The 56,091-nt window shown below is 67.8% G+C and carries 55 protein-coding genes (2 of these 55 running past the window's edge); 27 read left to right on the top strand and 28 right to left on the bottom strand.

From position 1 onward, the window contains the following. From A3M1_RS0113630 to A3M1_RS0113595, 8 genes are all read left to right on the top strand, one after another. Positions 1-36, top strand: partial view of a branched-chain amino acid ABC transporter permease gene (locus A3M1_RS0113630; protein ID WP_018389534.1) — the 3' end only. Its footprint begins 912 nt before the window's first position; the window shows 36 of its 948 coding nt (coding positions 913-948); its start codon lies beyond the left edge, outside the window; its stop codon occupies positions 34-36. Continuing rightward, positions 33-791 carry an ABC transporter ATP-binding protein gene (locus tag A3M1_RS0113625; RefSeq protein ID WP_018389533.1) on the top strand — a complete coding sequence of 253 codons (759 nt, stop codon included), beginning with the start codon at positions 33-35 and terminating at the stop codon, positions 789-791. The genes A3M1_RS0113630 and A3M1_RS0113625 overlap by 4 nt, the downstream gene beginning before the upstream one ends. Then, complete coding sequence (locus A3M1_RS0113620) at positions 784-1,500, top strand: ABC transporter ATP-binding protein (RefSeq protein ID WP_018389532.1); 717 nt, start codon at positions 784-786, stop codon at positions 1,498-1,500. Before A3M1_RS0113625 ends, A3M1_RS0113620 begins: the two co-directional genes overlap by 8 nt. A 100-nt stretch (positions 1,501-1,600) precedes the next feature. Then, positions 1,601-3,097, top strand: coding sequence for a pyridoxal-phosphate dependent enzyme (locus tag A3M1_RS0113615; protein WP_018389531.1), 1,497 nt, complete (start codon positions 1,601-1,603; stop codon positions 3,095-3,097). 9 nt (positions 3,098-3,106) lie between these two features. Continuing rightward, positions 3,107-4,063: a CoA transferase subunit A gene (locus A3M1_RS0113610; RefSeq protein WP_018389530.1), complete on the top strand. Its 957-nt coding sequence runs from the start codon at positions 3,107-3,109 to the stop codon at positions 4,061-4,063. Further along, the gene (locus A3M1_RS0113605) at positions 4,053-4,850 is read left to right on the top strand and encodes a CoA-transferase subunit beta (protein ID WP_018389529.1); all 798 of its coding nucleotides are present in this window, start codon (positions 4,053-4,055) and stop codon (positions 4,848-4,850) included. The genes A3M1_RS0113610 and A3M1_RS0113605 overlap by 11 nt, the downstream gene beginning before the upstream one ends. A 32-nt stretch (positions 4,851-4,882) precedes the next feature. Then, a complete protein-coding gene (locus tag A3M1_RS0113600) occupies positions 4,883-5,827 on the top strand; it encodes an LLM class flavin-dependent oxidoreductase (RefSeq protein ID WP_018389528.1) in 945 nt (314 codons plus the stop codon). A 126-nt stretch (positions 5,828-5,953) separates the two neighbouring features. Then, positions 5,954-6,331 carry a hypothetical protein gene (locus A3M1_RS0113595; RefSeq protein WP_245261888.1) on the top strand — a complete coding sequence of 126 codons (378 nt, stop codon included), beginning with the start codon at positions 5,954-5,956 and terminating at the stop codon, positions 6,329-6,331. 25 nt (positions 6,332-6,356) lie between these two features. Here A3M1_RS0113595 and cofH read toward each other — a convergent pair whose 3' ends face one another. Beyond that, positions 6,357-8,798 carry a 5-amino-6-(D-ribitylamino)uracil--L-tyrosine 4-hydroxyphenyl transferase CofH gene (gene cofH, locus A3M1_RS0113590; RefSeq protein ID WP_018389526.1) on the bottom strand — a complete coding sequence of 814 codons (2,442 nt, stop codon included), beginning with the start codon at positions 8,796-8,798 and terminating at the stop codon, positions 6,357-6,359. Positions 8,799-8,802: 4 nt separating this feature from the next. Continuing rightward, positions 8,803-9,567, bottom strand: a complete 765-nt coding sequence (locus tag A3M1_RS0113585; RefSeq protein WP_018389525.1) for a 5-oxoprolinase subunit PxpA — start codon at positions 9,565-9,567, stop codon at positions 8,803-8,805. A 161-nt stretch (positions 9,568-9,728) separates the two neighbouring features. Here A3M1_RS0113585 and pxpB point away from each other — a divergent pair, with 161 nt between their 5' ends. From pxpB to A3M1_RS0113570, 3 genes are all read left to right on the top strand, one after another. After that, complete coding sequence (gene pxpB, locus A3M1_RS0113580; protein ID WP_245261670.1) at positions 9,729-10,472, top strand: 5-oxoprolinase subunit PxpB; 744 nt, start codon at positions 9,729-9,731, stop codon at positions 10,470-10,472. Further along, positions 10,469-11,509 carry a biotin-dependent carboxyltransferase family protein gene (locus tag A3M1_RS0113575; RefSeq protein WP_018389523.1) on the top strand — a complete coding sequence of 347 codons (1,041 nt, stop codon included), beginning with the start codon at positions 10,469-10,471 and terminating at the stop codon, positions 11,507-11,509. The genes pxpB and A3M1_RS0113575 overlap by 4 nt, the downstream gene beginning before the upstream one ends. 107 nt (positions 11,510-11,616) lie before the next feature. Then, positions 11,617-12,369, top strand: a complete 753-nt coding sequence (locus A3M1_RS0113570) for a GntR family transcriptional regulator (protein ID WP_018389522.1) — start codon at positions 11,617-11,619, stop codon at positions 12,367-12,369. Between the two features lie 26 nt (positions 12,370-12,395). Here the strand turns inward: A3M1_RS0113570 and A3M1_RS0113565 are convergent, their stop codons facing one another. Genes A3M1_RS0113565 through A3M1_RS0113555 form a run of 3 tightly spaced genes read right to left on the bottom strand, consistent with a single transcriptional unit; the run spans position 12,396 to position 16,806 of the window. Continuing rightward, positions 12,396-13,586, bottom strand: a complete 1,191-nt coding sequence (locus A3M1_RS0113565) for a 2Fe-2S iron-sulfur cluster-binding protein (RefSeq protein ID WP_018389521.1) — start codon at positions 13,584-13,586, stop codon at positions 12,396-12,398. Then, positions 13,583-14,410: a xanthine dehydrogenase family protein subunit M gene (locus tag A3M1_RS0113560; RefSeq protein WP_018389520.1), complete on the bottom strand. Its 828-nt coding sequence runs from the start codon at positions 14,408-14,410 to the stop codon at positions 13,583-13,585. The genes A3M1_RS0113565 and A3M1_RS0113560 overlap by 4 nt, the downstream gene beginning before the upstream one ends. Next, positions 14,407-16,806 carry a xanthine dehydrogenase family protein molybdopterin-binding subunit gene (locus tag A3M1_RS0113555; RefSeq protein WP_018389519.1) on the bottom strand — a complete coding sequence of 800 codons (2,400 nt, stop codon included), beginning with the start codon at positions 16,804-16,806 and terminating at the stop codon, positions 14,407-14,409. The genes A3M1_RS0113560 and A3M1_RS0113555 overlap by 4 nt, the downstream gene beginning before the upstream one ends. A 165-nt stretch (positions 16,807-16,971) precedes the next feature. Here A3M1_RS0113555 and A3M1_RS0113550 point away from each other — a divergent pair, with 165 nt between their 5' ends. After that, positions 16,972-19,269, top strand: coding sequence for a xanthine dehydrogenase family protein molybdopterin-binding subunit (locus A3M1_RS0113550; RefSeq protein ID WP_018389518.1), 2,298 nt, complete (start codon positions 16,972-16,974; stop codon positions 19,267-19,269). A 4-nt stretch (positions 19,270-19,273) separates the two neighbouring features. Here A3M1_RS0113550 and A3M1_RS0113545 read toward each other — a convergent pair whose 3' ends face one another. From A3M1_RS0113545 to A3M1_RS0113455, 19 genes are all read right to left on the bottom strand, one after another. Beyond that, positions 19,274-19,993 (bottom strand): phosphoribosyltransferase, encoded by a 720-nt coding sequence (locus A3M1_RS0113545; RefSeq protein WP_018389517.1) that lies wholly within the window; start codon positions 19,991-19,993, stop codon positions 19,274-19,276. Next, positions 19,990-21,552, bottom strand: coding sequence for a GMC family oxidoreductase (locus tag A3M1_RS0113540; protein ID WP_018389516.1), 1,563 nt, complete (start codon positions 21,550-21,552; stop codon positions 19,990-19,992). The genes A3M1_RS0113545 and A3M1_RS0113540 overlap by 4 nt, the downstream gene beginning before the upstream one ends. Positions 21,553-21,577: 25 nt before the next feature. Next, complete coding sequence (locus A3M1_RS0113535) at positions 21,578-22,075, bottom strand: hypothetical protein (RefSeq protein ID WP_018389515.1); 498 nt, start codon at positions 22,073-22,075, stop codon at positions 21,578-21,580. A gap of 5 nt (positions 22,076-22,080) precedes the next feature. Beyond that, positions 22,081-22,917 (bottom strand): carbohydrate ABC transporter permease, encoded by an 837-nt coding sequence (locus A3M1_RS0113530; RefSeq protein WP_018389514.1) that lies wholly within the window; start codon positions 22,915-22,917, stop codon positions 22,081-22,083. Positions 22,918-22,929: 12 nt separating this feature from the next. Then, complete coding sequence (locus A3M1_RS0113525) at positions 22,930-23,853, bottom strand: carbohydrate ABC transporter permease (RefSeq protein WP_245261669.1); 924 nt, start codon at positions 23,851-23,853, stop codon at positions 22,930-22,932. 159 nt (positions 23,854-24,012) lie between these two features. Beyond that, the gene (locus A3M1_RS0113520) at positions 24,013-25,413 is read right to left on the bottom strand and encodes an extracellular solute-binding protein (RefSeq protein WP_018389512.1); all 1,401 of its coding nucleotides are present in this window, start codon (positions 25,411-25,413) and stop codon (positions 24,013-24,015) included. A gap of 31 nt (positions 25,414-25,444) precedes the next feature. After that, on the bottom strand, positions 25,445-26,581 hold the full coding sequence (locus tag A3M1_RS0113515; protein WP_018389511.1) for an ABC transporter ATP-binding protein: 1,137 nt from the start codon (positions 26,579-26,581) through the stop codon (positions 25,445-25,447). Then, on the bottom strand, positions 26,578-27,678 hold the full coding sequence (locus A3M1_RS0113510) for an ABC transporter ATP-binding protein (protein ID WP_018389510.1): 1,101 nt from the start codon (positions 27,676-27,678) through the stop codon (positions 26,578-26,580). Before A3M1_RS0113510 ends, A3M1_RS0113515 begins: the two co-directional genes overlap by 4 nt. A 147-nt stretch (positions 27,679-27,825) precedes the next feature. Continuing rightward, entirely contained in the window at positions 27,826-28,491 is a 666-nt protein-coding gene (gene cofC, locus A3M1_RS0113505) for a 2-phospho-L-lactate guanylyltransferase (RefSeq protein WP_018389509.1), read from the bottom strand. Next, positions 28,488-29,423, bottom strand: coding sequence for a 2-phospho-L-lactate transferase (cofD, locus tag A3M1_RS0113500; protein ID WP_018389508.1), 936 nt, complete (start codon positions 29,421-29,423; stop codon positions 28,488-28,490). Before cofD ends, cofC begins: the two co-directional genes overlap by 4 nt. Beyond that, entirely contained in the window at positions 29,420-30,193 is a 774-nt protein-coding gene (gene cofE / locus A3M1_RS0113495; RefSeq protein ID WP_018389507.1) for a coenzyme F420-0:L-glutamate ligase, read from the bottom strand. Before cofE ends, cofD begins: the two co-directional genes overlap by 4 nt. Before the next feature lie 3 nt (positions 30,194-30,196). Beyond that, positions 30,197-31,198: a glucose-6-phosphate dehydrogenase (coenzyme-F420) gene (fgd, locus tag A3M1_RS0113490; RefSeq protein WP_018389506.1), complete on the bottom strand. Its 1,002-nt coding sequence runs from the start codon at positions 31,196-31,198 to the stop codon at positions 30,197-30,199. 93 nt (positions 31,199-31,291) lie between these two features. Continuing rightward, positions 31,292-31,753: a type II 3-dehydroquinate dehydratase gene (locus tag A3M1_RS0113485; protein ID WP_018389505.1), complete on the bottom strand. Its 462-nt coding sequence runs from the start codon at positions 31,751-31,753 to the stop codon at positions 31,292-31,294. A gap of 17 nt (positions 31,754-31,770) precedes the next feature. Next, positions 31,771-32,397: a glutathione S-transferase gene (locus A3M1_RS0113480; RefSeq protein WP_018389504.1), complete on the bottom strand. Its 627-nt coding sequence runs from the start codon at positions 32,395-32,397 to the stop codon at positions 31,771-31,773. Continuing rightward, on the bottom strand, positions 32,394-32,819 hold the full coding sequence (locus tag A3M1_RS0113475; protein ID WP_018389503.1) for a heme-binding protein: 426 nt from the start codon (positions 32,817-32,819) through the stop codon (positions 32,394-32,396). Before A3M1_RS0113475 ends, A3M1_RS0113480 begins: the two co-directional genes overlap by 4 nt. 62 nt (positions 32,820-32,881) lie before the next feature. After that, positions 32,882-33,556: a DUF1028 domain-containing protein gene (locus A3M1_RS0113470; protein ID WP_018389502.1), complete on the bottom strand. Its 675-nt coding sequence runs from the start codon at positions 33,554-33,556 to the stop codon at positions 32,882-32,884. Positions 33,557-33,566: 10 nt separating this feature from the next. Further along, positions 33,567-33,989, bottom strand: a complete 423-nt coding sequence (locus A3M1_RS0113465; protein ID WP_018389501.1) for a RidA family protein — start codon at positions 33,987-33,989, stop codon at positions 33,567-33,569. Positions 33,990-34,033: 44 nt separating this feature from the next. Continuing rightward, positions 34,034-34,525, bottom strand: coding sequence for a flavin reductase family protein (locus A3M1_RS0113460; RefSeq protein WP_018389500.1), 492 nt, complete (start codon positions 34,523-34,525; stop codon positions 34,034-34,036). 10 nt (positions 34,526-34,535) lie between these two features. Continuing rightward, positions 34,536-35,987 carry a 4-hydroxyphenylacetate 3-hydroxylase family protein gene (locus A3M1_RS0113455; protein WP_018389499.1) on the bottom strand — a complete coding sequence of 484 codons (1,452 nt, stop codon included), beginning with the start codon at positions 35,985-35,987 and terminating at the stop codon, positions 34,536-34,538. 89 nt (positions 35,988-36,076) lie between these two features. Here A3M1_RS0113455 and A3M1_RS0113450 point away from each other — a divergent pair, with 89 nt between their 5' ends. The 8 genes from A3M1_RS0113450 (at position 36,077) to A3M1_RS0113415 (ending at position 43,959) form a co-directional block, all read left to right on the top strand. Beyond that, a complete protein-coding gene (locus A3M1_RS0113450; protein ID WP_018389498.1) occupies positions 36,077-37,021 on the top strand; it encodes a LysR family transcriptional regulator in 945 nt (314 codons plus the stop codon). Positions 37,022-37,139: 118 nt separating this feature from the next. Next, positions 37,140-37,742 (top strand): HutD family protein, encoded by a 603-nt coding sequence (locus A3M1_RS0113445; protein ID WP_018389497.1) that lies wholly within the window; start codon positions 37,140-37,142, stop codon positions 37,740-37,742. Positions 37,743-37,923: 181 nt separating this feature from the next. Beyond that, positions 37,924-38,859: a glyoxylate/hydroxypyruvate reductase A gene (locus tag A3M1_RS0113440; RefSeq protein ID WP_018389496.1), complete on the top strand. Its 936-nt coding sequence runs from the start codon at positions 37,924-37,926 to the stop codon at positions 38,857-38,859. Positions 38,860-38,973: 114 nt separating this feature from the next. Continuing rightward, on the top strand, positions 38,974-40,002 hold the full coding sequence (locus tag A3M1_RS0113435; RefSeq protein ID WP_018389495.1) for a PotD/PotF family extracellular solute-binding protein: 1,029 nt from the start codon (positions 38,974-38,976) through the stop codon (positions 40,000-40,002). A 274-nt stretch (positions 40,003-40,276) separates the two neighbouring features. Continuing rightward, positions 40,277-41,134, top strand: a complete 858-nt coding sequence (locus tag A3M1_RS0113430; protein ID WP_018389494.1) for an ABC transporter permease — start codon at positions 40,277-40,279, stop codon at positions 41,132-41,134. 11 nt (positions 41,135-41,145) lie between these two features. Next, entirely contained in the window at positions 41,146-41,952 is an 807-nt protein-coding gene (locus A3M1_RS0113425; protein ID WP_018389493.1) for an ABC transporter permease, read from the top strand. Positions 41,953-41,990: 38 nt separating this feature from the next. Then, positions 41,991-43,091 carry an ABC transporter ATP-binding protein gene (locus A3M1_RS0113420; protein WP_018389492.1) on the top strand — a complete coding sequence of 367 codons (1,101 nt, stop codon included), beginning with the start codon at positions 41,991-41,993 and terminating at the stop codon, positions 43,089-43,091. A gap of 169 nt (positions 43,092-43,260) precedes the next feature. After that, entirely contained in the window at positions 43,261-43,959 is a 699-nt protein-coding gene (locus tag A3M1_RS0113415) for a YoaK family protein (protein ID WP_018389491.1), read from the top strand. A 6-nt stretch (positions 43,960-43,965) separates the two neighbouring features. Here A3M1_RS0113415 and A3M1_RS0113410 read toward each other — a convergent pair whose 3' ends face one another. After that, positions 43,966-44,883: a helix-turn-helix domain-containing protein gene (locus A3M1_RS0113410; protein WP_018389490.1), complete on the bottom strand. Its 918-nt coding sequence runs from the start codon at positions 44,881-44,883 to the stop codon at positions 43,966-43,968. A 21-nt stretch (positions 44,884-44,904) separates the two neighbouring features. After that, positions 44,905-45,921: a phosphate ABC transporter substrate-binding protein PstS gene (gene pstS, locus A3M1_RS0113405; RefSeq protein WP_018389489.1), complete on the bottom strand. Its 1,017-nt coding sequence runs from the start codon at positions 45,919-45,921 to the stop codon at positions 44,905-44,907. Positions 45,922-46,461: 540 nt separating this feature from the next. Between pstS and A3M1_RS0113400 the strand changes: the two genes are divergently transcribed. From A3M1_RS0113400 to A3M1_RS0113370, 7 genes are all read left to right on the top strand, one after another. Beyond that, positions 46,462-47,721 (top strand): ribulose-bisphosphate carboxylase large subunit family protein, encoded by a 1,260-nt coding sequence (locus A3M1_RS0113400; protein WP_018389488.1) that lies wholly within the window; start codon positions 46,462-46,464, stop codon positions 47,719-47,721. After that, the gene (locus tag A3M1_RS0113395; RefSeq protein ID WP_018389487.1) at positions 47,718-49,106 is read left to right on the top strand and encodes a four-carbon acid sugar kinase family protein; all 1,389 of its coding nucleotides are present in this window, start codon (positions 47,718-47,720) and stop codon (positions 49,104-49,106) included. The genes A3M1_RS0113400 and A3M1_RS0113395 overlap by 4 nt, the downstream gene beginning before the upstream one ends. 19 nt (positions 49,107-49,125) lie before the next feature. Further along, a complete protein-coding gene (locus tag A3M1_RS0113390) occupies positions 49,126-49,977 on the top strand; it encodes a phosphogluconate dehydrogenase C-terminal domain-containing protein (protein ID WP_018389486.1) in 852 nt (283 codons plus the stop codon). A gap of 86 nt (positions 49,978-50,063) precedes the next feature. Then, on the top strand, positions 50,064-51,041 hold the full coding sequence (locus A3M1_RS0113385; RefSeq protein WP_018389485.1) for a TRAP transporter substrate-binding protein: 978 nt from the start codon (positions 50,064-50,066) through the stop codon (positions 51,039-51,041). Between the two features lie 216 nt (positions 51,042-51,257). Beyond that, complete coding sequence (locus tag A3M1_RS0113380) at positions 51,258-51,746, top strand: TRAP transporter small permease (RefSeq protein WP_018389484.1); 489 nt, start codon at positions 51,258-51,260, stop codon at positions 51,744-51,746. A gap of 5 nt (positions 51,747-51,751) precedes the next feature. Next, positions 51,752-53,032: a TRAP transporter large permease gene (locus A3M1_RS0113375; protein WP_018389483.1), complete on the top strand. Its 1,281-nt coding sequence runs from the start codon at positions 51,752-51,754 to the stop codon at positions 53,030-53,032. Positions 53,033-53,139: 107 nt separating this feature from the next. Beyond that, positions 53,140-53,850, top strand: a complete 711-nt coding sequence (locus A3M1_RS0113370; protein ID WP_018389482.1) for a transcriptional regulator NanR — start codon at positions 53,140-53,142, stop codon at positions 53,848-53,850. 4 nt (positions 53,851-53,854) lie between these two features. Here the strand turns inward: A3M1_RS0113370 and A3M1_RS0113365 are convergent, their stop codons facing one another. Further along, entirely contained in the window at positions 53,855-55,768 is a 1,914-nt protein-coding gene (locus A3M1_RS0113365) for a hypothetical protein (RefSeq protein WP_018389481.1), read from the bottom strand. Further along, positions 55,765-56,091: the 3' end of an ABC transporter permease gene (locus tag A3M1_RS0113360; RefSeq protein WP_018389480.1), read on the bottom strand. It continues 660 nt past the right edge of the window; only the last 327 of its 987 coding nucleotides appear in the window; the start codon falls outside the window, past its right edge; the stop codon is at positions 55,765-55,767. Before A3M1_RS0113360 ends, A3M1_RS0113365 begins: the two co-directional genes overlap by 4 nt.

Below are 56,091 nucleotides of genomic sequence, written 5' to 3'. Positions count from 1 at the left end.
CGGCTGCGGGCGGCCAAGGTGGGGGGCGGCCAATGATCGAGCCCATCTTGCGCCTCGACGGCGTCTCCAAACAGTTCGGTGGGCTCGCCGCCCTCACCGACGTGTCGTTTTCGCTGAACGAAGGCGAGGTGGTGGGTCTCATCGGGCCGAACGGGGCGGGCAAGACCACGCTGGTCAATGTCGTCACTGGAAATCTGCGCCGCTCCTCCGGGCGCATCCTGTTCAAGAGCGAGGATGTCGGGCTGCAGAAGCCCTATCAGGCCGCCCGGCGCGGGCTGGCCCGCACCTTCCAGATCGTCCAGCCCTTCCCGGCCATGACGGTGTTGGAGAATGTCACCGCCGGAGCGCTGTTCGGCGCCGGGGCCGGCTCGCTGGGCGACGCGCGCGATATGGCGATGCAAAGCCTCGAATTTGTCGGCCTCGACGCGCTGGCGGACCGGCCCGCCGCCAATCTCGCCTTGGCGGCACGCAAACGGCTGGAACTGGCCAAGAGCCTTGCCATGAACCCGCGCGTGTTGATGCTCGACGAGGTGAATGCCGGGCTCAACTCATCCGAGATCGACGGCGCGCTGGCCCTCATCCGCAAGATCGCCGAGCGCGGCGTCACCGTGCTCATCATCGAACACCTGATGAAGGTCGTCCTCTCGCTTTCGAAGCGCCTTCTGGTGCTGCATCACGGCCAGCTCATCGCCGACGGGCCGAGCTCGGAGATCGTCGCCGACGAGCGGGTGATCGAGGCCTATCTCGGCGCCAAGTTCGCCGCCCGGCTGAAGGAACTCAACCATGTCTGAGCCTTTGCTGGCGCTGGAAGGCGTGACCTCGGGCTATGGTCAGATCCGGGTGCTGTGGGGCATGGACCTTGTGGTCTATCCCGGTGAGATCGTCGCCCTGGTCGGCTCGAACGGCGCCGGCAAGACCACGCTGCTGCGCACCATCTCCGGCCAGCTGGCCCCGCAGGCGGGCACGATCCGCTTCAACGGTGCCCCCATCGAGGGCGCCCGGCCCGATGTCGTGCTCAGGGCCGGCATCGCCCATGTTCCGGAGGGCCGTCGCCTGTTCCGGGGCCTCACCGTGCGCGACAATCTGATGCTCGGCGCCTATCTGCGCACCGATCGCGAGGCGATCGCCCGCGACCTCGACTGGGTGTTCGATCTGTTCCCGATCCTGCGCGATCGCCAGCGCCAGGACGCCACTACCCTGTCGGGCGGCGAGCAGCAGATGTGCGCGGTGGGACGGGGAATCATGTCCCGCCCGCGCCTCTTGATGATCGACGAACTCTCGCTCGGGCTCTCGCCGCGCATGGTGGAGCACCTGAGCGAGGCGCTGATCGCGCTGAACCGAGCCGGCCAGACGATCCTCCTCGTGGAGCAGGACGTGATGACCGCCTTCGAGCTCTCGCACCGGGCCTATATCGTCGAGAGCGGCCGCGTCACCCGCTCCGGCGTCTCGGCGGAACTGGCGCGGGACCCGACCGTCAGCGAAGCCTATTTGTCGATTTAATCCCCGCGATATAAGAATAATTTGCATCAATGGTTCTATCATTAGTATCATCTGATTTCGTCGCGTCGCCGACCCTCGCTCGCCGCCTCGCAGGACACGCATGAACCCGTTCGATCTGCCCTCCACTGTCGCCGACGCCTCGACCTATCAGCGCACCGTCGCGCATCTGCGCGCGCGCGGCATTGTGCTGCCCCGCTTTTCGGAGCTGGCGGCGCCGGCGACAATGCCCGCTGGCGCCCGCGCCATGGCTGAGGCGGCAGACAAGCACGCACCGGACGCGCGAAACCTGTTCGGCCTGCACTGGTTCAACGAGGCGGCCAAGCTCGCCGGCCGCGCCGTGCCGGCGCATATCGAGCTTCCGAGCGCGATCACCGGCGTGCCGGCGCGCATCGTGGTGATGCTCGGCCGGCATTTTCCGATGATCCAGGCGCACAAGGTGCTGGCGGCCTATGCCTGCCTCGCGCCGCGCCTCGTCACTGGCACGTTCGACCCCACCCATCACCGCGCCGTGTGGCCTTCCACCGGCAATTACTGCCGCGGCGGCGTCGCCATCTCGCGCATTCTCGGCTGCCACGGCGTCGCGGTTCTGCCGGGCGGAATGAGCGCCGAGCGCTTCAACTGGCTGGAGAAATGGGTCACCGACCCCACCGATATCGTGCGCACACCCGGCACGGAATCGAATGTGAAGGAAATCTACGACGCCTGCGCCGTGATGGCGACGGACGAGAGCAACTTCATCCTCAACCAGTTCTCGGAATTCCCGAACTACCTTGCCCATTACGCCGTCACCGGCGCGGCCGCCGGGGCGCTGTTCGAGGGGCTGAGCGCAGGCGCGCCCGGGCTGCGGCTGGCGGCCTTCGTCGCCGGCACCGGCTCGGCCGGCACGCTCGGCGCGGGAGATCATCTCAAGGAAAAATACGGCGCCCGCATCGTCGCGATGGAGCCGGTCGAGTGCCCGACCCTGCTCTATAACGGCTTCGGCGAGCACAACATCCAGGGCATCGGCGACAAGCACGTTCCGCTCATCCACAACGTCACCAACACCGACATCGTCGCCGGCGTCTCCGATGCCGCCTCGGATGATCTCGCTTTGTTGTTCAGCACCCCGGCCGGGCGCGCCTATCTCACGGAGCGGCGCGGCGTGGATGCGGCCACGCTGGACGGGCTGGCCTCGCTCGGGCTTTCGGGGATCGGCAATGTGCTGGCCGCCATCAAGACCGCGCGTCGGCTCGACCTCGGCGCCGACGACGTCATCCTCACCGTCGCCACCGACGGCGCCGCGCTCTATGCGAGCGAGCGCGCCCAGCACCTTACGCGCAAGGGCGGCACTTTCGACCAGGTAAGCGCCGGCGAAGCCTTCGGCCAGCATCTGCTCGGCGCCGGCGCGGACCATGTGCTGGAGCTCGACCACCGCGACCGCCAGCGCGTGTTCAACCTTGGCTACTACACTTGGGTCGAGCAGCAGGGCATCAGCGTCGAGGATTTCGAACGGCGCCGGCACCAGAGCTTCTGGCGTGGGCTGCGGGCCCATCTCGACATCTTCGACGAGTTGATCGTGCGCATGAACCGCGACATCGGCAATGCGCAGGCGGCGTAGGAGAGACATGTGACGATCCCCTCCTATCTCGACCTGCGCAGCAAGACCCGCGCACGCGACCGCAGCCTCCGCGACAAGGTGATGTCGCTGGAGGAAGCCGCCCGGCTGGTAGCCGACGGCGACAGCCTCGCCATCGGCGGCTGCACCGCCTCGCGCACGCCAATGGCGATGATCTGGGCGCTGATCCGGGCCGGCAAGCGCGACCTCGAAGTCTCGCGCTCCATCGTCTCCACCGAGGGCGACCTGCTCTACGCCTCGGGCGTCTCGCGCCACATCATCACCTCCTGGTTCAGCCAGGGCATCGTGTGGGGCGTGTCCAAGGTGATGCGCGCCTATACCGAGAGCAAGCGCGCCCGCTTCGAGGAATGGAGCCACATGGCGATGGGCCTGCGCTACCGCGCCGGGGCTATGGGCGTGCCCTTCATGCCGATGCGCTCGATGCTCGGCTCCGGCGTGCTGGACCGCGCCGAGGGCGCCAAGACCATGGAATGCCCCTTCACCGGCGAGACGCTGCTGCTGGTGCCGGCGCTGAACCCGGAGGTGGCGATCATCCATGTCCAGCGCTGCGACGCCTATGGCAATGCCCAGATCGACGGGTTGACCTTCATGGACATCGACATGGCGATGGCGGCGAACAAGGTGATCCTCACCACAGAGCGGATCGTCTCCAACGAGCAGATCCGCCGCCATCCGGACCAGACCAAGATCGGCTTCTTCACGGTGGACGCCGTGGTCGAGGTGCCTTTCGGCAGTGCCCCGCATGAATGCTACGGCCTCTATGAGCCGTTCTACAGCCACATGGACCTTTACGCGCAGATGACCTCGAAGGACCCGGATGCGGGGGCACAGGCTTATCTCGAGCGCTTCTATCACGAGCCGAAGAATTGGGCCGACTATCTCAGCCGCATCGGCATGGCGGAACTGCTCGACGCCCAGCGCCGCGGGAGTGGCATCTATGACGACTGAACGTGCCCGGGTCAGCCTCTCCGTGGCGCCCGCCTATACCGGCTCCGAATTGCTCGCGGTGATGAGCGCGCGGCTGCTCAAGGAAGGGCAGACCGTTTTCGCCGGCGTCGGCATTCCGCTTCTGGCCGCGATCCTCGCCCAGAAAACGCATGCGCCGGGCCTTACCATCCTGTTCGAGGGCGGGGTGATCGGCCCCTTCGTGGAAGCGGGCAAGCTGCCGCCTTCCACCAACGAACAGCGCTGCTCGCGCCGCGCCAATATGCTTGTGTCGATCACCGAAGTGCTGCTGCTGCTGCAGCGCGGCTATGTCGATGTCGGCTTCATGGGTGGCGCGCAGATCGACCGTTTCGGCAATCTGAATTCCTCCTTCATCGGCGATGCCGAGAACCCGAAGATCCGCCTGCCGGGCACTGGCGGGGGCAACGACATCGCCTCGCTGGCCGACATGATCGTCGCCATGAAGCACGAGAAGCGCCGCTTCGTGGAGAAGGTGGATTTCATCACCTCGCCCGGCTTTCTCGACGGCGGCGACACGCGGACCCGGGCCGGCCTGCCCGCCGGCGGCATGTTCCGGGTGGTGACCGATCTCGGCATTCTCGGCTTCGACGCGGAAAGCCGCGCCATGACGGTGGTGGCGCTCCACCCCGGCGTCTCGGCCCCCGACATCAGGGCCAATACCGGCTTCGATCTGCCAGTGCCGGACGATGTGCCGGTCACGCAAGCCCCGACCATGGACGAACTCGCCATACTGCGCGAGCTCGACCCCGAACAGCTTTACACGGCCTGAACGGGCCGCCATCGGCAAGCGTGGAGACGATCATGAGTGTGCCGGCCTTCGGCGTGGCGATGCGCAACTTCACCCGCTTCCCGGAGCTTCCCGACGCGCAGGCGCTGATCGACTATGGCGTGCGGATGGAGGAACTCGGCTTCGAGTCACTCTGGGTCTGGGACCACATCCTGCTCGGCACCGACCCGCATTTCCCCATTCTCGATTCGCTCTCCCTGCTCACGGCGGTGGCCGCGCGTACCAAGACGATCAAGATTGGCACCGGCGTGCTGGTGTTGCCGCTGCGCAACCCGGTCATCCTCGCCAAGCAGCTTTCCACTATCGACCTGATCTCGAACGGGCGCCTGATGCTCGGCGCGGCGGTCGGGTGGTACAAGCGCGAATTCGACGCCGTCGGCATTCCCTATGAGCGTCGCGGCAAGATCATGGACCGCAACCTCGATATACTGAAGCGTCTGTGGACCGAGGATTCCGTCAGTGGCGAATGGGACGAGCTGAACCTGCGCAACGCGGTGATGTTCCCCAAGCCCGTGCAGAAGCCGCACCCGCCCATCCTCATCGGCGGCTATGTCGATGTGGTGCTCAAGCGCGCCGCCACGCGCGGGGATGGCTGGCTAACCTATTTCTACACACCAGAATCCTACACCGAAGCGTGGGGCAAGATTTCCGCCTATGCGCAAGAGGCAGGCCGCGACCCGGCCGAGTTGTACAGCCTCAACCAGTTGCCGATCTATGTCGGCCCGCGCGAGGTCGGCATGACCAAGATGCAGGAATGGCTGCATGCCGAATGGGACCTGTCCAAGGGTTCCCTGTCCAGCTTCGACAGCGCCATTGTCGGCACGCCGGCCGAGTGCGCCGAGCAGATCGCCGCCCATGTCGCCACCGGGGTGAAGAAGATCGTCTTCGTGCCGTGGCGCTACGAGAAGGAGCAGGTCGACCTGCTCGCCCACGAAGTGCTGCCGCTGCTGCGTAAGTGAGGGGCGAATCCGCAGGCAGCATGCAGGCGTTTACGACGAATCGAGGCGCCGCTCGACTCGCGTCCCCCTCTTGATACGGTTCGCCCTCCGGGAATTGCCAACCGTACAGGAGACGCTACCGTGAAGATGTCTGCGATCGCTGCACTGACGCTCATCGGCGTCACGGCCGCCGCCTGCGTGACGGCGACCCAGCAGAAGGAGAACATGCTCTCCGCCGCCGGTTTCCAGATCCGCCTCGCCGATACCCCGGCAAAGATCGCTTCGCTGCAGAGCCTGCCGCCGCATAAGTTCACAGTGCAAAATCAGAACGGCCAGCCTGTGTTCCTCTATGCCGACCCGACGGTGTGCGGCTGCATCTATTACGGCACGCAAGACAATTTCGCCGCCTATCAGCAGATGGTGTTCCAGCAGCAGCTCGCCAGCGAACAGCAGATGACCGCGATGATGAACCAGCAGATGGCGTTCGACTACGGTCCGTGGGGCGGCCCCTTCATCCCCTACTGATCCTGCCCACGGCCGCGCTGGCCGCCTACCCCCGCAGCGCGGTCAGGCTTCCCGCCCTCGCTCGCTTCCCGGCCGCCGGCTCAATCCGGGGGCTCAGCGGCTCGGCGGCGTAGGAGCGCTGCTTCTGCCGTGAGGGAGCATCCGCGTAGAGCGTGGTGCGCTGGCGGGCCAGCCGGCCGGCGGCGCTGATCGCGGCTTCCATCCGGTCGGGCGGAAACTCCTGCCCATGCGCGCCGCCGGCAGCGCGGCTGATCGATTCATCCATCAGCGTGCCGCCAATGTCGTTGGCGCCCACCTGCAGCGCCTCGACAAGGCCGCCCGCACCCAGCTTCACCCAGGAGGCCTGGATGTTCGGGATCAGCGGATGCAGCGCCAGCCGCCCCACCGCATGCATCAGCAGGGCCTCGCGCCGGCTCGGCCCTTGGCGGGTGCCGCCCTTCAGGTACAGCGGCGCCTCCATGTGCAGGAAAGGCAACGGCACGAATTCAGTGATGCCGCCGGTCTCGCTTTGCAGGCGGCGCAGGCGCAGCAAATGGCGCGCCCAGTGTCGGTAGCTGTCGACATGGCCGAACATGATGGTCGATGTGGTATGAAGGCCGGCGCGATGGGCGTCGCGCACCGTTTCCAGCCATTCCTGCGTGGTCAGCTTGTCCGGGCAGATCAGCGCGCGCACCTCGTCATCCAGGATTTCCGCTGCCGTGCCGGGCAGGCTGCCGAGCCCGGCCTCCTTCAGGCGAACCAGAAATTCCGGCACCGGAAGGCTGAGCGTCGCCGCACCGTGGCGCACCTCCAGCGCCGAGAAGGCGTGCACATGCATGTCCGGCACGGCTTCCTTCACCGCGCTCAGGATGGCGAGATAGGTCTCGCCGGAGAAATCCGGGTGGATGCCACCCTGCATGCACACTTCGGTGGCGCCGCGCGCCCAGGCCTCCCGCGTGCGGCGCTGGATCTCGGCCAGGTCGAGCTCATAGGCCCTGCCGCGCAGATGCTGGTTCTGCCGGCCCTTGGAGAAGGCGCAGAAGCCGCACGTATAGGCGCAGACATTGGTGTAGTTGATGTTGCGGGTGACAACATAGGAGACCGTGTCGCCCACCGCCTCCCGGCGCAGCGCATCGGCGGCCTCGAAGACCCGCCGAGCGCGGTCGCCGCGCGCGTCGAACAGGCGGGCGATATGCGCCTCGTCCAGTTCGCGCCCGGCGAAGGCGCGGTCGAGGAGGGCATCGAGCGCACTGTCCGGCCCGGGTAATGCCGGCGCGGCCGGCCAGTCGATCACCACCGCGCTCTCGCCCGCGATCCCGACCCGCCAGCCGCTTTCCTGGGCAAGGCCGGCCGCGTCGGCACGGTGCAGCACATGAGGGGCGACGCGGGCGTCGAGCCAAGTCGCTCGCGCGGCGATATAGGCGGGATAAGTCGCGAGACGGGGCGCGAGCACCTTGCCCGCGCGCGCCGTCACGGCGCCGAGCATCGCCAGCGCCGGCCACGGCGCCTCCGGGTTCACATGATCGGGCGTCACCGGCGACACCCCGCCCCAATCATTGATGCCGGCGTCGATCAGCGCCTTCAGCCCGTCGGGCTGGAGATTAGGCGGGGCCTGGATCGAGACATCGGGCCCAAGGATGAGCCGCGCCACCGCCACCGTCCACAAATGATCCTCCAGCGAGGGCTCGGGCGCATTTGCCATGCGGGTGCCGGCCTTGGCGCGGAAGTTCTGGATGATGACTTCCTGCACATGGCCGTGCCGCTCATGCGAGCCTCGTATGGCGAGCAGCGCCTCGATCCGTTCGCGGCGGGTCTCGCCGATGCCGATGAGCAGGCCGGTGGTAAAGGGCACCCGCGCCCTGCCCGCCGCCTCCAGCGTGGCGAGACGCGCGGCGGGCAGCTTGTCGGGCGAGCCGAAATGCGGGCCGCCACGGGCGGAGAGACGCTCGGCGGTGGTCTCGATCATCAGCCCCTGGGAGGCCGACACCTCGCGCAGGCCGGCGAGTTCCGCCTCGTCCATCACCCCGGCATTGAGGTGGGGTAGCAGCCCGGTCTCCTCCAGCACCAGCGCCGCCATGGCGCGCAGATAGGAGAGCGTGCTGGCATGGCCGAGCGCTGCCAGTTCCTCGCGCGCCACGCCGTAGCGCCGCTCCGGCTTGTCGCCGAGCGTAAACAGCGCCTCGTCGCAGCCCATCCGCGCGCCGGCGCGGGCGATCTCCAGCACCTCGTCGGGGCTGAGGAAGGCGCGCTGTCCCCTTCGGGGCGGGTGGGCGAAGGTGCAGTAGTGGCAGACATCCCGGCAGAGCTGGGTGAGCGGGATGAACACCTTGCGCGAAACCGTGACGGTGTCGCCGAAGCCAGCATCACGCAGCCGAGCTGCCCGCGCCATCAGCCCGGCGAGATCGGTGTCGTCCGAGAGCGCGAGGGCGCACTCTTCGTCGAGGCGCACGTCCGCCTGCACGATCTCCCCTCCTCGCGCGCCGGCCATCGGCTCAGCCCGCCATCATCTCAGGCAGAGTGACGAGCTCGACCCCAGCCGCGCGCAATGCCTCGCAGCAGGCGGATGCCACCGCAATGGCGCTCGGCTCATCGCCATGCACGCAGAGCGAATCGAATGTCGTCGGCATCTTCTTGCCGTTCACCGAAATGATCTCGCCATCCAGCACCATGCGAACGACCCGCTCCGAGGCGACCTTGGGGTCGCGGATCATCGAATCCGCATGAACCCGCGAGCGCAGATTGCCGTCATCCTCGTAGAGCCGGTCGATGAAGGCTTCCCGCGACAGCGGCACGCCGAGATCGATCGCCGCCTTCTCCATCTCTGTGCCCGACAAAGCGAGGTAATAAAGCGTGGGGTCGACCACCTTGATGGCGCGGCCAATGGCGCGCGCATAATCCTTGTCCACGGCGCACATGTTGTTGAGCGCGCCATGCGGCTTCACATGCGTGACCTTAACGCCGGCATAGGCCGCCATGCCGGCGAGCGCGCCGAGCTGATAAGCGACGAGATATTCGAGATCGTCGGCATTCATGCGAATCTGCCGCCGGCCGAAACCCCAGATATCGTTAAAGCCGGGATGCGCGCCGACCGAGACGCCGTTCGCCTTGGCCTTGAGGCACACGTCGCGCATTACAGTGGCATCGCCGGCATGCTGGCCGCAGGCGACATTGACGCTCTTGACGATCTTCAGGATCGCGTCGTCATTGCCTATGTCGTAATGGCCGTAGCCTTCGCCCATATCGGCGTTGATATTCATGCGCTTCGCCACGGCTAGCCTCCGATATCCTATGCCCTGTTGACATTAACACATTATATAATCATGCATTTCAAGTCGAAACATACTAACATTAGTATGATTGGCGGACGCCGGCAATGCGCGTGGCGGCGGCGGAGGCAGGGATGGTGGGCGGAGAGGCGATGACGGCCAAGCGGATCGACGCCCGGGCGCGCTTCCTGCCCGTGGGCGACACCGCTTTCGCCGTCGAATTCGGGGACCGTATCGATCCGGCGATCAACGCGCTGGTCCACCGTACCGCCGCCCTGCTGGCCGAGACGCGGCCGGAGGGCATGGTGGAAACCGTTCCGAGCTTCCGCTCGCTGCTGGTGCATTACGATCCGCTCCGCACCAGTGCCAAGGCGTTGCAGGAGTTGATCGGCGCGCTGGAACTGGAGGACGAGGCCAGCCGAGCCCCCGCGCGCATTTGGCGTATTCCGGTGCTCTATGGCGGAGGGGCGGGGCCGGATCTCGCCGAGGTCGCGGCGGCGACGGGCCTTGGCGAAGCGGAGGTCATCGCCCTCCATGCCGGCGCGCTCTACCGGATCTATGTGCAGGGCTTCCTGCCGGGTTTCGCCTACCTCGGCGACTTGCCGGAGGCGCTCGACCTGCCGCGCCGAACCAGCCCGCGCGTGCGGGTGCCGCCGGGATCGGTCGCCATCGCCCAGCGCATGAGCGGAATCTACCCCGTTGAATCGCCGGGGGGCTGGCACCTCATCGGCCATACGCCGCTGCGGTTCTTCGACCCGGTACAGTCGCCGCCGACCCTGTTCGCGCCGGGTGACGGTGTGCGGTTCGTCCCGGTGGGCGAGGACGCGCATGCCACGATCGCCGAGGCTGTGGCGCAGGGCCGCTATAGCGTGGCCAGGGAGGAGGGGCCGGCATGAGCGCACGCCTCCAGATTCTCCAGCCCGGCCCGCAAACGACCGTGCAGGATCTCGGACGCCACGGTTTCCAGGCCTATGGCGTGCCGGTTTGCGGCGCGCTGGACGGAACCGCGCTGCGGCTCGCCAATGCGCTGGTCGGCAATGAGGCGGCACAGGCGGGACTGGAGATCCGCCTTGCCGGCCCGGCATTCGAGGTCATTGGCGGACCGGCAAGGCTGGCGCTGGCAGGGGCGCTGGCGAGCATCGAGGTCACGCTAGGGGACGAGATGCGGCGCTACAGCGCCTGGCGCGCCATCGATGTGCCCGAGGGCGCTCGTGTCCGGGTGGGTGCGCTTGTCGGCTCCGGCTGCGCGGTACTGGCCTTCGCCGGGGGCGTCGACGTGCCGCCCGTGCTGGGCTCGCGCGCCACCGACCTGAAGGGCCGCTTTGGCGGGCATGAAGGCCGCGCACTGGCCGCTGGCGACAGGCTGCCCCTTGGCATGGGAGAGTCGCAGGGCCCCTGCCTCGAACTCCCCTCCCCGCCGCGCGCCAGCGGCGAGGTCACTTTGCGCGCCGTGCCGGGCCCCCAGACGGACGCCTTCACCGATGAAGCGCTCAACGCCTTCTTCGCCACGACTTACCGCATCTCGCACGAGGCCGACCGCATGGGAATGCGGCTGGAAGGCCCGCCGCTCGCCTTCCGGAGCGGCGCCGACATCGTCTCCGACGGCATCGCCACCGGAGCGATCCAGGTGCCGGGCTCGGGCCTTCCCATCCTGCTGCTCGTCGATCACCAGACCATTGGCGGCTATGCCAAGATTGCCACCGTCATTTCCGCCGATCTGCCCCTCGCCGGCGGGCTCACGCCGGGGACTATCATCCGTTTCCAGGCGGTCACGGTTGCCGAAGGCGAAGAGGCCCGTCGCGCCCGGCAAGCGGAAATCGCCCGGCTGATCGCCTCGCTGGCGCCGGTACGCGAGGGCCCTCGCATCGACGAGGCGGCGCTCCACCAGGCGAATCTGATCTCGGGCGTTGTCACGGCGTTGGAAAGCAGCTAACCCGCCCGGCGAATAGGATTACATGATACCGAAGATAGAACGACGTCGCCGATTCTACCCTGACGAAAGGCCGCCGCCCAAGGCGGCACGAGCGGACCGATACGCCCATGCTCAAGGATTCTCCCGCCGCGACGGTTAATCCCGATTACCGCCGCAGCCCCGTGCCGCGCTATCTGCAGATCGCCGGCGTCATCCGCCGCCGTATCGAGGACGGCGTATGGGGCCCCAACGAGAAGATCTCAACGCTGCAGGAACTCGAAGCCGAGTTTCAGGTGGCGCGCGTCACCGTGCGCCAGGCGGTGGAAGTGCTGCAGGGCGAGGGACTGGTGCGCCGGATCCAGGGCAAGGGCACCTTCGTCTCCGCCTCGGTCGAGGATAAGCGCTGGCTGAAGCTGGATCTGAAATGGCACTCGCTCGCCGGCACCATCGGCGCCAATATTCCGCGCTTCCTCCCCGTGGCGACGCCTCCCGCCCCGCCGACGATCCGGCCGGAAGACGGCACTCCGGCGGCGCGCTACCGCTATCTGGAAAGCGTGCAGTCCCGGCGCGGGCAGCCTTATTCTTTCGCCCGGGTGCATTTCGACGCCGCGCTTTATGAGCTCGCCCCTGCCCGCTTCGACCGCGAGCCCACCATCGCCGTGGTGGCCTCGCTGGAGGGGCTGAAGGTGAAGCGCGCCCGGCAATCCTTCATCGTCGGCACAGTGGAGCCCCGCGTGGCGAACCTGCTCGCTACCGGGATCGGCTTTCCCACCGTGGAGGCCCATCTGGTCATCACCGATGAGAACGACGTGGTGATCTATGTCGCCGATATCGTCTATCGCGGCGATTGCGTACAGCTCGACATCGACCTTCTGGGCTGAAATCGATAGGCGAGTTGGTCGGGCCTTCACGCCCGCCGGAACAGGCGCCGAACCCAGTCCTTCACCAGCGAGAGCAGCAACGATCCGGCATCGAGCGGAGCAGGCTGCGCCGCGGCTGCCTCGCCCCGCAGCAAGGCGGCGAGATGGGTCGCGAACGCCGCTGTCAGACGCGCGGCAAGGTCGCGGGCGAGCGCTCCCCGGCTCATCTGGGCGAGCGGGCCCTGCAGCACATAGGCGACCTCCACGCGGACGCGGGTCGCCGCCGCCCCCGGCAACTCGTCGAGGCCATAGACAAGCCGCGCCTGCACCCGCGTTGCGCTGCGCCGATCGACACCGCCACCGTCGATCGTTCCGGTCCAGTTCGCCGGATCAGCGGCGATCACCCCCGTGCCACCAAAGGCGGCCTGGATCGGCCCGAGCTTCACCAGCATTTCCGCGTTCACCGTGCGTCCGTCGCTGGGTGCCGTCAGCCGCGCCCCCGGCAGGCAGCCGATCACTTGCGCCGGGTCCTGGAACAGCGCCCAGACCTGTGCCCGCGGCGCCGGCACCTCAAACTCCTGCACCAACTCCACCGGATTGCGCAGCTTCTCCGGAACGAACACAGCACTCGCGGCCGACACGTCCTCACCTCGGCCGAGGCGCTCATCCCCCACAGCCGAAAGTCGCGCCGGTGCCACCGGCAGGGTCAGCGGCGAGACGTGGAGCGGGGGAACGACCGCCCCGCCGCGCGTCACTACGGGCGCTTCGCCGGCCGCGCAGCGCTCGGCCGCCACCGCCCGGATGGCGCGGATGATACCGATATAGCCGGTGCAGCGACACAGATTGCCCGCCAGTTCGTGGCGGATCGCGGCGTCATCCGCGCCAGGTCGCCGCAGCACGATATCGCGCGCCATGATGAGCATGCCCGGCGTGCAGAACCCGCATTGCAGCCCGTGCTCCACCATGAAGGCCTTGCGCAGCCGCTCAGTCACAGGATCGTCCACCAGCCCCTCGACCGTGGTGATGACGGCACCGTCGAGCGCGACGGGAAAGGCGATGCAGGCCCGCGCCGGCGCGCCATCGATCAGCACGGTGCAGGCTCCGCACACGCCGTGCTCGCAGCCGAGATGCGTCCCGGTGAGCAACAACTCCTCGCGCACGAAATCGGCAAGGTGCTGGCGCGGCTCAACCTCTGCCTCAATGTCGCGGCCGTTGACGGAAAGACGGATCGGCTTCATGCGGGCTGACCTTCAGGCTGGCTTTCGCTTGCCAGCGCGGCAATGGCTTGCCGGACGACCTCGCGGCGGAGGCGGAACGCGGCCGGATCGGCGGCCAGACCGGCGTCTCGCAGGATATCGTCGACACGCGCGGGAGAGCGAAGGACGTCGTGGGCCGCGGGAAACACCAGTTGCCGCGCCTCGGTGGCGCCGATGGCGAGGCGCTGCACGTCGCTCTCCCGGTCGACCAGCACAGCGCACATCGCTTCGGCAAACTCCCCGACCTTGCGGCAGGACTTGCGATAGCCGAAGCGCGCCTGCGCCGAGCGGCGCGGCACGAAAACCCCGGTGATGATCTCGCCAGGTGCCAGTGCCGTCTCGAAGGCGCCGAGGATGAATTCGTCGACAGCCAATTCCCGCGTCTCCGCAGGTCCGGCAAGATGCACGCGGGCGCCGAGCGCCGCCAGCGCCGTCGGCCAGTCGGCGGCGGGGTCGGCATGGGCAAGGCTGCCGCCGATCGTGCCGCGATTGCGCACGGCGCGATAGGCGATGCCGTGCGCTACGCGGGCGAGAAAGCCCGGGGTCGGATCCGGTACCGCACCGTCCTCGAACTCGGCATGGGTGAGCGCGGCGCCATAGAGGATGCCGTCCGGCCGCGCCTCGACGCGCCGCAGCTCAGGCAGGTGGGAAACATCGACCACGCGCCCCGGCCGGGCGAGGCGCAGATTGAGCATTGGGCCGAGGCTCTGCCCCCCGGCCATCGGCCGGGCGCGGCCCTCCGCCAGCGCGACCGTGGCGCCGGCAAGATCGTCGGGTCGTAAATAGTCGAAACGCGCGGCCTTCACGACGCAAGCCTCTCCGCTGTCGCCTTTTGTCGGGCCGCCTCGACCGCCTCGCGCACCCGGCGCGGCGTCATCGGCGAGACGGTCATCTCGACGCCGAGCCCGGCCAGCGCGTCGTTGATGGCGTTGCCAATCGCCGCCGGAGGGGCGATGGCGCCGCCCTCGCCGATGCCCTTCTGGCCAAAGCGTGTATTGGGCGAGGGCGTCTCCATATGGGCGATGCGGACATCCGGCATCTCGCCGGCACCGGGAAGGAGGTAGTCGGCCAGGGTCGACGCCAGCGGCTGCCCGTGCTCGTCATAGGCCATCTCTTCATAGAGAGCTGTGCCGATGCCCTGCGCCGTGCCGCCATAGATCTGGCCGTCCACCACCATCGGGTTGAGCAGCACGCCGCCATCCTCGACGATGACGTAATCGAGGATCTCCACCTCCCCGGTTTCCGGTGCCACCGCGACCACGCAGGCATGGGCGGCGTAGGAGAATGTGCCCGTGTCCACGGACGGACGGTAGCCGGCAACGAGGTCCAGCCCGTCCGGGTCGATGTCGGCAGGGAGGTTCTGCGGCGCGAGATACCAGGTCGCCGCCACCTCCCTGAAGCTCACCGAGCCCTGCGGGCCGACCACCTGCGCGTCGCGCACCGTCACGGCCTCCACCGGCGCCTGCAGCAGATGCGCCCCAATCCGCGCGATGCGCCCGGCGAGCCGCTCGCAGGCGCTCGCCACCGCGCCGCCGGCCATAACAGCCGAGCGCGAGCCCCAGGTGCCGGTGGAATAGGGCGTCATGGCGGTGTCGCCATGGACCACGTTCACGAGATCTGGGTCGATTCCCAGCACCTCGCAGGCCACCTGCGCCAGCGTGGTTTCCATCGACTGACCATGACTCTGGCTGCCGATCCGGACTTCCAACGTGCCATCCGGAGTGAGCCGGGCACCGCAGGACTCGATGCCGGGCACCATCGGAATGCCCCAGCCATGATAGACAGAGGTGCCGTGCGCGCCCTGCTCGCAATAGACGGCATAGCCGAGCCCGATGCGCCGCCCGTCCGCCTCCCCCACCTTCTGGCGGGCGCGAACGCCCTCATGGCCGACCATAGCGAACGCCCGCCGCAGGCTCTCGGGGTAGTCGCCCATGTCGAAATCCTTGCCGGTGATCGAGGTGAATGGCATCTGATCCGGACGCACCAGATTGCGCTGGCGCACCTCATAGGGCTCTAGCCCGGCCGCGCGCGCCACCGCGTCGATCATCAGCTCCATCGCCGTGCACACGCCGGTGCGCGCCACGCCGCGATAGGGCACGATGGGTGGCTTGTTGGAGCAGACGGAATAGGTGCGGCAGCGATAGGCCGGCAGGTTGTAGGGGCCCGGCAGGTTGGACACGACCTGCGCCCCTTCGAGGCAGGCCGAGAACGGGTAGACCGAATAGGCGCCGGCATCGACATGCGCCTGCGCCTCCAGCCCGAGCAGGAGGCCCTCGGTGTCGGCATAAGCCGTCATCACATAATGATGCTCGCGGCAATTGGCGGCAGCGACCAGATGCTCGCGCCGGTCCTCCAGCCATTTCACCGCGCGATCCAGCTTCAGCGATGCCCAGGCGCAGCAGACTTCCTCCGGCTGCAGCAGGCCTTTCCAGCCAAAGCCGCCGCCGACATCGGGCGCCACGACGCGGATCTTGCGGGTGTCGAGCCCCAGGCATTCGGCCAGCCCCGAGCGGACGATGTGCGGCATTTGGGTCGAGGTCCACAGGGTGAGCTGCTCGAAGGTGCGGTCGAACAGGGCGATGCAGCCCTTGCCCTCCAGCGGCGCCATGCATTGCCGGCTGGTCCGCACCTCGCGCGTCACCTTGATCGGGGCGTCCTGAAGAGACTCGTCGAAGTTCTTCTCGGTCGATGAGACCAGGAACACGTTTTCCGGCCAGTCCTCGTGGATCAGCGCGGCGCCTTCCTTGGCCGAGCGCAGCATGTCGACATTGGCCGGCAATTCCTCGTACTCAACCTCGATCTCCTCGCAGAGATCCTCGGCAAGCGCCCGGGTTTCCGCCAGCACCATCACCACCGGCTCGCCGACAAACCGCACCTTGCCGCTCGCCAGCGAGGGCTGGGCGGAGACGCGAAAGCCTGGCAGCCCGGTTTTTGCCAGAATGTCCTTCACCCCAGCCATGTCGGCATGGACGAAGGCGCGCCCGTGCAGATGCGGCGGAATGTGCACCGCCTTGATCCGCGCATGAGCCAGCGAGGAGCGCAGGAAAGCCGCCTCCAGCTGGCCCGGAAATCGCATGTCGCCAATGAACCGCCCGCGCCCGGCAAGCAGGCGGGCGTCCTCCTTGCGGCGAACCGAGGCGCCGACGCCTTTATGCGCCTTCACATCATCCGCGCGCTCGCCATCGTGCCCAAGGGCGCCCATTAGCAACTCCCGCGGGATCGCTCCCGCAAAACACTATCTCATTCGATTATCGACACTATCGTTCGATATGTGCTTATCTTTACATAGATAGAATGATTAGAAAAGATGCAGCGGCAAGGCTGCTGCGTTGCGCGCCACTCTGATGGGAAGCCGAAGGGGAAAGCCATGAAATTCGGGGTTGGCCAGCCGTTCCGCCGGGTGGAGGATCTGCGCTTCATCACCGGCGCCGGCCGCTTCACCGACGATTGCCGTTTCGCGGGCGAGGCCTTCGCCTGCGTGGTGCGCTCGCCCCTCGCCCATGGGATGATCAACGCGGTGGATGCCGAGGCCGCCCGCGCGATGCCCGGCGTGCTGGCGGTCTACACCGCGCAGGACCTCGCCGCCGACGGCATCGGCGCCTTGCCCGTCGTCATCGTGCTGGACCACGCGGAAGGCGGACGCATGCCGCTGCCCGCGCACACGCTGCTGGCCGTGGATAAGGTGCGCTATCTCGGCGAGCCGGTGGCCTTTGTGGTGGCGGAAACGGCGCGTGCCGCGCTTGAGGCCGCCGAGGCGGTGGAACTCGATATCGCCGATCTGCCCGCCGTGGTCGAGCCGGCAGCGTCGCTGGCGGACGACGCACCCCAGCTGTTTGACGAAGCCCCCGGCAATCTCGCTTTGCACTGGCAGCTCGGCGACATCGCGGCGGTGGACGCCGCTCTACAGGCCTCCGCCCAGGTGGTGGAGTTGGAACTGGTCAATAATCGCATCGTCGTCGCCTCGATGGAGCCGCGCAACGCCATCGGCCTCTTTGACGGGGCGACGGGGCAGTTCACCCTCGTCACCGGCAGCCAGGGCAGCCACATGGTCCGCGACTTCATGTTCGAGGGCGTATTCGGCCTGCCAGCGGCACAGTTGCGCGTTATCACCCCGGATGTCGGCGGCGGCTTCGGAATGAAGGCCATTCCCTATCCCGAACAGGCGCTCGTGCTCTACGCCGCGCGCAAGCTGGGCCGCCCGGTGCGCTGGCAGTCGAGCCGCGCCGAGGCCTTCCTTTCGGACACACAGGGCCGCGACAATCTTTCCCGCGCCACGCTGGGGCTGGACGCCGACTCGCGCTTCACCGCGCTGAAGGTGGAAACGCTGGCGAGCGCCGGCGGCGCGCTTTCCGCCTTCGGCGTCTACTGCCCCACCCTCTCCGGTCCGCCCATGGCACCGGGGGTCTACCGCGTCCCTGTTGTCGCCACCGATGTCCGCATCGCCTACACCAACAACGCGCCGATGGACGCCTATCGCGGCGCCGGCCGCCCGGAGGCCGCCTATCTCATCGAGCGCCTGGTTGACAAGGCGGCGCGGGAGATCGGCCTCAGCCCGATCACGCTGCGCGAGATCAACATGATCGCGCCCGAGGAGATGCCGCACCGCACCGCGACCGGCGTTGTCTACGATTCGGGTGATTTCGCCGGTGTGATGAAGGCCGGCCTGCAAGCGGCGGACTGGGACGGATTTGCCGCCCGGCGGGAGAAGGGCGACGGCCTTCTGCGCGGTATCGGGCTTGGCTATTACATTGAGCGCACTGGCGTGCCGGGAAAAGAGGGCGCCGTGGTGCAGATCGGCGCCGACGGCCATGTCGTTGTCCATGTCGGCACCCAGTCGACCGGACAGGGGCATGAGACCACCTATGTGCAAATGACCGCCGAGGCGCTGGGCATCGAGCCTTCGCGCATTGCGGTGAAGACCGGCGACACCGAGCAGCCCCTTCCCTCGGCCGGTGGCACGGTCGCCTCTCGTTCCATGGTGCATGGCGGCGGCGCCCTGCGCCTCGCGACCGGCGCGTTGCTGGGCAAGGCGAGCCGGGAGGCCGCGCACCTTCTCGCCGTCGACGAGCGCGAGCTGGACTTCGATGCCGGCATCTTCCGCGTGCCGGGCACCAACCGCCATATCGGTCTGCTGGAGGTCGCGGCGCAGGTGGGCGGACTCGAAGGCATCGGCGATTTCGAGCAGATGGCCGGCACTTTCCCGAACGGCGCCCATGTCTGCGAGGTCGCGGTCGAGCCGGAAACCGGCCATATCACGGTGGAGCGCTATACGGTGGTCGACGATTTCGGCCGCACGCTCAACCCGCTGGTGCTGAGCGGGCAGGTGCATGGCGGGATCGCCCAGGGCATCGGCCAGGCGATGATGGAACGCACGGTGTACGACCCCGACAGCGGCCAGCTGCTGTCGGGCTCGTTCATGGACTACGGCCTGCCGCGCGCGGACGACCTGCCCTTCTTCGATGTCGCCACGCACAACGTGCCCTGCACAACCAACCCGCTGGGCATCAAGGGCGCGGGGGAAGCCGGTGCCATCGGCGCGCCGCCCGCCTTCGTCAATGCGGTGGTGGATGCGCTGGCCCCGCTCGGCATCACCCATCTCGACATGCCACTCACCCCCGCGCGGGTATGGGAGGCGATACGAGAGGCGCGGGTCGAGGGCCGTTGAGGGTTCAGGGCGTGCGAGGCAAAGTAGCCTCGACCGGCCACCAGCCGTCCGCACGCATTGCGAACAGCGGGCAGCCATAGGCGGCGCGAACCTGCGCGGGTGCGAGAACTCCGTGCATCGCAGCGACCCAGCGATTGGTCTGCTTCATCGCCACCACCATGCCGGCGAGGCGTGCCCCGGCCCGCTCAAGAAGCCGGCAGGCGGCGAGCGCGGTGGCCCCGGTGGAGATCGCATCGTCGACCAGCAGCACGCGACGCGCATCGACCAGCGGCAGGAGATTGGGGTCGAGCCGAAGGCGCTTGCCCGCCTCCGGGCTGGTGATGGAAGAGACAGGTTCGGAGAGGTCGTCGCGGTACCAGAATTTCTTGGAGTAGCCGAGCGGAACGTAGCGCGGCTGGCCCAGCCGCTCCGCCACGAGGGCGGCGAAGGACAGGCCAAGGGTCGGCAAGCCGACCACGCAGTCCGCCTGGAGCGCTCGCGCCTCCTGCGCCATCGCATCGGCAAGGGCGCTCACCACCCCATGCGAGGCCTGGTTGGCGATGAGCGAGGCGGCGGCATGAACGCCGTCGGGCAGGCGACGCAGCGGCAGCACCAGCACGCGGCCATCCGCCAGCCGCACCGGATAGCCATGGCGATGCGGCGGGTTGAAGGAAAAGGGGGCGAGAGGCTCGTCGGTCAGTTCCTGCCAATAGGCCAGCGTCGGTTCGGTGAAGTCCTCGCTCACAGCGCGCCGGCCGCCATCTGGCCCGCGATGAAGTCGGCCTGCCGGATCGACAGCGCAACGATGGTCAGCGTCGGGTTGCAGGCGCCGCCGGTGGCAAAGGCGCTGCCATCGGCGATGAACAGGTTCGGTACCTCATGCGCCCGGCCGTTTCCGTCGAGCACACCGTCCTCGGCCCGCGCGCTCATGCGGTTGGAGCCGAGATTGTGGCTGGCGGGATAGGCCGGCGCCTCGATGGAGCGCTTGGCCCCCGCCGCCTGATGGATGGCGGTCATGGTCTTGTAGCCATGGCTGCGCATCTTCAGGTCGTTGGGATGCTCGTCGTAATGGATGTTGGCGACCGGCACGCCGAAGGCGTCGAGTTCGTCGGTCAGAGTGATCCGGTTGCCCGCCTGCGGCATGTCCTCGCCGGAAAGCAGCATGCCGGCCATATGGGCATATTGCTCGATGACGCCGGCGAAATCGCGCCCCCACCAGCCCGGATCGAGGAAGGCCGCGGTGGTCGGCAGGCCCATGGAGTTCAGTTCAACATAATAGCCGCCGGCAAAGCCCCGCGCCGGGTCATGGCGGACGAAATCGTCGACCATGCCGGTCATGATCTCGCCGCGGTGCATGTTCACCAGCTTGTCGAACACCGACCACACGGTCTGGATGATGTGGCGCAGATAATAGCGCCCGACAGTGCCATGGCCGTTGGCCAGCCCGTGCGGAAACAGGCCGCTGGCGGAGTGCAGCAGCAGGCGGGAGCTTTCCACGCAATTGCCGGCCAGCACCACCGCCCGCGCCTTCTGGCGGTGGCGCGTGCCGGCGGCGTCGACATAGACCACGCCCGACGCCTTGCCGGCCGCGTCGTGCTCGATGAACACGGCCCGGCTGCGCTGCCGCAGCTCCAGCTTGCCGGTGGCGAGGGCACGCGGGATCTCGACATTCAGCGTCGACCAGCGCGACCCGACCTTGTCGCCAGTGACCGTGAAGCCATCCTGGATCGTCGCCGGGCGACCGTCATAGGGGATGGGGTTGATCGCCTGCCGACCCGTCGAGGCGTTGAGTCCCAAGGCCGTCGCCCCGGCATACATCACCTTGAAGTTGTTGTTCGCCGGCAGTCCGGGCAGGCCATTGGTGCGGGTCACGCCCATCTTGGCCTCGGCGAGGTCGTAATAGGGCTCCAACTCATCGAGCGTGAGCGGCCAGTCGATCAGGCTGGCGCCTGATATGTCGCCATAGACGGTGCGGGCGCGCATCTCGTCAGCGATCAGGCGGTAGCAGCAGCCGGACCAGTGCGTGGTGGTGCCACCCACCACCTGGCAGCTCCAGCTCGGCGTTACCGGATGGTCGCGGGCAACGCGCCAATCGCCCGACGCCGTGCGCTTGTCCAGCCAGGACAGCATCTCGTAACCGCCCCACTCGTCATTGACGAAATCCTCGGCGGTCAGATGCTTGCCGGCTTCCAGCAGCACCACGTCGACGCCGCGCCGGGTCAGCTCATGGGCGAGCGTACCGCCGCCCGCGCCCGAACCGATGATGACGACGACGCCGGCATCGTCGAGTTCATATTGTGTCATCGTGGGACCCTTGATGTGAGCGGAGTCAGATGCCGGCCGGTGGTTCCGGTAGCCAGTTGAGATCGCTGAAGCCCCGGTTCACGTAGCCACCGAGATGCACCGAGGCGCCCTCATAGCCAAAGGCCTGCCAGACCTCGACATCGTCATAGAGGAAGCGGACGGTGGAACGCTGGACCAGCCGGAACGACGTGCTGGCCTCCAACCGCTTCAGCACCGCCACCCGATAGCTCTCCGACAGTTCGCGGAAGGGTAGCGGCATGGCCGCGTCCACTCGGTCGACGAATTCGGCGAAGGACTGCGCCGCAGCGGGTGAGTGTGCCGCCATGCGGTCGAAATGGAGAATGACCCGCCGATAGACCCGCTCGGGCAGGCCATCATGGGGGTAGAGGGTGCGGGCGGCGGCGAGGAGCGTTTCCGCCACGTCGCGGTCGAGGAGGGCCAGCGCCTCCACCCATTCTGGCCCTTCCGCGACCTCGATCGGTGGCGGCAGCTTCGGGTCCTTGTGAGCCTTGATCCCGTTCATTCCGATCATCCCTTCACCGCCCCAAGGGTGAGGCCGCGCACGATGTGACGCTGCAAGACAAAGACCACGGCGAGGACGGGCAGGAGCGCGGTCATGCCGACCACCGCCATCTCGCCCCAGCGCACGCCCTGCGAGGTGATGAGCTTGGGGATGGAAACGGGCAGCGTCTGCACCGCCCGCCCGCCGAGCATGAAAGCGAACAGGAACTCGTTCCAGGCGAAGATAAAGCACAGCACGGCGGTGGCAACGATGCCGTTGCGCAGCAGCGGGAACACCACGCGGCGGAAGATCTGCGGCTTCGACCAGCCTTCCAGTGCCGCCGCCTCCTCCAGCTCAACAGGCAAATCGCGACAGAAAGAGCGCAGCACCCAGATGTAGAAGGAGAGATTGAAGGTCATGTAGGCCAGGGTCAGGCCGAGGAACGTGTCGAGCAGGCCGACCTTGGCGAAGATCAGGTAAAAGGGAATGACGAGACACACGGGCGGCGCCATGCGCGAGGCCAGGATGAACAGGAACAGGTCGTCCTTCGCCCGCATCTCGAAGCGGGCAAAGGCATAGGCCGCCGGCGTGCCGATGATGACCACCAGCGCCGTGGACACCGTGCACAGCAGGAACGAGGTCAGAAGATACCAGTGAAAGCCGTGCTCAAGCACGTAGCTGAAATGCTCCAGCGTCGGCATGAACAACCACTGGGTCGGCCGGGCGAACATGGCGTCGTTCGGCTTCACCATCATCGACGCCATCCAGAAGATGGGGAACAGCATGATAGCGGCGTAGACCACGGTGACGCTGGTCCAGAGCAGAGCCTTGGAGCCTTCGGGGCGGCTTTGTGCTTCGGCCATTGGCGCGGTTCCTCAGAATGCGTTCAGGCGCTTCTTGGCGACCTGGTAGAAGACATTGCAGAAGGCGAAGAAGGCGAGCCACACCAGCACCGCGAGCGCCGAGGCCTCGCCGATGTTCCAGAACTCGAAGGTCATCTTGTTGGCGAGGATGGAGGGCGTCTCTGTGGAGATGCCCGGCCCACCACCGGTGAGAATGTAGATGGTGTCGAACACCTTGAAGGCGTCGATGAAGCGCAGCAGGCCGATGACCGCCAGCAGCGGCGTCAACATCGGCAGGGTGATGTGGAAGAACATCTGCAGCGGGTTCGCCCCGTCCACCGCCGCCGCACGATAGGGGCCGGTGGGCAGCGCCTGCAGGCCGGCAAAGAAGGCCAGCATCATGAAGGGCGTCCATTGCCAGATATCGACGAAGATCAGCGCGTAGAGCGCGAATTCCGGCGAGGCGAAGACCGAGGTGCCCTCAAGCAGATTGAAGCGTTCCAGCACATTGTAGGAGAAGAACCCCCACGAGCCGGCCAGCATGATCTTCCACAGCAGCCCGACCACGATCGGCGCCATCATAGTCGGCATGAACAGCAGCGGCACGAGGATGGAACGACCCCGCACATTCTGGTTCAACACCAGCGCGCCGGCCAGCCCGAGCATGAATTCCACCGGCACCGCGATCAGCACGAAAGTGGCGGCGACGCCGATGGAGTTCCAGAAGCGGGGATCGGTGAGCAGCACCGCGTAATTGTCGAAGCCGATGAAGTCGGTAACGCGGCCGAACTTGGCGGCGTGGAAGCTGAGATAGATCGTGTAGAGGAACGGCACGAGCGACACCACGACCAGCATGAGCATGGACGGGGCAATGAGAAGGTACGGGTACCAGAGCCGCTCGCGCGGGGCCCCAACAGTGCCCTCCGCCGGAGTGATCGTCTCGCTTGCGCTTGCCATGGAAAGTCCGCTCTCCGGGTTGCGGCACGTATCACCTCGCCCCGCGAAGCGAGGTCGAGGGGTCTGAGGATGATCGGCCCGCGAACCCCTCACCCCATCCCCCTCCCCGACGGGGAGAGGGAGCCGGCCTGTTCAGTTCAATCGTTCACAGCAGGTCGATCACAGAAGGCATTTGGTGCAGAGCTTGAGGAGTTCCGCCTGGCCCTTTTTCGCGCCCTCTTCCGGCGAGATCCGACCGAGGCCGACTTCCTGCGCGACGCCGCTCATAACATCGTAGATCTCGTAGAATTTCGGCATCTTCGGCTTGGCCTCGGCGACATCGAGGGTCGCCTTCATCGCGACGTAGAGCGTTTTATTGGCCGAGCCTGTGATCGCCGGCAGCGCCCAGGAGGATTCTCGGATCGGCACGCCGCCCGCCCCCAGCGCGATCAGCTTGTCTTGCTGCTTCTTGTCGGCGAGCCACTGCAGGAAGATGAAGGTGGCCTCGGGGCTCTTGGAGGCGGCACTGATGACGGTGACCGACGGCTCGGCCTCGGCGTAGCGCTCCTTCGAGCCGGCCTTGATCGGGATTGGGCCGTAGACGAACTTGCCGGCGAGCGGCGAGACGCCGGGCTTGTCGATGCCGAGCACGAAGTCCGACCAGGCGATTGACTGCACGGCGATACCGTTGCCCATCACTGTCGGAACGTCGACCAGCGAGTATTCAGCGATGCCGGGCGGGGCGAAGGTCCATAGCTCGTGCCACATCTTCAGCGCGGCGACGGTCTGCGGGCTGTCGAAGTCCGGCTTGCCGTTGGCGTCGATAAGATTGCCGCCATAGTTCTTGACGAAGTTGTTCCACAGCGTCGGGAAGGTCGAGCCGCCCTTGATGCCCTCAAGCACGATGCCGTAGAAGTCGCTCTCCAGCGGCTTGCCGGCCAGCATCGCGCCCTTCTTGCGGGTGAAGAATTCGGCGATGTCGCGCATCTGCTCGATTGTGGCGGCCGGCGCCAGTTCATAGCCATACTTGGCCTTGAACGCCTCCTTCTCGCCGGGGTCGTTCAGCAGGTCGGCGCGCGCCCAATAAATCTGGTTGTAGTTCCAGTTGATGAACGAATACTGCTTGTCGCCGACGAACGCCGCAGTCTTGAACGGGTTCTGGATGAAGTCCGCCGAATTGAGGTTCGGATTAGCGAGCTTCGGATCGGCGACAAAATCGTTGAGTTGGCGGATCACCCCGGCCGAGATCATCGGGCCGAGCTGGAAGCCGTGCAGCATGATCGCGTCATAATAGCCGCGGCCGGACAGCATGTCGGCCTGGCCCTTGTTGATGACCTCGAAATGGTTGAGCAGTTCCCACTCCACCTTGATCCCGGTCTCCTTCTCGAAGTCCGGCACGATCTTGGACAGGGTTTCCTGCAGCGGCGTGATCTCGTCGAGCACGCGGATCGTGCTGCCCTTATAGGGCTTGGCCGCCTCGGCGTAGAAGGACGTGTCGTCCGCCTGCACCTTTGCCACCGGTGCCATCAGCATGGTCGAGGCCGCCAAGGCGGCGGCGAAACACCAGAACCTGCTCTTCATCGCTCTTTCCCTCTGTTTATCGTCAGCGGCTTCAAGTGCCGGGCAGCGCGCGGCCCGTCGTCCCGTCGAAAAGCGCGAGCCCGCCCTTCGGGAACATCAGTCCCACCGGCCGGCCGATGCCATCGCCCGCGCCGCTCCCGAGGGAGGCGGCAATGGCCATGCTCGTCTTCGCCTTGGCGAGCAGGGCGCCGAGATCGAGGGTGACGATGGCGTGCTTTCCAAACGGCTCGTTGGAGTAGATTTCGGCGCGGACCGCGCCACTTGTGTCGGGTGCGGCGAAGGCGATGTCGTCTGGTCGCACGCCGAGACTGACCGCCTCGCTGCCCGCCTGCTCAGCCGCCCGGGCGAGGGCTGGCGGCAGGGCAAGGCGCAGCTCGCGGCGGGTGAAGAACAGCGTGCCATTCTCGCGCGCCAACTGCCCGTCGATGAGATTCATCGGCGGATCGCCGAGAAGCCGGGCGACCCGGGTGCTCGCCGGCCGCTGCCAGATATCCTCCGGGGTACCGACCTGTTCGACATGCCCGCCATCGATAACCACCACACGATCGCCAACCGAGAGGGCCTCCATGCCGTCCGGCGTCGACCACAGGGTTGGCGCCTCCTGGCGGGCGAGGCGGCGGCGGATTTCGCCCCGCAGCTTGTGGCGCAGCTTGGCGTCGAGATGGGAAATCGGCTCGTCGAGAATGTACAGATCCGGCGCCTGCACCAGGGTGCGGGCAAGCGCCACGCGCTGCTTCTGCCCGCCGGAGAGCGCACCGGGCAGGCGTTCGCCGAGATGACGTATTTCCAGCAATTCCAGCACCTCGTCGACGCGCGCGGCAGCCCCTGCGGGATCGAGTCGACCGCCCGGCGCCTGCAGCGGGGAGAGTGCATTGCCGCGCACGGTGAGGTGCGGATAGAGCGCATAGGATTCGAACATCAACGCGACGCGCCGCCGTTGCGGCGGCACGCTGGCGAGATCACGCCCGCCCAGCGTCACACTGCCGGCATCGGGCCGTTCCAGCCCGGCGAGAATGCGGCAGAAGGTCGACTTGCCGGCGCCCGACGGCCCGGTGATGGCGACCAGCTCGCCCGGTGCGATGTCGATGCCGACACTGTGCAGGACCTGATGGGCGAAGCGCTTGGAGATGCCACGCGCGGCAAGCCCGGACGGGACCGAAGCGATCATGGCAGAACCTCCCAGTTTCGCCCGCTCACCGCGTCGAAGACCAGCAGTCGCGCCTCGTCGATGCCCAGCGTCACCCGGTCGCCCGCCCGCCAGCGCGCGGGGCCGGGGATTTCCGCGATGAGCTTCACCGCCGCGTCACCCGTCGTGTCGAGGGCGACCGTGAGAATATCGGCATCGCCGCGCGGCTCGCGATAGACGATGCTGCCGCGCGCCTCCCCCGCGGCGTCCGGCCCGCGCACCGCGATGTTTTCCGGGCGGATGCCGGCAATGATGGCGCTTCCGCCCGACGGCAGCGTGCTGAAGCGCACCGGGCCGAGCCGCGCGCTCCACCCCTCGCCGACGACGCGACCTCCCTCGGCAAGGGTGGCTTCCATCAGGTTCATCGGCGGCTCGCCGATGAAGTTGGCGACGAAGAGGTTGGCCGGGCGCTCATAGAGGTCCTGCGGCGCTCCCACCTGCTGGAGCACGCCATGATTCATCACCGCCACCCGGTCAGCCATGGCGATGGCCTCAGTCTGGTCATGGGTGACGAGGATTGACGTGACCTGCCTGAGCTTCTGCAGCCGTTTGATCTCGGCGCGCAGCTGCACTTTCTGGTCGGCATCGAGATGGGAGAGGGGCTCGTCGAACAGGATCACATCGGGATCGCGAACCAAGGCACGACCGATCGCCACCCGCTGCTGGGCGCCGCCGGAAAGTCCGCGCACGTCCTGCTCCGCCATCTGCCGCAGCCCGAGCAGTTGCAGCACCTCGCCGATACGCTGCGCGGCCGGCTGGCCGGTAATGCCGCGCACCTTCAGCGGAAAGGCGACGTTTTCCCATACGGTCATGCGGGGATAGAGGGCGTAGTCCTCGAACACCATGGCGATGTTGCGGGCACCGGGCGCAAGGCGGGAAACGGGTCGCTCACCGAAATAGATCTCGCCCGAGGAGACGGCCTCAATGCCTGCCGCCATCTTCAGTGTCGTGCTCTTGCCGCAGCCCGAGGGACCGAGCAGCGCCAGCATTTCTCCCGACGCGCAGGCGAGGTCGAGCTGGCTGACCGCAGCGACCTCGCCGTAGCGTTTGGAAACGGAGACAAATGCGATGGAAGACATCGGGCACTCCAGGGCTATGCCGATGATCCATCCAAGTTCTGTGCCAAAGTGTGCTGGTTTATAGAAACTCAGGATAACCTGGTTTAGCGCAGGTCGATCACGCCATCCCTGCACAAAACGGCGCCTCGAACGCCCGCACTGCACCGATTATGAGCAGTGCACGGATGCAAGCAGCCGGCCGGTGCGTGAGGAAGGCGGAAGACCCGTCAGCCGTTGCACGGCCTGCGGCGTATCGATGTCGCGCGCAAAGCCGGGAAAGCGTTCAGGCTCATGCAACTGCGGCACAATGCCGAGCCCCTGCGCGCAATCCCGATGCCGCGTGAAGCTCCCCGGCCCGAAGGCAAAGTCCAGCGTCGCCGGCGGTGCGACGATCAGGCCATTGGTGCCCTGCCTGTCCTCTGCCGGGATCAGGCTGACCGCCCTGCCCGGCCCATGGCCGGCAACGAACCCGTCAATCTCCCCCGCCGTCAGGGCCGGCAGGTCGCCGGGCAGGACCAGCACCGCCGCGCACCGTTCCGCGCCCAGCACAGCGGCCGCCTCGGTCGCTGCGGCATTGAGGCCGCGAACCTCGCCCTCGATCAACCAGCGCCCGCCATAGTCCCGCGCCAGCCGGCCCGCCTGCGGATCTGCGGTGATCACGGCGAAGCCCGCCAGCGACCGCGCCTGCCGCAGCGCCGCCAGCACATCGCACAGCATGGCCTGCGCCAGTTCCTGGCGGAAAAGGGGCGTGAACGTAGCGGCGAGCCGCTGCTTGGCGAGGCCGAACGGCTTCACCGGTACCACCGCCCAGATGCCACCCGTCTTTGCGTTCATGCAAGTTGCGCCGCCACGCCGAGCACGAAACGGGCGAGGCGTTGCTTGTCGTCGAGGCTGCGCATCAGTGTCGGGGTCGCCGCAACGTGCATTCCCGCGATCGCGAGGCCGGCATCCGCCTCGTCGACCACGAAAGCGTCGATCAGCCCCTCATAATGGCGCGCCACCGTTTCCGCGCTCGGCTCCAGCCCGAGCTCGGCCATCATCTTCGCCGTCGGGCCCTTCACCGCCTGCCCGGCGATGATCGGCGAGACGGCGATGACAGGCGCGGCGCACCCGGCCAGCACCGCCCGCATCCCGGGCACGGCGAGAACGGGATCGACGCTGAGATAGGGGTTGGACGGGCACAGGATCACCGCCCGCAGGGCCGGATCGGCAAAGGCCGCCGCCACCTCAGGCGCCATCCGCGCCTCACCGGCGCCGGCGAAATCGAGCCCGACCACGCGCGGCTCGCAGCGCCGGCGGACGAAATAATGCTGGAAATCCAGCCATCCCTCGTCGGTGTGCACGCGGGTGGCGACCGGCTCGTCGCTCATCGGCACGATCCGCGCGCCGATGCCGAGCCGGCGCCGCAGACCCTGCGTCACCTGAGACAGCGTCTCCCCCGTCGCCAGGCGCCGCGTGCGCTCGACATGGATGGCGAGATCGCCATCGCCGAGCTGAAACCAGGCCTCGCCGCCCAGTTCCGCCAGCGCGCGCATGAAGGTCCACGTCTCGTCACGCCGTCCCCAGCCCTTCACCGGGTCGTCGAGCCCGGCCAGCGTGTAGAGCAGCGTGTCGATATCGGGCGAGATGTGCAGGCCCAAATGGCGGAAATCGTCGCCGGTATTGGCGATGATGGTCAGCTCCCCCGGCGCCAGCACGCGGTCGAGCCCCAGCGCCAGCTTGGCGCCGCCGATACCGCCGGAAAGCGCGATCACATGCCCGCTCATCGGAACAAATCCTCGGTTTCGGGACGCAGGAGTTCAGCCGCCGGGTTGGGCGGCGCGCGCCAGGTGAGGCCGCGCATGAGAACAACCGGCCGGCCTTCATCCGCCGGCCCCATCAGCAGCGAGGCGGCGGCGGCGATCTCGTCGGCATGGCCGATCTGCGTCACCTGCAACGCCCGGCCGAACAGATCCGGGTCGCCGCGCCGGTCGATCAGCGCCGGCAGGCCGGCCGCGCCGATGGCGATCCCGGTCGTGCCGCGCCGCCAGGGCCGGCCGAAACTGTCATTGATCACCACGCCGACCGCCGCCCCGCTCGCCTGACAAAGCCGCGCCCGCAGGCTTTCCGCGCTGGCGTCCGGGTTTTCCGGCAGCAGCAGCGCCACTTCCCGCCCGCCGGAATCGACATTGGACTGGTCGATGCCGGCATTGGCCATGATCAGCCCGAGCCGGTGCTCGACGATCAGCACATGCGGCCGCGCGCGCACCACCCGGCGGCTTTCGCGCAGCACCAGCTCGACCAGACGCGGGTCCTTAAGCACCTGACCGGCCAGCGTTTTCGCCCCCGTCGAAGGCTCGACGGCGGCAAGGTCGACGAGCCTGCCCTCGGCCTTGGAGACGATCTTCTGCGCCAGCACGACCACATCGCCGTCCTGCAGCTGCACGCCGGCCCGCGCCACCCCCTCGACGATTAACCGGGAGAGATCATCCCCTTGGGTCACAAGAGGAAACTCCGGCAGCGCGATGAGTTCGAGGCGGGCGGGTGGCGCGCGCATGGCTTAGCCGAAAGCCGCGCGCAGCTTGGGCAGCACGGCGCTGGAATAGAGGCGCAGGAACCGTTCCTGGTCCTCGCCGGGGGCGTGGAACACCAGATGGCGGAAGCCGAGATCGATATAGGGGCGGATGCGCTCGACATGCTCGTCGGCGTCGTCGGAGACGATCCAGCGGCTGGCCGCCCGCTCGGCCGGCAGCGCGTCGGCAAGGCGCTCCATTTCAAGCGGATCCTCGACCGAGTGCTTCTCTTCCGGCGAGAGCGCCAGCGCCGCCCAGTTGCGGGTGTCGGCCAGCGCGCGGGCCTTGTCGGTGTCGAAAGAGACCTTCATTTCGATCATCCGGTCGTAATCCCCGGCCCGTCCGGCCTCCTCCAGCCCGGCGGCGACGTTGGGCAGCAGCGTGTCGCGGTACAAATCCCAGGATTTTCCGCTGGTGCAGATGAAACCATCACCCGCGCGCCCGGCAAATTTCGCCACCATCGGACCCGCACCGGCGATGTAGATCGGCACGGGTTCTTCCGGTCGATCATAGATAGTCGCGCGCTCGGTCCGGTAATAAGCTCCCTCGAAGCTTACGCGCTCCTCCGTCCAGAGCTGGCGGATCAGACGTACCGCCTCGCGCAGGCGGGCGAAACGCTCTTTCATCTCCGGCCAGGGCGCGCCGGTGGCGGGAACTTCATTCAGCGACTCCCCCGAGCCGACGCCGAGAATGACGCGCCCGGGGTAAAGCTGCCCCAGCGTTCCGAAGGCTTGGGCGACCATGGAGGGGTGGTGGCGGAAGGTGGGGGTGAGGACGCTCGTTCCCATCACGATGCGCGAGGTCGAGGCGCCCAGCGCGCCGAGCCAGGCGAGGGCGAAGGGGGCGTGGCCGCCGGTGTGGCGCCAGGGCTGGAAATGATCGCTGATGAAGACGGAATCGAAGCCGCAGCGCTCCGCCAGAACGGCGTAGTCGAGCAGCCTGCGCGCGTCGAACTGTTCCGCCGACGCCTTGTAGCCGAGCCTGAGCATGACACCTCCTCCCGCCGAGAGGGGGATCATAGAGTCATATCGTAGTGCAGCACAATATGATAAATTTTCTTTCTAAAACAATGAACTGCGTTTTCATTTCCGCCGTATATGCGCGATCAGCGCCTCCACCGCGACACCATATCCACCCGGTCCCAGCCCGATGATGCAGCCCATCACCGCCGCCGCCAGCGGGGCGTGGTGGCGGAATTTTTCGCGCTGGAACACGTTGCTCACATGCACCTGGATCGCCGGCTTGGCCACGGCCGCGAGGGCGTCGAGCAGGGCGATCGAGCTGTAGGACAGGCTGCCGGCATTGATGACGATGCCGTCCGCCTTTGTGCGCGCTTCCTGGATCCAGTCGACCAGCACGCCCTCATGGTTGGACTGGCGGAAATCCACTGTTGCGTCAAGGGCTTGCGCCCGTGCCCGGCAGTCCTGCGCGATGTCCTCAAGGGTCAGGCGGCCATAGGGGCCCGTGGGGTCGAGGCCGTAGAGATTGGTGTTGGCACCGCTGAGAACGAACAGGCGGACGGGCGACAGGCTCATGATATCCAACGCTTTTCCGGGACGGGTCAGGCAACGCGCTCATGCGGGCGGGTGGCGGCCATGGCAGGGCGCGCGTCGAAGCCGGCGAACCATGCCGCCGTCGCCGGCCGGCCCTGCCGCCATTGCAAATCCGCATAGCGGAAGTCGAGATAGCCGAGCGCGCAGCCGAGGGTAATCAGGCCGATGTGGTGGAGTGTCGGGCCGATGAGGCCAGTGTGAACAGCCTGCTCGATCACATCGAGCCCGCCCGCGATCTTGGCCATCTGCCCCTGCGACCAGTCCGGCCAGCGCAGCGGCTCCGGGCGCATCACGCTCTCATAGCGCAGGCCGACAGCGGCATCGAGCAGGCCGTCGCCGAGCGCCTGCAGGGTCAGCGCCGGCCAGCGCGCCGGGCCGGTGGGGAACAGCGCCGTGTCGCCGGCGAGGTCGGCGAGATATTCGCAGATCACCGCGCTGTCATAGAGCGCGGTGCCGTCGTCGAGCAGCAGCGCCGGGATCTTGCCGAGCGGGTTGAGGCTCGTCAGTGCCGGGTCGCGCTGCAGCGGGCTGGCGGCGTTGAAGACAATCTCGATCCGGTCCGCGAGGCCGGTCTCCAGCGCGACGACCATGACCTTGCGGACGAAGGGGGATGTGGGGGCGTGGAGCAGCTTCACGGGATCTGGTCCTCCGCGCCGATGGCGGCCAGCGCCGCGCGCGCGACCTCGACATCCTCCGCCCCCTTGCCCGAGCCGACACCGATGCCCCCAATGCAGACGCCGTCGATGACGATGGGCAGGCCGCCTTCCAGATTGGTCAGCCGCTGGCCGGCGGCGAGCGAGAGCTTGATCTCGTCGGCCGGGTTCAGCCGCGATGTCGGCTGGCGGTGCGAGGCGGCGGTGATCGCCTTCGACAGCGAGGTCTCGCGCGAGAGCAGCTTGGCGCCGTCCATCCGCACGAAGGCGAGCAGGTTGCCGCCCTCGTCGACGATGTTGACGTTCTGCGGCACGCCCATCGCGCTCGCCTTGGCGACGGCGGCGGCAAGCATTTTCAGCGCCCCCTCATGGGTGAGCTTCAGGGCCGGGCGGGTGACGGACATGGGGCCTCGCGGGGCTGGTGGGAGGGGGGCAGGCGGAGAGGGCTGCGTGCTTCGAGGCGCGCTCACTCATCGCCCGGCACGCCATAGGACGGCGCGGTGGAGGGGTCGAGGGCGCGGGTGACATAGGCCTCCATCTGCGGCTTCCACAGCTCCCACAGCGCGGCCAGCGCGCCGATCGGGTCGCTCTCGTGCCAGTCGACGCGCAGATCGGCTACCGGCCACGCCACCTTGTCGACGATCAGCATGCCGACCGAATGGACCGGGCCCTCCTCGCCGCCGGCGGCAAGCGCGGCCTGCATGGCGGCGATCAGGCGATCGCCGAGGGGTCCATGCGCGCGCGCGAAGGCCTCGATCATGGCCTGCGGCACCTGCGGCGAGGAGAGGAGGTTGCCGGCCGCCACCACGCCCTCGCCCTGCGCGATATGGTGGGTGCCGAGCGTCCGGGCGCCGGAGAAGCCGGCGGTGCGGCCCTGCGCGTCAATGAGCGCGACCTGGCGATAGTCGATATGCGACCCCTCGCTGCGCAGCCGCGCCAGCGCCTGCGGCGCCGACAGGCCGGACGCCATCAGGTCGAGCCCCTTCGGGCCCAGCGTCGGGTCGGTGATGTTCTGCGTCGCCACCGCCCCCACCCCGGCGCGGGCATGGGCGCAGCGCGCCGCCACGGCGGGCGAGGAGGAGGACACGGCGATGCCGAACTGGCCGGTGCGGGCGCAGCGGGCGGAGATCGAGAAGGTCATGCCCCCACCCTCACGCGGGATCGGGAATGACGGCGGTGATCTCGATTTCCACCACCCATTCCGGCCGCGCCAGAGCGGGCACCACAAGGCCGGTGGAACAGGGGAACACGCCGGCGAGCCACTTGCCCATTTCCTGATACACCGCCTCGCGGTAGCGGATGTCGGTGAGGTAGACGACGATGCGGCAGATATGGCTCATCTCGCTGCCCGCCTCTTCCAGCAGCATCTTGATATTGGCCATCGCCTTGGCGGTCTGGGCGCCGGCATCGCCCACATGCAGGCTCTCGCGCGTGTCGAGGTCCTGCGACACCTGCCCGCGCAGGAACACCATGGTCCCGCGCGCCACCACGCCCTGCGAGAGGTCGTTGTTCAGCTTCTGCTCGGGATAGGTTTCCTTGGTGTTGAAGGGGCGGATGCGGGTGTGCGTCGGCATGAAGGGGCTCTTTGCTGGAGAGGGAAGAGACAGGGGGACAGCGCTCACGCCACTTCGAGCCGGCGGTAGCTTCGGTTGGAATAGACCAGCGGGTGCTCGGCATGGGTTTCGATCGCCACCACGTCGCCGGTGATGATGCGGTGGGTGCCATAGTCGAACACCTCAGCCAGGCGGCAGTCAAAGCGACACAGCGCCCCCTGCAGCAGCGGCGCGCCGGTGGTCAGCCCGTCCCATTCGCCCGCGCCGAAGCGGTCCTCGCGCAGTTCCGGCACCAGCCCGGCGAATGAATCCGCCACGCGCTGCTGGCCCTGCGCGAGAATATTCGCGGCGAACACGCCATTGGCCAGCAGCACCGGCAGGCAGCGGCTGTCGCGGTGCAGGCAGAACAGCACCGAGGGCGGCTCCAGCGAGAGCGAGGACAGGCTGGAGACGGTGACGCCGACACGGCCATGTGCCCCGTCACTTGTCACCACGGTCACGCCGGCCGCGGTGCGGCCCATGGCGTGGCGAAAGGCGGCGGGGTCGATGGCGTGCATCGGCGCGTCCTCAGTTCTTGCCCATCACCTTGTCCGACAGCCCGGCCGCCTTGCGGACGAAATCGAGCGGGCCGGAGAAGTCGAAGGCGTTGTAGACCGCGTTCAGATGATTGAAGTGCGGCGCCTGCGCGAACTGCACGAAGGTGAGCCGGTGGCCGGCATAGTCGGAGTTCAAGAGGTCGCGGGCGAAGGCCAGCAGCTTGCGGCGATCCTCCGATTCCCACTGCTTGTTCAGCGTGTAGAACTTCTTCAGCCAGTCGCCCGAGCCGGCATTGTGGAAGGCGGCGGCGTTCGGGGTGACGCAGATCTGCCCGCCGCACAATTCGCGGGCGATGTGCATCATCGCCGGCAAATTGGCGCAGCCATGCACGCGGCCGGCATAGAGCATCGACTGGTTGGGCATCAGGAGCCCGCCCGGGCTCTTCTCGGCCAGCGCGATCGAGGCGGTGAGATGGGCGTTGATGCCCTCGCGGTAGCAGACCAGATCGGCCAGCTTCTCCCGCACCGATTGCAGCTTGTCGAGGCCGGTCTGCTTGGCGTTCCACATCGCCGCGCCGATCATCATGTCGGCGACATAGAGCAGGCGGTGGACATAGGGAAACGCCGAGTAGCGGTGCAGCGTGGCGCGGATGTACTGCGCCGCCTTGGTGTGGCGGTAGAAGAACACGTTCTCCCACGGGATCAGCACATTGTCGAAGATGACGAGGGATTCGACCTCGTCGAACTTGTTCGCCAGCGGGTAGTCCTGCGGGTCGGTGCGGCCGGCGAAGGAGGAGCGGCAGATCTGCTTCACCCCGGGCGCGCTCATCGAGATGATGCCGCCCACCGCATAGTCGGACAGCGTCTCATTGGTCCAGGCGCCGACGGTGGGCTTGAGGAAGGCCTGGTCGGCATAGGCGGCGGCGGTCTCATATTTGGCGCCGCGAATGACGATGCCGGCATCGGTTTCCTTGACCACATGCACCATCATGTCCGGGTCCTGCTCCTGCGGCGGCAGGGAGCGGTCGCCCTTGGGGTCGGTGTTGGCCGAGATGTGGAAGATGTCGTTGTCGAAGATGTTCTGCACATGCTTGTCGACATTGTCGGCGAAGCGCGGGTCGAACTCGGCCAGCACGTCGCGGCCGTCGATCAGCGACCAGACTTCGCCGATAGTCTCGTCGCCGACGCGGGTGACGACGCCGCCAATGTCCTTCATGACCAGATCGACGGCGTCGACCTTGTCGTTCCAGTCCTTGGTCTCGCGCGGCGGCTTGTAGAAGATGGTGTTGCGCTTGTTCTCTTCGACATAGGTGAGGCGGTCCTGATAGGCCGGCTCATGCGCCATGTCGTACATGCGCGCGCGCACATCCACGATCGGCTTGAAGGCGGGGTGGGTGGTGACATCCTTCACCCGCTCGCCGTCCATCCAGACTTCGCGACCGTCCTGAAGCCCCTGCCGATAGTCCTGCCCTGTGCGGATCATTGAAGCATCCTTTTCCTGTCAGGAAATATTGCGTTGGGCCCATAGATCGGTAAAATATTTTGATTCATTCCTCGACATAGAAAATCCTGATGAACATCTCGCTGCGCGCCCTGCGCTACGTCGTGGCCACCGCCGATTTCGGCAATCTCACCGAAGCGGCGCGGCATCTGAACGTCTCGCAGCCCTCGATCTCGGCGGCCATCGCCCAGTTCGAGGCGGAGTACGGCGTGCAGGTCTTCGTGCGCCACCATGCAAAAGGCGTGACGACCACCATCGCCGGCACCCGCATCGTCAATGAGGCGCGGCTGCTGCTGAACCATGCCCGCGATTTCGGCCAGAACGCCCGCGCCATGGCCGACGAGGTGCGCGGCGAGATCGCGGTCGGCTGCTTCTGGACCATCGCCACCCATTTCATGCCCGGCCTGCTCTCCGCCTTCGCCGGCTCGCATCCCGGCATCACGGTGAGCCTCGACGAGGGCGACCAGCAGCAGATTCTCGACGCGGTGATTTCCGGCCGCACGGAGATGGCGCTGTCCTATGAATTCGCCCGGCCGGAGGAGGTGATGGCCGAACAGCTGGCCGAATTGCCGCCCTATGCGGTGCTGCACCCCGACCACCCGCTGGCGCAGCGCGAGCGCATCAGCCTCGCGGATCTGCGCGACGAGCCGTTCATCCTGCTCGACCTGCCGCATTCGCGCGACTATTTCATGGGGCTGTTCCGTTCGGTCGGGGTGGAGCCGCAGATCGCCTTCCGCTCGCGCGCCTATGAGCTGACGCGCGGCCTTGTCGGCCATGGGCGCGGCTACACCATCCAGAACGTGCTGCCACGCACCCAGATCACCCATGATGGCGGGCGCGTCGCCTCGGTGCCGCTGACCGACACGCTGCCGCCCGTGCGGCTGGTGAGCCTGCGCCTGCGCCGGCAGGCGCCGCGCCCGGCGGTGGAAGTGTTCGCCCGCCACCTGAAGGCGGCCTTCGCCCCCGGCGGCATTTTCGAGCCCGGCACGCTCTCGCCGCGGGCGACGGTGCGCTAGGCGATAGGAAGCGCCTATCCAGCGCATCGGCAATCTGTTTCCCGTTCACGCGCGTACGCATTGCCTCAAGGGCCGGCGGCTCTCTAGACCGGGACAGGATGAGCAGGGGCGAGGGGCAATGAGCGCGTTGCGGGTGATCGGGCCGTCGGACTACAGGCGCGTGCCGTGGAAGAATGGCGGCGGCGTCACGCAGGATGTACTGCTGCTGCCGGAAGGCGCCACGCATGAGGATTTCGACATCCGCATCAGCCTGGCGCCGATTGTCGAGGAAGGCCCCTTCTCTTCCTTTCCGGGCATTGACCGCCACATCACCCGGCTGAGCCCCGCCCCGCTCGCCCTCGCCTTCGCCACGGGCACACGGGCGCTGGCGCGGCTCGAACCGCTCTATTTCGACAGCGTGCTGCAGCCGCGCTCGGTGCTGACCGACGGGCCGGCCTGGGTGATCAATGTAATGACGCGGCGCGGGCGCTGGCACGCGCAGGTGATGCCCGCTGCCGGTGGCCATGGCCCGCTGCTCGCCGCGCCCGAAGGCGGGCTGGTGGTGCTGCACGCGGTGACGGGCACCTGGCAGGTCGGCGATGCCGCAGGTTCGGCGCTGGTGCGGCCGGGCGAGACGCTGCTGGCCGGCGACGCGCAGACGTTGCGCATCAGCTGCGACCCCACCGGCGAGGCGCTCGTCGCCTTTCTCACCCCGACCGGCGCGCGCGGCGAGGCTGCATAAGAACTGCCTATGTTATGTAACAGGTAAAAGTATTTTCCGATCCAATCTCCGCAGCGCACCATTTCCTGACAGGAAAAATAACAAAGCCTTCGGAGACGGGATTGATGAAGCGGGAACATGCCCGGCGGCATGGGCCGGCCGCGCGTGGCCATGGCGTCGCGACGTTGCGTCAGGCGCGCCTATGAGCCGCGATGCACTGGTGTTTTACAGTCCGGTGGACGATGCCGACGCCTGGCGCGCGGCCTTGGCCGCCGAACTGCCGGATCTCGACTTCCGCGTCGACCCCGAGATCGGCGACGCGGCTGACATCCGCTATGCGCTGGCCTGGCTGCCGCCCAAGGGCTTTTTCGCCCGCTTTCCCAATCTCCAGCTCGTCACCAATCTCGGCGCCGGCGTCGATGCGCTGGTGCGGCGCGACGACCTGGTGCCGGTGAAGTTCTCCCGCCTCTCCGATCCCGGCATGGTGGCGATGATGACGAGCTATGTCGTCTTCGCCGTCACCCGCTATGCCCGCGACATCCCGGTGTTCGAGCGCGCCAAGGCGCGCGGCGCATGGGACTATGTGCACCCGCGCGCGCTCTCCGAGATCAAGGTGGCGGTGCTGGGCCTGGGCGAACTCGGCGGGCCGGCGGCGCGCACGCTGGCCACCATGGGCTTCACCGTCAGCGGCTGGTCGCGCAGCCCCAAGGACATTCCCGGCGTCGCCTCCCATACCGGGCGCGCGGGGCTGGAGCGGGTGCTTAGCCAGAACGAGATCATCGTCAGCCTGCTGCCCCTCACCCCGTCCTCGCGCGGCCTGCTCGGGGAGGCGGAATTCGGCCTGATGCAAAAGGGCACGAAATTCATCAACGCCTCGCGCGGCGCTGTCGTGGACGAGGCCGCGCTGATCGCGGCGCTGCGCTCGGGCCAAGTGGGGGAAGCGACGCTCGACGTGTTCGAAACCGAGCCGCTGCCGCAGGGCCACCCGCTGTGGGGCCTCGATAATGTTCTGATCACCCCGCACATGGCCAGCATCACCGTGCCGGCCCTGGCGGCCCGCGATGTCGCCGAGAGCATCCGCCGCGTGCGGCAGGGGCTGGCGCCGCTGCACGAGGTCGATCCCGGCCGCGGCTACTGAACACGCCCTTCGCGCCCGAGGGCGCGAGGCACGACCTGCGCAAAGCGCGCCCGCCTGAAGGCGCGCGGCCGGAACTATCTGGGCGGCCCGCCGCCCCAATCACAGAGGTGGAACATGAAGAAGCTGTGCATTGCACTGAGTGCCCTGGCCGTCATGGCCGCCGGCGCCCTGCCCGCATCGGCCCAGGAAAAGCTGGTCGTCAGCACCTGGGGCGGCAATTGGAAGGCCGGCGTCGAGATCGTCGGCAAGGAATTCACCAAGCGTACCGGCGTCGAGGTCGAGTACATCACCGGCGGCACGCTGGACCGGCTCGCCAAGGCGAAGGTGGCGCGCGACAACCCGGAATCCGACCTGATCAACACCACCGCCCATGTCGGCTATCTCTATTATTCCGACGGGCTGATGGAAAAGCTCGACTGGTCGAAGATCCCCAACGCCGACAAGCTGTACCCGATGGCCAAGCGCTCGGACTACACGGTCGCGGACTATGTCTATGTCTACACCCCCGCCTTCCGCACCGACCTGATGCCGAAGGGCTTCAAGATCAACAGCTGGGAAGACCTGTGGAGCCCGGAAGTCGCCGGCAAGCTCGGCCTGCCTGATTTCGACCCCAGCCACATCATCATCGCCGCCACCCGCCTCGCCGGCGTGAAGCCGGAAGAATGGGACAAGGTGAAGCCCAAGCTCTTGGAGCTGAAGAAGAATATCAAGGCGTTCTACCAGTCGGACGCCACCAGCCAGAACCTGATGCGCACCGGCGAGACCCCGGTGCAGGTGCTGCTGAACATCAATGGCTATCACCTCGAAAAGCTCGGCATGCCGGTCGAGATCGACGTGCCGAAGGAAGGCGCGGTCGCCGGCACCGATGTGTGGGGCATCAATGCCGGCTCGAAGAAGAAGGAGCTGGCGCTGCAGTTCCTCAACATCGCGCTGGAGCCCGCCATGCTGGCGCAGCTGTGCAACTTCCACAAATGCTCGCCGATGACCGCCGAGGCCAAGCTCGACCCCGCCATCGCCAGCCTGCCGGGCATCTTCACCAGCCAGGAAGCGATCGAGAAGGGCACCATCGTGCTTGAGGACAAGACCTACGCCACCCTGCTGCCGCAGTGGAAGGCGTGGTTCACCGAGAACATGATGCACTGAGGGCGGGCGGCTCTCCCCAACGCCGTCATGGCCGGGCCGTACCGGGCATGACGGACGCGGAGTGACGGGTGCGTCCGGTCCTCAGGCGGACAGGGTCTGCGTCCTTCGAGGCCCGGCGGTGCCGGGCACCTCAGGATGACGCGGGCCTGCCGGCGGTGAGGCGCGGCCCCCGCACCTTCGTCATGCTGAGGAGCGGGGCCCCGCCCCGCGTCTCGAAGCACGCACGACACCGCCACCGACAAAGCCACCTCTGCCTTCAATCGTTCGAGACCCCATGATCCAGCGCCGCCCCTTCTTCCTCATCTTTCTCGCCCCTGCTGTGGTGACGGCGGTGATCCTGGCGGCGGCGCTGTTCGAGGTGCTGCAGTACAGCGTGCGGGAATTCGTGCCCGGCTCGCTGAATGTCGGCGGCTTCACGCTGGAGAATTTCACCCGCATCAACCGGCCGATCTACTGGTGGGTGCTGCTGGATACCTTTTACATCAGCCTGCTGACGGCGGTTTTCTCGCTGCTGCTGAGCTATCCCGTCGCCTTCGCGCTGGTGCGGGCGAGGCGCGACTGGGTACGCTCGCTGCTGGTCTCGCTCTCCATCACCCCGCTGTTCACCGGCGAGATCGTGCGCACCTTCTCGTGGATGCTGATGCTGGGCTCGGACGGCTTCATCAACTCCCTGCTGCGCAAGCTCTCGCTGATCGAGATGCCGCTGCAGATCATGTACACGCGGCTCGGCGTGGTGGTGGCGCTGGTGCAGTTCTCCATGCCGGTCATGATCATCCTGCTCGCCACCGCGATCAGCCATGTCGACCGCGACTGCGAGAAGGCCGCCGCCAATCTCGGCGCCAGCCCCGGCGCGGTGTTCTGGCGCATCACCCTGCCGCTCACCTTGCCGGGCATTCTTTCCGGCATCGTCGTGGTGTTCGCCTGGACGATGAGCGCCTTTTCCACCCCGCAGCTGATCGGCGGCGGCAAGGTGCTGATGATTTCCAACCTCGTCTATCTCCAGGGCTTCTCGGTGCTGAACCTGCCCTTCGCCGCGACGCTGAGCCTGATCGCGCTGATCGCCGCGCTCGGCAGCCTCGTCCTGATGAAATCGCTGACCGGCCGGCTGGAAAAGCGGCTGGCGGTGCGCTGAGGGAGAACGTCATGACCTTTGCCCGCCTGCGCTCCCTCGGCTTCTGGAGCCTCGTCGTCGCCATCCTCACCTATATGACGCTGCCCACCCTGGTGGTGCTGATGACCTCGGTGAACCCGACCGAGATCCTCGCCTTTCCGCCCGAGGGCGTGTCGTTCCAGTGGTACGAGAAGGCGCTGACCTACCCGGACTTCCAGCGCGCGTTCAAGAACGGGCTGATCGTCACCTCGCTCGCCTCGACGCTGGCGCTGATCGTCGGCTCGGCCTTCGCCTGGCTGGTCTATCGCTACAGCTTTCGCGGGCGCGGCGTGCTGGAGGCGGTGCTGTGGTCGCCGCTCATCATCCCGCACTTCACCCTCGGCTTTGGCTTCCTGCTGCTCGGCGGGGCGTTCAAGCTGCAGCAGGGCTATGTGATGATCGTACTGGCGCACATGGTGCTGGTGATGCCTTTTGTGACCCGCGCGGTCTATGTCAGCCTCGCCACCATCGACCCCAACCTCGCCCGCGCCGCCGCCAATCTCGGCGCCTCGCCCTTCCATGTGCTGACCCGCATAGAATTGCCGCTGGTGCTGCCGGGCATGGCGGGGGGCTGGCTGATCGCCGCCGTGCTCTCGCTCACCGAGTTCACCGCCTCGCTCTATGTGACGGGGAGCCGGACCCAGACCCTGCCGGTCGCGATGTACAACTACATCCGCGAATATGCCGACCCGACCGTGTCGGCGATCTCGGCGATGCTGATCATCACCACCACCCTCATCATGTTCATCGCCGACCGGGCCTTCGGCCTGCGCCGGGTGCTGGCGATCGACACGCACTGACTGCACGCACTGACTGCCCTGCCGGAGAGCCGACGCCTATGACCGCCACCAGCCAAGCCCCCGCCGCCGTCGAGCTTGTCCGCGTCCGCAAGGAATTCGGCAGTGCGGTCGGCGTCGCCGATGTGTCGCTGAAGATCGGCCAGGGCGAGTTCCTGACCCTGCTCGGCCCTTCCGGCTGCGGCAAGTCGACCTTGCTCGGCATGATCGCCGGCTTCCTCACCCCCACGGCCGGCAAGATCGTGGTCGACGGCGTCGACATCACCGAGGTGGAGCCCTACCGGCGCGACATCGGCATGGTGTTCCAGTCCTATGCGCTGTTTCCGCATATGAACGTGTTCGACAACATCGCCTTCGGCCTGCGCATGCGCAAACTGCCCAAGGCCGAGATCGCGGCCGAGGTGCGCCGGGTGATCGAGATGATGAAGCTCGACGGCTTCGCCGAGCGGCGGGTGAGCCAGCTTTCCGGCGGCCAGCAGCAGCGCGTGGCGCTGGCGCGCGCCATCGTCATCCGCCCCAAGGTGCTGCTGCTCGACGAGCCGCTCTCGGCGCTGGACAAGAATCTGCGGGCGCAGATGCAGGTTGAACTGTCGGAACTGCACCGCAAGACCGGGCTCACCACCATCTTCGTCACCCATGACCAGGGCGAGGCGCTGAGTCTCTCCGACCGCATCGTGGTGATGAACCGGGGCGAGGTGCAGCAGGTGGCGCGCCCGATCGAGCTTTACCGTACCCCGGCCAATGGCTTCGTCGCCTCCTTCATCGGCGAGATCAACGCCCTCCCCGTGGCGCGCTATGAGCGCGACGGGCGCGAGGCCGCGCTGGTGCTGCCCGGCGTCGGCCGGCTGGCGGCGCCGGCGCGGGACGACGGCCTGATCCATGGCAGCGCGGTGCGGGCCTTCCTGCGGCCCGAACATGTGCGCCCGGCCCTGCCTGATGAGGCCGGCCCCAACATCGTGAGCGGCGTGGTGGCGGCGCATATCTACCAGGGCTCGCACACCATCACCCGGGTGGAGGTGGATGGGCTCGGCCTGATCGAGACCCGCGTGACCGGCGCCGACATTGTCGGCGCGCACCCGGTGGGGGCGCCGATCGCGCTGATGCTGGACCTTGGCGAGGCGGTGCTGCTGGCCACGCCCTGAGCGGGAGGGCTGCCCCCCTCGCCACGCCGGCTTGACTCGCAGGACCGGCTTGCCTCGAAGGACCGGCTTGCCTCGGCGGGCCGAGGCTTGCCTCGGCGGGCCGAGGCTTGCCTCGGCGGGGTAATGGACTATGCCCTGCCGGGTCCGTTCCTTCCGGCGGGGGTCCCCGATGAAATATGTTCTGCCCGGCCTGCTCTGCTTCAATGCCGGCTTCGTTGACACGGCCGGCTTCGTCACCCTGCACGGCCTGTTCACCGCCCATGTCACCGGCAACATCGTCACCTTCGCCGCCGCGCTGGCCGAGGGGCACATGCCCTCGCTCTCCAAGATCATCGCGGTGCCGGTGTTCTGCTTCGTGGTCGTCGCCGCGCGGCTGGTCAGCCGCTGGCTGGTGACACGCGGCTACGACGATTTCCGCATCCTGATGGCGGCCAAGCTGATCCTGCTCGCCCATGCCGCGCTGGTGGCGATCCAGCTCGGCGCGCCGCTGGCGGCCGACACGCCGAACGCGATCATGATGGGCATGACGCTGGTGAGCGCCATGGCGCTGCAGAACGCCCTGCACCGCACCCATCTCACCGACGCGCCGCCCTCCACCGTGATGACCGGCACCATCACCCAGCTGCTGCTCGACCTGACCCATGTGTGGAAGCCGCATCCCGGCGCGGAGCCGGGCCAGGTGCGCGAGCGGCTGCGGCGCTTCGGCGTGTTCCTCGCCAGCTTCGCCGCCGGCTGCGCCATGGCGGCGCTGCTCTATCTGCTGGCCGGAATGTGGTGCTTCCTGCTGCCGCCGCTGGTGGCGCTGGTGGAAATCTATGTGCTGCCGGTGACGCCGGAGCCCGCCGCGCCCGCCAAGGGCAAGGGTTAGGCGCCCTCAGGCGGCGCGGGCGGCGAGCGTCATCTCGGTGGCGCCGTCCATGATGGCGATGGCGCCGAGCCGGGCCTTCAGGCTGGCAAGGTCGAGGGTTTCAAGCGGCAGGTTGACGAAGGCGGACATGCGCGCGGCGATCTGGCGGTAGCTGCGGACAAACGCCGCCCGCAGCTCCGCCTCGGTTCCGGCGCCGGCGGCGGGGTCGGCAAGGCCCCAATGCGCGCTCAGCGGGTGGCCGGGGAAGACCGGGCAGCTCTCGCCGGCGGCGGCATCGCAGACGGTGATGACGAAATCCATCGGCTCGGCGGCGCGGCCGGCGAACTCGTCCCAGCTCTTGGAGCGCAGATCGTCGGTGGTGTAGCCGAGATTGCGCAGCAATTCGAGCGCCAGCTTGTGCGGCGCGCCGCGCGGCACGCTGCCGGCGGAGAAAGCGCGGAAGCGCCCGCCGCCCTCGCGGTTCAGCACCGCCTCGGCCATGATCGAGCGGGCGGAATTGTGCGAGCAGACGAGCAGCACATTATAGCGGCGCTCCACCGCCTCGCCCGGCCGCAGGCGCGGAAAGGCGGCGCCGGCATCGGCCTCACCAGGCAGTTCGCCCAGCAGCAGCTCCAGCACCGCCGCCGCCCGCCCGGCAATGGCGGTGTAGATGATCGAGCGGCCCTCGCGGCGCGAGGCCACCAGGCCGGCCCGTTCCAGATGCGCCAGATGGGTCGACATGGTGTTGTGCGGCACCGCCAGCAGGCGCGCGACATCGCCGGCATTCAGCCCGAAGGGGGCGTAGCGCAGCAGCAGGCGGAAGGCGTCGAAGCGGGTGGGCTGGGCGAGGGCGTCGAACATCGCGACCGCGTCATCCGACAGAAGACGCCGTATGCCGCCCGCCTGCCCGAGATTCGCCTGCCCGAGATTCGCCTGACCCTGCATCGCCGCCCTCCTCGTCGTCGCTCAGCTGCCGCTCTTGAACGTCGCCGCCCAATAGGTCCGCACCTGCTGCACCAGTGGCGCCGGCAGCGGGACATAGCCGAGCTGTGAGGCATAGTCGCTGCCTTCGCCGAGCGCAAAGTCGAAGAAGTCCAGCGCCGTCCGGTTGGCCGCGCCATCCGCCGGCGCCTTGTACAGAAGCGCAAAGGTGGTGGCGGCGATCGGGTAGGCCTCGGGAACGGCGGAATCGTTGATCGTGGCGTAGAAATCGCGGGTCTGCGCCCAGTCCACCCCCAGCGCCGCTGCCTGGAACGAGGCGGCGCTCGGGGCGATGAAGCGGCCGGCACGGTTCTGCACCAGACCGTAAGTAAGGCCGGCCTGCGTCACATAGGTGAACTCGACATAGCCGATGGCGTTGGGCGTGCGCTTCACCTCCAGCGCGACGCCTTCATTGCCGCGCGCGCCGCTGCCCACCGGCCAGGCGACGGAACTGCCCTCGCCCAGCTCACGCTTCCAGTCCGGGCTGGCCTTGGCGAGATAGGACACCCAGTTGAAGGTGGTGCCCGAGCCGTCCGAGCGGTGGATGACGGCGATCAGCGTGTCCGGCAGGTCGAGGTCCGGGTTCAGCGCCTTCAGCGCGGGATCGGACCAGCGGGTGATCCTGCCCATATAGATGTCGGCCAGCACCGCGCCGGTGAAGCGCATCGTGCCCGGCGCGACGCCCGCGAGGTTCACCACCGGAACGACGCCGCCGAACACGATGGGAAACTGGCCGAGGCGGAGGCGATCGAGATCCTCGGGCTTGAGCGGCTTGTCGGAGGCGCCGAAATCCACCGTTTTCGCGCGAATGCGGTTCACGCCGGCGGAGGAGCCGACCGACTGGTAGGCCACATCGGTGCCGGTGGCGGCGCGAAACGCCTCCGACCATTTCCAGATGATCGGATAGGCGAAGGTCGAGCCGGCGCCGGTGAGGTCGCCAGCGCGGGCGCCCGGCGCCAGGACCAGCAGGACGGCGGCGATCAGGAGAAGCAGGCGGCGCATGAGATTACCCTCAAATCAATATGTCGGGACGGATCGACGTATTAGGCTTTGAGATATAGCGCAGCCGGGCGGCGGGGGAAATGATTTCTTTGCGCGCGGCGTCCCCTGAGGTCCGAAATGGGGCGTTCACGGCGGCGGCGCAGCGCAGCTTGGCGTCGGCTTGGTGTCGTCTTGGCGCCGGCGAGGAGTCAGAGCCGCGCCAGGGCTCTACGCCTCCGCTTGAGAGCCCGACAGAAATGGACAGCCCGGCGCCGCCATGGCCGGCCTGTGGGGTCCGGGCGCCGGGCAGAAGCGGATCCGCCCGCTTCGCCACAGAATTCCTCGCCCTCTTGTCATCCATCGTCCACCAGCGCGCGGCCCTCCACAGGGTGGATGCCCGACGGTAAAGGCGCTCTTGTCTCGCCTGCTCAACTGGTATAATCACTATCTCAAGATATGAGTGAGCGCAGACTCACCGTGAGAGGAAACGCATGGAAGGCTGAGGCGGCGGCGCGGAAACGCGCGGCGGAGCGGCTTTGCGTGCCGAGCCAGGAGTGCCGCATGCCCGCGCCCCACCGCATTGAAGCCGACTACCTGATCGAGACCGCCTATGATCCGCGCCGCGCCGCCGAGGCGATGGCGGGCGAACAGTCGAGCGGCACCTTTGTCGCCATTCCCGGCGAGACGCCGGAACTGAAGGAGCGCTCCGCCGCCCGCATTGAAGCGCTGGAGCTCGTGGGAACGGTCGACGCGCCCTCCCTGCCCGGCGCCGGCCATCCCCAGGGCGGGGTGATCCAGCGCGCGCGCGTCACCCTTTCCTGGCCGCTGGACAATCTCGGCCCTTCGCTGCCCAACCTGCTGGCGACCGTGGCCGGCAATCTGTTCGAGCTGAAGCAGTTCTCCGGCCTGCGCCTTCTCGACATCCGCCTGCCGCAGGCGTTCGCGCAGGCTTATGGCGGGCCGAAATTCGGCATTGAAGGCACCCGCCGCCTCGCCGGCATCGAGGGGCGGCCGATCATCGGCACCATCGTCAAGCCGAGCGTCGGCTTCGGGCCGACCGAGACGGCGGATCTGGTGAAGCTGCTGGCGGAAGCGGGGATCGACTTCATCAAGGATGACGAGCTGCAGTCCGACGGGCCGCAATGCCCGTTCGAGGACCGCGCCCGCGCGGTGATGCGCGTCATCAACGACCATGCCGACCGCACCGGCAAGAAGGTGATGTTCGCCTTCAACATCACCGGCGAAATCGACCAGATGCGCCGTCGCCACGATCTCGTGCAGGAAATGGGCGGCACCTGCGTCATGGCCAGCCTCAACTCGGTCGGCCTTGTCGGCATGATCGAATTGGGCCGGTTCACGCAGCTGCCGCTGCACGCCCACCGCAATGGCTGGGGCTATCTCTCGCGCGCGCCGATGCTCGGCTGGTCTTATGTCGCCTGGCAGAAGATCTGGCGGCTGGCGGGGGCCGACCACATGCATGTCAACGGCCTCTCCAACAAGTTCTCCGAGGCCGATGACAGCGTGATCGCCTCCGCCCGCGAATGCCTCACGCCGCTGTTCGACGACAAGCCCTGCATCGCCATGCCGGTGTTCTCCTCCGGCCAGTCGGCCAAGCAGGCGCCCGGCACCTATGCCGCGCTCGGCACGGCCGATCTGATCTTCGCCGCCGGCGGCGGCATCATGGCCCACCCGGACGGCCCGGCCGCCGGTGTCGCCTCGCTGCGGCAGGCCTGGGAAGCGGCGATCAGCCATGTGCCACTGGCCGACTACGCCCGCGACCATGCCGCACTCGCCCGCGCGCTGGAGACCTACGCGGCATGAGCCCTTCCCCGCGCGCTTCCGCCCCGCGGTTGCCGGGCGGCCCGCTCATTGCCTTCTATGGCGACGACTACACCGGCTCGTCGGCGGTGATGGAGGTGCTGAGCTTTGCCGGCCTGCCGACCGTGCTGTTCCTCGGCCCGCCGACATCAGCGCAGCTCGCCCGTTTCCACGACCAGCGCGCCATCGGCATTGCCGGCGTCGCCCGCTCGCAGCCGCCGGAATGGATGGACGCGCAGCTGCCGCCGATCTTTGAACAGCTCGCCCGGCTGAAGGCGCCGATCAACCACTACAAGGTCTGCTCCACCTTCGATTCCGCCCCGCATGTCGGCTCGATCGGCCGCGCCGCCGAAATCGGCGAGCGCCTCCTCGGCGGCGCCTGGCATCCGCTCATTGTCGGCGCGCCGGCCATCGCCCGCTACCAGGCCTTCGGCAATTTGTTCGCCGGTATTGACGGCACCGGCTACCGGCTCGACCGCCACCCGGTCATGGCGCGCCACCCGGTGACGCCGATGAACGAGGCGGATGTGCGCCTGCATCTGGCGCGGCAGACCGATATGCCGGTCGGCCTTGTCGACTTCGTCGCGATGAAGACCGGCCGGGCCGAGCAGCAGCTCGCGGCCGAACGCGCGGCGGGCGCCCGCATCCTGGCGCTCGACGTGCTCGACGACGAAACGCTGGCCGAGGCCGGTCGGCTGGTGTGGGAGCATCGCGGTGAGCGCCTGTTCGCCCTCGGCTCGCAAGGGCTGGAATATGCGCTCGTCGCCTATTGGCGCCGCGCCGGCCTGCTGGCGGCGGAAGTGCCGACGCCGGCCCCCGCGCGCACGGAACGTCTCGCCGTGGTCTCCGGCTCCTGCTCGCCGATCACGGCGGCGCAGATCCGCCACGCGCTGGACCATGGCTTCGGCGGCGTCCGCCTTGACGCCACCCGCGCGGTCGACGCGGGCGCGTGGGAAGCCGAGGTCGCGCGCGGCGCGGCGGCGGCACTCAACGTGCTGGAGGCCGGGCAGGACCCGCTGGTCTTCACCGCCAGCGGCCCGGACGACCCGGCCGTGCCGGCGCTGGGGCAGGCGATCGCGGCGGCGGGCGTCGCGCCGTCGCTGGTCAATGCGCGCATCGGCGACGGGCTGGGGCGCGTGCTGGACGAGCTGGTGCGCCGGGCGGGGCTGACGCGCGCCATCATTTCCGGCGGCGACACCTCAGGCCATGCCGGCATGGCGCTCGGCATCTATGCGGTGACCGCGCTGGCGCCGCTGGCGCCGGGCTCGCCGCTCTGCCGCGCCCATGCCGACGGCACCCATGACGGGCTCGAAATCGCGTTCAAGGGCGGCCAGATGGGCCGGCCGGACTTCTTCAGCGCCGCGAGGGGCGGCGCCACCAACCACTGATCAAGGGAGAGGACCTCAGATGAAAAAGATCGCCTTGCTGGGCGCCGGCGGAAAGATGGGCGTCCGCCTCGCCACCAATCTCCAGGGTTCGCCCTATGAGGTGATGCATGTCGAGCCGACCGAGGCCGGTCGTGCCCGCCTGAAGGAGAAGACCGGGCTCGACTGCATCGACGGCGACAACGCGCTGGCCGATGCCGACGCCGTGCTCATGGCCGTGCCGGACCGGCTGATCGGCAAGATCGCCCACACCTTCATCGAGAAGGTGAAGCCCGGCACCGCGATCATCATGCTGGACGCCGCCGCCCCGCATGCGGGCGAGCTGCCCAAGCGCGACGACGTCACCTATTTCGTCACCCATCCCTGCCACCCGCCGATCTTCAACGACGAAGTGACGGCCGAAGCCAAGAGCGACTTCTTCGGCGGGGTGCATGCCAAGCAGCACATTGTCTGCGCGCTGATGCAGGGCCCGGACGAGCACTATGCCCAGTGCGAGCAGATCGCCCGCACCATCTACAAGCCGGTCATGCGGGCGCATCGCTGCACGGTCGAGCAGATCGCCATCATGGAGCCGGCGCTGGCCGAGACCATCGGCGCCACGCTCTGCCTCGCCCTGCGCGAGGCCACGGATGAAGCGGTGCGCCGCGGCGTGCCGCGCCAGGCGGCCACCGATTTCCTGCTCGGCCATCTCACCATCGAGCTGGCGATCGCCTTCGAGATCTTCCCCGAGGGCAAGTTCTCCGATGGCGCGCTCTATGCCATTGACCAGGCCCGGCCGCAGATTTTCCGCGAGGGCTGGCTGGAGCGCATCTTCGACCCCAAGGCCGTGCAGCGCTCGGTCGAGGAAATCTGCAACCCGCCCAAGGCCGCCTGAAGCGGCCCACCGGGCTTCAATTGCCCGGCTCGTCCGGGGCCCTCGACGGCCCCGGACGCATCAAATCCAACAGGGACAGGAACGCCATGAACCGGATCATCGCCCTCGCGGCCGCCGCCGCGCTCAGTCTCGCCGCCGTGCCCTTCGCCACGCCGGCCTTCGCCACCACCATCATCAAGGCCGGCCACGGCACGCAGACGGCGCACCCCACCCATATCGCCCTGCAGAAATTCGCTGACATCGTCGCCGAGAAGAGCAAGGGCGACCTGAAGATCGAGATCTATCCCGACCGCCAGCTCGGCGAAGAGCGCGAGATGGTCGAGGGCCTGCAGCTCGGCACGGTCGACATGGCGGTGGTCTCCACCGGCCCGCTCGTCGCCTTCGTGCCCTCGCTCGGCACGGTGGACCTGCCCTTCCTGTTTAAGAGCTCGGAGCATGCCTACAAGGTGCTGGACGGCGAGGTCGGGCAGGACCTGCTGGCCAAGTTCCAGGACCGCGGCATTATCGGCCTCGCCTGGTGGGAGAATGGCTGGCGCAGCCTGACCAGCAAGAAGGAAGTCAAGTCGCCGGCCGACCTCAAGGGCATGAAGCTGCGCACCATGCAGAACCCGGTGCACATCGCCGCCTTCAAGGAGCTGGGCGCCTCCCCCATTCCGATGGTGTGGGGCGAAGTGTTCACCAGCCTCAGCCAGGGCGTGATCGACGCCCAGGAGAACCCGGTCACCATCGTCTACAGCAACTCGCTGTGGGAGGTGCAGAAGTACATGACGCTGACGCGCCACGTCTATGGCCCGCATCTCGTGCTGTTCAGCCAGCAGGTGTGGGACCGCCTGACGCCGGCGCAGCAGACCATCCTGAAGGAAGCGCTGATCGAGGCGACGACCTTTCAGCGCCAGACCTCGGCCCGGCTGGAAACCGAGCAGCTGAAGCTGCTGGCCGACAAGGGCATGATCGTCGAGCAGGTCGACATCACCCCGTTCCAGGAAGCCACCGCCAACACCGCCTCGGCGTTCAAGAACATCGATCCCGCTGTCGTGGCCAAGATCAAGGCCGCCGCGAACTGAGCCGCGCGCGTCGGCCGCAGCCCAAGGGCTGCGGCCGGTTCGTAAGCCAAAATTGCCGCAGCCCTGACGGCGGCGGCCGGCTCACAAGCCAAAATTGCCGCAGACCAACGGCGGCGGCCGGTTCGTCATCCAAAATGCCGCTCCCTCGCCGGGGGCGGCCTGCAAGCCAACGCAGCCGCAGCCCGGAGGCCCCCGCCTCCACGGGAGAGGTGTGACATGCTCTTGAAGTTCTGGACCGGCGTGGAATGGCTGGCGCGTGGCCTGCTCTGCGCCCTGCTGAGCGCGATGGTGCTCGTGTGCCTCGGCCAGGTGATCTGGCGCTACGTCTTCAACGATCCCTTGACCTGGTCGGAGGAGCTGGCGCGCTACCTCTTCGTCTGGGTCGGCTATCTCTCGGCCTGGTTCGCCTGGACCAAGCGGGCGCATATCGCGCTCGACGCCGTGACCTATCTGCGACTTCCGGGGCTGGAGCGGGCCTGCGGCCGGATCGTCGAGGCGCTGGTCCTCGTCTATTGCGGCTGGACGCTCTACGCCTGCCTCGGCTTCCTCAGCCTCACCAACAACCAGCCCTCCGCCGTGCTCGACGTACCGATGAGCTACGTCTACGCCGGCTATGCGGCCATGTGCGTCCTCATCATCGGCGACATCCTGATCGGCTGGGCCTATGGCGCCCGCCAGCCCTCGCCGGCTGTTCCCCAGGAGTAAGATCCATGGCCACGGTTCTCTTCGTCGCTTTCGCCGTGCTGCTCATTTTGAACATGCCGGTTTCCTTCGCCCTCGCCGTGGCGTCGGCGATGGCGCTGCTCTATGGCGGGCTGCCGCTGGCACTGGTGGTGCAGAAAATGACCGCCGCCATGGACAGCTTCGTGCTGCTGGCGGTGCCGTTCTTTCTGCTTGCCGGGCATCTGATGGCCCGCAGCGGCATTGCCCGCGACATCATCGATTTCGCCGACACGCTGGTCGGCTGGATGCGCGGCGGGCTGGCGCACGCCAATATCGGCGCCGGCATGCTGATGGGCGGGATGACCGGCTCGGCGGTGGCGGAAGCCTCCTCCACCGGCGGCGCGCTGATCCCCCCCATGCTGAAGAAGGGCTATGGCGCGCCCTTCACCGCCGCCGTGACGGCGGCGGCCTCGACCATTTCCGTGGTCATTCCCCCCTCCATCCCGATGATCGTGTTCGCCGTCGTCACCGGCGTCTCGGTGAGCGACCTGTTCATTGCCGGCATCGTGCCGGGCATTCTGATGACGGTGGCGCTGATGGTCACGGCGTGGCTGATCGCGGTGCGGCAGGGCTACCAGCGCGGCCCGCGCCCGACGCTGGGCTCCATCGCCCGCGCCACCCGCGCCAGCGTGTGGGGCCTGCTGATGCCCGTCGTCATCATCGGCTCGATCCGCTACGGCATCGCCACCCCGACAGAGGCCTCGGTGGTCGCCGTCGTCTATGGCATGCTGGTGGGGCGCTATGTCTACCGCACCATCGCCTGGCGCGACCTGCCGGGCATCATTCTCGACAGCGCCGTCACGACAGGCATCGTGATGCTGATGATCGCCGCCGCGTCGGTGTACGGGCTGATCGTCACCCGCGAACAGATTCCGCAGGCGGCGGCGCAGTTCATCCTGGAGTTGACCAACAACCCGCAGCTGGTGCTGCTGCTGATCCTGTGCGTCTATCTCATCGCCGGCATGCTGCTGGACCTCGCCGCCAACATCATCATCTTGGTGCCGGTGCTGTGGCCGCTGGTGAAGCGGCTCGACATCGACCCCGTCCAGTTCGGCGTCGTCACCGTCATCGGCCTCGCCATCGGCCTGATCACGCCCCCCGTCGGCGCCTGCCTGTTCGTCACCTGCGGCATCGCCAAGACCGACCTGCTGCGCGGCAGCAGGGCGGCGGCGCCGTTCATCCTCGCGCTGATCGTCGTGGTGCTCCTCATCATCGCCGTGCCCGGCATCGCCACCTGGCTGCCCTACAGCGCCAAGGCGATGCACTGACGCGGGAAGCGAGCCGGGCAGGGCAGGCTGGCCCGCCGCGGACGCCACTGGTATGCTCAACATGCCGATCCGCGGCGAGACGGCCCAGACCTGGCAGGAGCGTGTGAATGGCTGATGTTTCCGACACCATAGTGCGACGAAAGCTGTCCCATGAGGTGTTCGACCGCCTGAAGACGCTGATCACCTCGGGCGAGCTGGGGCCGGGCGACGCCCTGCCCTCCGAGCGCGACCTGATGGAGCGCTTCGGCGTCGGCCGCCCCGCCATCCGCGAGGCGATGCAGGCGCTGGCCAATATCGGCCTGATCGCCATCACCCATGGCGAGCGGGCGCGGGTGCAGCAGCTCTCCGCGCGCTCGCTGTTCCAGCAGGTGGACCTCACGGCGCAGATCCTGCTCTCCGCCTCGCCGGACAGCCTCGAACATCTCAAGCAGGCTCGCCGCTTCTTCGAGCGCGGCATGGCCCGCGAGGCGGCGCAGCGCGCCACCGCCGAGGATGTGGCGCGGCTGCGCGGCATTCTCGACCAGCAGGCCAAGGCGGTGAGCGAGCCCAAGCAGTTCATCGCCTATGACATGCGCTTCCACACCCAGATCGCGGCGATTTCAGGCAACACGATCTTCGAGGCGGTGAGCGAGGCGATGCTGTCCTGGCTGCGCCAGTACTATACGGAAATGCTGACCTGGTCGGGCCGCGAGAATGTCACCCTGGTCGAGCATGAGGAGATCATCGACCACATCGCCCGCCACGATGCCGACGGCGCCGAGGCGCTGATGGTCAAGCATCTCGACCGCTCCAGCGCGCTGTTCACCCGGCAGGGGTGATCCTTCACCCTTCCAGACGCAGCACGGCGTAGGGCGGCAGGGTGAACGGCCCGGCGCCGATCTCCACCGGGCGCGGGCCCTCGCCACTCAGCACGCTCGTCTCATCCAGCAGCCGCGCCCGCCCACCGAAGGGCAGAGCCAGGGCCTGCTCGCGTGGCGTGAGATTCGCGGCCAGCAGCACCCGGTCCCCGGCTTGCGTCGCGCCGGCCAGCGCCAGCACCCGTGACGGGTCGGCGGAAACCAGGGCGATCGCCGGCGCGCCCCCGATCGCCGCCAGCCAGCGCGCCGCATGGAAGACCGGGCGGCGCCCGCCCTCCCCCGGCCCGGCCAGCAGGCCGAACGGGCCGGTGAGGGCGGCACCGATGAAGCTCTCCACCCCCGCTGCCGCGAGACGCGCGGCCGTGCCGACCATATAGGCGGCGGCGAACAGACCGTCCTGCCGTGGGTCGATCTGCGCCATCGGCACCCGCCGGCGCGCGGGATTGGGCATCACCCGCGCGCCATAGGGGTTCTGACGCATGCCGATGGTCGAGGGGCCGATGCGGTAGGGCTTATCCACGCCGATGATGGCCCGCGCCGAGCGCAGGATGAAGGGCAGCGCCTCCAGCGACTGCATCACCGCGCGGTCGTCGGCGTCGTGCACGATCGGGCAGGTGCAATGGGTGACATAATCCAGCAGCGCCACCGGCGGGCGCTTGCGGTTCAGCTCGGTGAAATAGCTGAACATGCCACCGCCGAGCCGCAGCGCGGGAAAGGCGCGGCGGGCGGCTTCATAGACCTCCTCCAGCGGCGGACAGGGCGGCCAGACGCTGCCGGGCGGGGTGGAGCGCCGATCAACCGAGGGGCTGACGGCGATGGCGTCGAGCCGCAGCCCGGCCGCCGCCACCTGCCCGGCGAGGTCGCCGAATTCCGCGTCCAGCGGGCGGGCGCAGGGCACCACATATTCCAGCACGGCTTCCCCGCTTTGCGCGGCCGCGAGTTTGGCGAAGGCCGCGAGCTCCGCCGGCCCGTGCCCGGCGGTGGGGTCGAAATGAAACAGCAGGGTCTGGGGGGCGAGCGCGGCCAGCTCGTCGCCGGCCTCAAACGTCGCGGCGGCTTCCTCGGGGGCGATCGCCAGCCCGAAGCGCGGCAGCCGCCCGCGCGTCGCGCCTGGCGTGAGCGCCACCGGCGCATCGGCCTGCGGGGTGGGCGCCCCGGCGGCTTCCGCGAGGATGGCGAGCGTCACGCGCTGGCGCACCGGCACGCCGGCCGGCAGCACATAGGGCCAGGGCAGGGACAGCGGGCGGACATAGGTCTTGTAGGAAGCGTCCGACCAGTTGCGCTGGTCCTCCATCTCGAAAGCGTCGCCCTCCATGCGGCAGGTCGCCCGCACCCCCGGCGCGACACTGTGGCTGATCGCCCGCATGTCCTTGAAGGGCTGCGCCGGGTCGATCAGGTCCGGCAGGCGCGCCGGCACGCGGCGCCCATCGACATGCTCGACCTCGACCTCCGCGCCGGCGAGGCCGATAACGGGGTGAAGGACGGTGAAGCCGCAGCGATTGGTGAGGAAGTCGCCCTCCGGCACCGCCTCGCCCTCGAAGACGAGGCGAGCCGGTGTCCCCTCGATGCGCCCCGCATAGACCAGCCGCTCCCCGCCCGGCCCGACGCACTCGGCGCGGTAGCGGACCGCAAAGCGCCCCTCGCCTTCCTCGATGACGAGATCGCTGAGCGTGGGCGCATAAGTGCCCCAGTCCTTGTCGCGCACCACGAAGGAGATCGCCCGCAGCACCTCCACGCCGTGGAAGCGGATATTGCGCAGATTGCCCTCGATCAGTTCCGCACTCAGTGGCCCGGCGGTGAGAATGCGCACCTCCGGCTCCGGCGCGGCGGTGCCATACAAAGCGAGGCGCAGCGCGTCGGACGAAAGGCCGGCGGTCATGGCGCCACAGCCTCCGGCTTGGGGGCGGCGCGGCGGCGGCGCACCGCGCGCCCGCCCGCCAGCGCCAGCACGGCGATGACGACGAGCCCCTGCACGATGTCCTGCGTCCCCGCCGGCAGGCCGGCGATCTGCATGGTGGTGACGATGAGGATGAGAAGGAAGCTGCCGCACAGCGTGCCGAGCGCCGTCGACGAGCCGCCGAAAATCAGCGATCCGCCCAACACCACCGCGCCGAGCGACTGCAGCAAATAGGGCTGGCCCATCTCCAGAAACGCGCCGCCGACATAGGCGCCGAGCAGCATCCCCGTCAGCGCCGCCAGCAG

Source organism: Ancylobacter sp. FA202, from assembly GCF_000380205.1.
GTDB lineage: Bacteria > Pseudomonadota > Alphaproteobacteria > Rhizobiales > Xanthobacteraceae > Ancylobacter.
This window is presented reverse-complemented; position numbering and strand designations above follow the sequence as displayed.

Bases quoted from the DNA above. Each gene is read 5' to 3' on its own strand.
- A3M1_RS0113625 (WP_018389533.1), top strand. From the start codon at position 33: ATGATCGAGCCCATCTTGCGCCTCGACGGCGTCTCCAAACAGTTCGGT.
- A3M1_RS0113620 (WP_018389532.1), top strand. From the start codon at position 784: ATGTCTGAGCCTTTGCTGGCGCTGGAAGGCGTGACCTCGGGCTATGGT.
- A3M1_RS0113615 (WP_018389531.1), top strand. From the start codon at position 1,601: ATGAACCCGTTCGATCTGCCCTCCACTGTCGCCGACGCCTCGACCTAT.
- A3M1_RS0113605 (WP_018389529.1), top strand. From the start codon at position 4,053: ATGACGACTGAACGTGCCCGGGTCAGCCTCTCCGTGGCGCCCGCCTAT.
- A3M1_RS0113600 (WP_018389528.1), top strand. From the start codon at position 4,883: ATGAGTGTGCCGGCCTTCGGCGTGGCGATGCGCAACTTCACCCGCTTC.
- A3M1_RS0113595 (WP_245261888.1), top strand. From the start codon at position 5,954: ATGTCTGCGATCGCTGCACTGACGCTCATCGGCGTCACGGCCGCCGCC.
- cofH (WP_018389526.1), bottom strand. From the start codon at position 8,798: ATGGCCGGCGCGCGAGGAGGGGAGATCGTGCAGGCGGACGTGCGCCTC.
- A3M1_RS0113585 (WP_018389525.1), bottom strand. From the start codon at position 9,567: ATGAATATCAACGCCGATATGGGCGAAGGCTACGGCCATTACGACATA.
- pxpB (WP_245261670.1), top strand. From the start codon at position 9,729: ATGACGGCCAAGCGGATCGACGCCCGGGCGCGCTTCCTGCCCGTGGGC.
- A3M1_RS0113575 (WP_018389523.1), top strand. From the start codon at position 10,469: ATGAGCGCACGCCTCCAGATTCTCCAGCCCGGCCCGCAAACGACCGTG.
- A3M1_RS0113570 (WP_018389522.1), top strand. From the start codon at position 11,617: ATGCTCAAGGATTCTCCCGCCGCGACGGTTAATCCCGATTACCGCCGC.
- A3M1_RS0113565 (WP_018389521.1), bottom strand. From the start codon at position 13,586: ATGAAGCCGATCCGTCTTTCCGTCAACGGCCGCGACATTGAGGCAGAG.
- A3M1_RS0113555 (WP_018389519.1), bottom strand. From the start codon at position 16,806: ATGGGCGCCCTTGGGCACGATGGCGAGCGCGCGGATGATGTGAAGGCG.
- A3M1_RS0113550 (WP_018389518.1), top strand. From the start codon at position 16,972: ATGAAATTCGGGGTTGGCCAGCCGTTCCGCCGGGTGGAGGATCTGCGC.
- A3M1_RS0113540 (WP_018389516.1), bottom strand. From the start codon at position 21,552: ATGACACAATATGAACTCGACGATGCCGGCGTCGTCGTCATCATCGGT.
- A3M1_RS0113535 (WP_018389515.1), bottom strand. From the start codon at position 22,075: ATGAACGGGATCAAGGCTCACAAGGACCCGAAGCTGCCGCCACCGATC.
- A3M1_RS0113530 (WP_018389514.1), bottom strand. From the start codon at position 22,917: ATGGCCGAAGCACAAAGCCGCCCCGAAGGCTCCAAGGCTCTGCTCTGG.
- A3M1_RS0113525 (WP_245261669.1), bottom strand. From the start codon at position 23,853: ATGGCAAGCGCAAGCGAGACGATCACTCCGGCGGAGGGCACTGTTGGG.
- A3M1_RS0113520 (WP_018389512.1), bottom strand. From the start codon at position 25,413: ATGAAGAGCAGGTTCTGGTGTTTCGCCGCCGCCTTGGCGGCCTCGACC.
- A3M1_RS0113515 (WP_018389511.1), bottom strand. From the start codon at position 26,581: ATGATCGCTTCGGTCCCGTCCGGGCTTGCCGCGCGTGGCATCTCCAAG.
- A3M1_RS0113510 (WP_018389510.1), bottom strand. From the start codon at position 27,678: ATGTCTTCCATCGCATTTGTCTCCGTTTCCAAACGCTACGGCGAGGTC.
- cofC (WP_018389509.1), bottom strand. From the start codon at position 28,491: ATGAACGCAAAGACGGGTGGCATCTGGGCGGTGGTACCGGTGAAGCCG.
- cofD (WP_018389508.1), bottom strand. From the start codon at position 29,423: ATGAGCGGGCATGTGATCGCGCTTTCCGGCGGTATCGGCGGCGCCAAG.
- cofE (WP_018389507.1), bottom strand. From the start codon at position 30,193: ATGCGCGCGCCACCCGCCCGCCTCGAACTCATCGCGCTGCCGGAGTTT.
- fgd (WP_018389506.1), bottom strand. From the start codon at position 31,198: ATGCTCAGGCTCGGCTACAAGGCGTCGGCGGAACAGTTCGACGCGCGC.
- A3M1_RS0113475 (WP_018389503.1), bottom strand. From the start codon at position 32,819: ATGTCCGTCACCCGCCCGGCCCTGAAGCTCACCCATGAGGGGGCGCTG.
- A3M1_RS0113470 (WP_018389502.1), bottom strand. From the start codon at position 33,556: ATGACCTTCTCGATCTCCGCCCGCTGCGCCCGCACCGGCCAGTTCGGC.
- A3M1_RS0113465 (WP_018389501.1), bottom strand. From the start codon at position 33,989: ATGCCGACGCACACCCGCATCCGCCCCTTCAACACCAAGGAAACCTAT.
- A3M1_RS0113460 (WP_018389500.1), bottom strand. From the start codon at position 34,525: ATGCACGCCATCGACCCCGCCGCCTTTCGCCACGCCATGGGCCGCACC.
- A3M1_RS0113455 (WP_018389499.1), bottom strand. From the start codon at position 35,987: ATGATCCGCACAGGGCAGGACTATCGGCAGGGGCTTCAGGACGGTCGC.
- A3M1_RS0113450 (WP_018389498.1), top strand. From the start codon at position 36,077: ATGAACATCTCGCTGCGCGCCCTGCGCTACGTCGTGGCCACCGCCGAT.
- A3M1_RS0113445 (WP_018389497.1), top strand. From the start codon at position 37,140: ATGAGCGCGTTGCGGGTGATCGGGCCGTCGGACTACAGGCGCGTGCCG.
- A3M1_RS0113440 (WP_018389496.1), top strand. From the start codon at position 37,924: ATGAGCCGCGATGCACTGGTGTTTTACAGTCCGGTGGACGATGCCGAC.
- A3M1_RS0113435 (WP_018389495.1), top strand. From the start codon at position 38,974: ATGAAGAAGCTGTGCATTGCACTGAGTGCCCTGGCCGTCATGGCCGCC.
- A3M1_RS0113430 (WP_018389494.1), top strand. From the start codon at position 40,277: ATGATCCAGCGCCGCCCCTTCTTCCTCATCTTTCTCGCCCCTGCTGTG.
- A3M1_RS0113425 (WP_018389493.1), top strand. From the start codon at position 41,146: ATGACCTTTGCCCGCCTGCGCTCCCTCGGCTTCTGGAGCCTCGTCGTC.
- A3M1_RS0113420 (WP_018389492.1), top strand. From the start codon at position 41,991: ATGACCGCCACCAGCCAAGCCCCCGCCGCCGTCGAGCTTGTCCGCGTC.
- A3M1_RS0113415 (WP_018389491.1), top strand. From the start codon at position 43,261: ATGAAATATGTTCTGCCCGGCCTGCTCTGCTTCAATGCCGGCTTCGTT.
- A3M1_RS0113410 (WP_018389490.1), bottom strand. From the start codon at position 44,883: ATGCAGGGTCAGGCGAATCTCGGGCAGGCGAATCTCGGGCAGGCGGGC.
- pstS (WP_018389489.1), bottom strand. From the start codon at position 45,921: ATGCGCCGCCTGCTTCTCCTGATCGCCGCCGTCCTGCTGGTCCTGGCG.
- A3M1_RS0113400 (WP_018389488.1), top strand. From the start codon at position 46,462: ATGCCCGCGCCCCACCGCATTGAAGCCGACTACCTGATCGAGACCGCC.
- A3M1_RS0113395 (WP_018389487.1), top strand. From the start codon at position 47,718: ATGAGCCCTTCCCCGCGCGCTTCCGCCCCGCGGTTGCCGGGCGGCCCG.
- A3M1_RS0113390 (WP_018389486.1), top strand. From the start codon at position 49,126: ATGAAAAAGATCGCCTTGCTGGGCGCCGGCGGAAAGATGGGCGTCCGC.
- A3M1_RS0113385 (WP_018389485.1), top strand. From the start codon at position 50,064: ATGAACCGGATCATCGCCCTCGCGGCCGCCGCCGCGCTCAGTCTCGCC.
- A3M1_RS0113380 (WP_018389484.1), top strand. From the start codon at position 51,258: ATGCTCTTGAAGTTCTGGACCGGCGTGGAATGGCTGGCGCGTGGCCTG.
- A3M1_RS0113375 (WP_018389483.1), top strand. From the start codon at position 51,752: ATGGCCACGGTTCTCTTCGTCGCTTTCGCCGTGCTGCTCATTTTGAAC.
- A3M1_RS0113370 (WP_018389482.1), top strand. From the start codon at position 53,140: ATGGCTGATGTTTCCGACACCATAGTGCGACGAAAGCTGTCCCATGAG.
- A3M1_RS0113365 (WP_018389481.1), bottom strand. From the start codon at position 55,768: ATGACCGCCGGCCTTTCGTCCGACGCGCTGCGCCTCGCTTTGTATGGC.